The sequence below is a fragment of the Nocardiopsis deserti genome, from assembly GCF_008638355.1.
Classification (GTDB): Bacteria; Actinomycetota; Actinomycetes; order Streptosporangiales; family Streptosporangiaceae; genus Nocardiopsis; species Nocardiopsis alborubida.
Genome location: NZ_VWVS01000012.1, coordinates 1 through 56,847, shown reverse-complemented (window position 1 = coordinate 56,847; position 56,847 = coordinate 1). Strand labels below are relative to the sequence as shown.

48 protein-coding genes, 1 tRNA gene and 1 pseudogene (1 of these 50 only partly in view) are annotated in these 56,847 nt (G+C 72.8%); 19 read left to right on the top strand and 31 right to left on the bottom strand.

Features of this window, described 5'->3' with window-relative positions; all coding sequences use genetic code 11:
- Both FYW99_RS15375 and FYW99_RS15370 read right to left on the bottom strand, forming a co-directional pair.
- Positions 1-93, bottom strand: partial view of an aggregation-promoting factor C-terminal-like domain-containing protein gene (locus tag FYW99_RS15375; RefSeq protein ID WP_190394674.1) — the 5' end (the start) only. Its footprint begins 549 nt before the window's first position; only the first 93 of its 642 coding nucleotides appear in the window; it begins with the start codon at positions 91-93; its stop codon lies off the left edge, out of view.
- Positions 94-151: 58 nt separating this feature from the next.
- Positions 152-862 carry an aggregation-promoting factor C-terminal-like domain-containing protein gene (locus tag FYW99_RS15370; protein ID WP_150252741.1) on the bottom strand — a complete coding sequence of 237 codons (711 nt, stop codon included), beginning with the start codon at positions 860-862 and terminating at the stop codon, positions 152-154.
- Between the two features lie 414 nt (positions 863-1,276).
- Between FYW99_RS15370 and FYW99_RS15365 the strand changes: the two genes are divergently transcribed.
- Positions 1,277-4,696 carry an SCO7613 C-terminal domain-containing membrane protein gene (locus FYW99_RS15365; protein WP_150252740.1) on the top strand — a complete coding sequence of 1,140 codons (3,420 nt, stop codon included), beginning with the start codon at positions 1,277-1,279 and terminating at the stop codon, positions 4,694-4,696.
- A gap of 102 nt (positions 4,697-4,798) precedes the next feature.
- On the opposite strand, the gene FYW99_RS15360 is transcribed toward FYW99_RS15365, so the two are convergent.
- The 3 genes from FYW99_RS15360 to FYW99_RS15350 all read right to left on the bottom strand — a co-directional run bounded on the left by FYW99_RS15360 (position 4,799) and on the right by FYW99_RS15350 (position 7,870).
- Positions 4,799-6,145, bottom strand: coding sequence for a PhoH family protein (locus tag FYW99_RS15360; RefSeq protein WP_150252739.1), 1,347 nt, complete (start codon positions 6,143-6,145; stop codon positions 4,799-4,801).
- Between the two features lie 258 nt (positions 6,146-6,403).
- Positions 6,404-7,165 (bottom strand): isoprenyl transferase, encoded by a 762-nt coding sequence (locus FYW99_RS15355; protein ID WP_017568287.1) that lies wholly within the window; start codon positions 7,163-7,165, stop codon positions 6,404-6,406.
- 93 nt (positions 7,166-7,258) lie between these two features.
- The gene (locus tag FYW99_RS15350) at positions 7,259-7,870 is read right to left on the bottom strand and encodes an RNA polymerase sigma factor (RefSeq protein ID WP_150252738.1); all 612 of its coding nucleotides are present in this window, start codon (positions 7,868-7,870) and stop codon (positions 7,259-7,261) included.
- Positions 7,871-8,183: 313 nt separating this feature from the next.
- Between FYW99_RS15350 and FYW99_RS15345 the strand changes: the two genes are divergently transcribed.
- On the top strand, positions 8,184-9,554 hold the full coding sequence (locus FYW99_RS15345) for a serine/threonine-protein kinase (RefSeq protein WP_150252737.1): 1,371 nt from the start codon (positions 8,184-8,186) through the stop codon (positions 9,552-9,554).
- An 8-nt stretch (positions 9,555-9,562) separates the two neighbouring features.
- On the opposite strand, the gene FYW99_RS15340 is transcribed toward FYW99_RS15345, so the two are convergent.
- The 3 genes from FYW99_RS15340 to mca all read right to left on the bottom strand — a co-directional run bounded on the left by FYW99_RS15340 (position 9,563) and on the right by mca (position 12,931).
- Positions 9,563-11,596 carry a thioredoxin domain-containing protein gene (locus FYW99_RS15340; protein WP_150252736.1) on the bottom strand — a complete coding sequence of 678 codons (2,034 nt, stop codon included), beginning with the start codon at positions 11,594-11,596 and terminating at the stop codon, positions 9,563-9,565.
- Positions 11,597-11,777: 181 nt separating this feature from the next.
- On the bottom strand, positions 11,778-12,047 hold the full coding sequence (locus FYW99_RS15335) for a hypothetical protein (RefSeq protein WP_150252735.1): 270 nt from the start codon (positions 12,045-12,047) through the stop codon (positions 11,778-11,780).
- 5 nt (positions 12,048-12,052) lie between these two features.
- Complete coding sequence (mca, locus tag FYW99_RS15330) at positions 12,053-12,931, bottom strand: mycothiol conjugate amidase Mca (protein WP_017568292.1); 879 nt, start codon at positions 12,929-12,931, stop codon at positions 12,053-12,055.
- Between the two features lie 155 nt (positions 12,932-13,086).
- Here mca and FYW99_RS15325 point away from each other — a divergent pair, with 155 nt between their 5' ends.
- The 3 genes from FYW99_RS15325 to FYW99_RS15315 all read left to right on the top strand — a co-directional run bounded on the left by FYW99_RS15325 (position 13,087) and on the right by FYW99_RS15315 (position 15,134).
- The gene (locus tag FYW99_RS15325; RefSeq protein ID WP_150252734.1) at positions 13,087-13,539 is read left to right on the top strand and encodes a DUF4307 domain-containing protein; all 453 of its coding nucleotides are present in this window, start codon (positions 13,087-13,089) and stop codon (positions 13,537-13,539) included.
- 137 nt (positions 13,540-13,676) lie between these two features.
- Positions 13,677-14,177: a transcription elongation factor GreA gene (gene greA / locus FYW99_RS15320; protein WP_017568294.1), complete on the top strand. Its 501-nt coding sequence runs from the start codon at positions 13,677-13,679 to the stop codon at positions 14,175-14,177.
- Between the two features lie 414 nt (positions 14,178-14,591).
- Complete coding sequence (locus FYW99_RS15315) at positions 14,592-15,134, top strand: RDD family protein (protein WP_223839052.1); 543 nt, start codon at positions 14,592-14,594, stop codon at positions 15,132-15,134.
- 150 nt (positions 15,135-15,284) lie between these two features.
- Here the strand turns inward: FYW99_RS15315 and FYW99_RS15310 are convergent, their stop codons facing one another.
- A complete protein-coding gene (locus FYW99_RS15310) occupies positions 15,285-16,589 on the bottom strand; it encodes a hypothetical protein (RefSeq protein ID WP_150252732.1) in 1,305 nt (434 codons plus the stop codon).
- 239 nt (positions 16,590-16,828) lie between these two features.
- Positions 16,829-17,980: an FIST signal transduction protein gene (locus tag FYW99_RS15305; protein ID WP_150252731.1), complete on the bottom strand. Its 1,152-nt coding sequence runs from the start codon at positions 17,978-17,980 to the stop codon at positions 16,829-16,831.
- A 241-nt stretch (positions 17,981-18,221) separates the two neighbouring features.
- Between FYW99_RS15305 and FYW99_RS15300 the strand changes: the two genes are divergently transcribed.
- Together FYW99_RS15300 and FYW99_RS15295 are read left to right on the top strand one after the other, a co-directional pair.
- Positions 18,222-19,655: a sigma 54-interacting transcriptional regulator gene (locus FYW99_RS15300; RefSeq protein WP_150252730.1), complete on the top strand. Its 1,434-nt coding sequence runs from the start codon at positions 18,222-18,224 to the stop codon at positions 19,653-19,655.
- A gap of 169 nt (positions 19,656-19,824) precedes the next feature.
- Entirely contained in the window at positions 19,825-21,093 is a 1,269-nt protein-coding gene (locus FYW99_RS15295; protein ID WP_190394673.1) for a VWA domain-containing protein, read from the top strand.
- 98 nt (positions 21,094-21,191) lie between these two features.
- On the opposite strand, the gene FYW99_RS15290 is transcribed toward FYW99_RS15295, so the two are convergent.
- Positions 21,192-22,004, bottom strand: coding sequence for a GntR family transcriptional regulator (locus tag FYW99_RS15290; RefSeq protein WP_150252729.1), 813 nt, complete (start codon positions 22,002-22,004; stop codon positions 21,192-21,194).
- A gap of 8 nt (positions 22,005-22,012) precedes the next feature.
- Positions 22,013-22,738: a GntR family transcriptional regulator gene (locus tag FYW99_RS15285; protein WP_150252728.1), complete on the bottom strand. Its 726-nt coding sequence runs from the start codon at positions 22,736-22,738 to the stop codon at positions 22,013-22,015.
- A gap of 312 nt (positions 22,739-23,050) precedes the next feature.
- Here FYW99_RS15285 and FYW99_RS15280 point away from each other — a divergent pair, with 312 nt between their 5' ends.
- Positions 23,051-23,293, top strand: a complete 243-nt coding sequence (locus FYW99_RS15280) for a hypothetical protein (protein WP_150252727.1) — start codon at positions 23,051-23,053, stop codon at positions 23,291-23,293.
- Between the two features lie 164 nt (positions 23,294-23,457).
- Here the strand turns inward: FYW99_RS15280 and FYW99_RS15275 are convergent, their stop codons facing one another.
- The 4 genes from FYW99_RS15275 to FYW99_RS15260 form a co-directional block, all read right to left on the bottom strand.
- Positions 23,458-24,603 (bottom strand): cystathionine gamma-synthase, encoded by a 1,146-nt coding sequence (locus tag FYW99_RS15275; RefSeq protein ID WP_150252726.1) that lies wholly within the window; start codon positions 24,601-24,603, stop codon positions 23,458-23,460.
- Between the two features lie 291 nt (positions 24,604-24,894).
- Positions 24,895-25,635: an acyltransferase gene (locus tag FYW99_RS15270; protein ID WP_150252725.1), complete on the bottom strand. Its 741-nt coding sequence runs from the start codon at positions 25,633-25,635 to the stop codon at positions 24,895-24,897.
- Between the two features lie 149 nt (positions 25,636-25,784).
- Entirely contained in the window at positions 25,785-27,161 is a 1,377-nt protein-coding gene (locus FYW99_RS15265) for a cystathionine beta-synthase (protein WP_150252724.1), read from the bottom strand.
- A gap of 136 nt (positions 27,162-27,297) precedes the next feature.
- On the bottom strand, positions 27,298-27,915 hold the full coding sequence (locus FYW99_RS15260; protein ID WP_150252723.1) for a TetR/AcrR family transcriptional regulator: 618 nt from the start codon (positions 27,913-27,915) through the stop codon (positions 27,298-27,300).
- A gap of 74 nt (positions 27,916-27,989) precedes the next feature.
- Between FYW99_RS15260 and FYW99_RS15255 the strand changes: the two genes are divergently transcribed.
- From FYW99_RS15255 to FYW99_RS15235, 5 genes are all read left to right on the top strand, one after another.
- Positions 27,990-28,445: a nuclear transport factor 2 family protein gene (locus FYW99_RS15255; protein ID WP_150252722.1), complete on the top strand. Its 456-nt coding sequence runs from the start codon at positions 27,990-27,992 to the stop codon at positions 28,443-28,445.
- Complete coding sequence (locus FYW99_RS15250) at positions 28,442-28,657, top strand: heavy-metal-associated domain-containing protein (RefSeq protein ID WP_150252721.1); 216 nt, start codon at positions 28,442-28,444, stop codon at positions 28,655-28,657. The genes FYW99_RS15255 and FYW99_RS15250 overlap by 4 nt, the downstream gene beginning before the upstream one ends.
- A 229-nt stretch (positions 28,658-28,886) precedes the next feature.
- Positions 28,887-29,939: an SGNH/GDSL hydrolase family protein gene (locus FYW99_RS15245; RefSeq protein WP_150252720.1), complete on the top strand. Its 1,053-nt coding sequence runs from the start codon at positions 28,887-28,889 to the stop codon at positions 29,937-29,939.
- Positions 29,940-30,071: 132 nt separating this feature from the next.
- The gene (locus FYW99_RS15240) at positions 30,072-31,292 is read left to right on the top strand and encodes an acetyl-CoA C-acetyltransferase (RefSeq protein ID WP_150252719.1); all 1,221 of its coding nucleotides are present in this window, start codon (positions 30,072-30,074) and stop codon (positions 31,290-31,292) included.
- 348 nt (positions 31,293-31,640) lie between these two features.
- Positions 31,641-31,892 (top strand): DUF4287 domain-containing protein, encoded by a 252-nt coding sequence (locus FYW99_RS15235; protein ID WP_013151139.1) that lies wholly within the window; start codon positions 31,641-31,643, stop codon positions 31,890-31,892.
- Positions 31,893-32,020: 128 nt separating this feature from the next.
- On the opposite strand, the gene FYW99_RS15230 is transcribed toward FYW99_RS15235, so the two are convergent.
- From FYW99_RS15230 to pruA, 3 genes are all read right to left on the bottom strand, one after another.
- Complete coding sequence (locus tag FYW99_RS15230; RefSeq protein WP_150252718.1) at positions 32,021-32,950, bottom strand: Bax inhibitor-1/YccA family protein; 930 nt, start codon at positions 32,948-32,950, stop codon at positions 32,021-32,023.
- 121 nt (positions 32,951-33,071) lie between these two features.
- Complete coding sequence (locus FYW99_RS15225; RefSeq protein WP_150252717.1) at positions 33,072-33,998, bottom strand: proline dehydrogenase family protein; 927 nt, start codon at positions 33,996-33,998, stop codon at positions 33,072-33,074.
- A 260-nt stretch (positions 33,999-34,258) separates the two neighbouring features.
- Entirely contained in the window at positions 34,259-35,884 is a 1,626-nt protein-coding gene (pruA, locus tag FYW99_RS15220) for an L-glutamate gamma-semialdehyde dehydrogenase (RefSeq protein ID WP_150252716.1), read from the bottom strand.
- 141 nt (positions 35,885-36,025) lie between these two features.
- On the opposite strand from pruA, the gene FYW99_RS15215 reads away from it, so the two are divergent.
- Positions 36,026-37,864, top strand: a complete 1,839-nt coding sequence (locus tag FYW99_RS15215) for a helix-turn-helix domain-containing protein (RefSeq protein ID WP_223839051.1) — start codon at positions 36,026-36,028, stop codon at positions 37,862-37,864.
- A gap of 103 nt (positions 37,865-37,967) precedes the next feature.
- On the opposite strand, the gene FYW99_RS15210 is transcribed toward FYW99_RS15215, so the two are convergent.
- The 4 genes from FYW99_RS15210 to FYW99_RS15195 all read right to left on the bottom strand — a co-directional run bounded on the left by FYW99_RS15210 (position 37,968) and on the right by FYW99_RS15195 (position 41,476).
- Positions 37,968-38,041, bottom strand: a tRNA-Leu gene (locus tag FYW99_RS15210).
- Between the two features lie 145 nt (positions 38,042-38,186).
- Positions 38,187-39,563, bottom strand: a complete 1,377-nt coding sequence (locus FYW99_RS15205; RefSeq protein WP_017568317.1) for an NAD(P)/FAD-dependent oxidoreductase — start codon at positions 39,561-39,563, stop codon at positions 38,187-38,189.
- A 345-nt stretch (positions 39,564-39,908) separates the two neighbouring features.
- The gene (locus FYW99_RS15200) at positions 39,909-40,892 is read right to left on the bottom strand and encodes a Ppx/GppA phosphatase family protein (protein WP_150252715.1); all 984 of its coding nucleotides are present in this window, start codon (positions 40,890-40,892) and stop codon (positions 39,909-39,911) included.
- Complete coding sequence (locus FYW99_RS15195) at positions 40,889-41,476, bottom strand: DUF501 domain-containing protein (RefSeq protein ID WP_150252714.1); 588 nt, start codon at positions 41,474-41,476, stop codon at positions 40,889-40,891. Before FYW99_RS15195 ends, FYW99_RS15200 begins: the two co-directional genes overlap by 4 nt.
- 158 nt (positions 41,477-41,634) lie before the next feature.
- Between FYW99_RS15195 and crcB (FYW99_RS15185) the strand changes: the two genes are divergently transcribed.
- Positions 41,635-42,081: a fluoride efflux transporter CrcB gene (crcB, locus tag FYW99_RS15185; protein ID WP_223839050.1), complete on the top strand. Its 447-nt coding sequence runs from the start codon at positions 41,635-41,637 to the stop codon at positions 42,079-42,081.
- A complete protein-coding gene (gene crcB / locus FYW99_RS15180; RefSeq protein ID WP_150252712.1) occupies positions 42,078-42,455 on the top strand; it encodes a fluoride efflux transporter CrcB in 378 nt (125 codons plus the stop codon). Before crcB (FYW99_RS15185) ends, crcB (FYW99_RS15180) begins: the two co-directional genes overlap by 4 nt.
- 15 nt (positions 42,456-42,470) lie before the next feature.
- Here the strand turns inward: crcB (FYW99_RS15180) and FYW99_RS15175 are convergent, their stop codons facing one another.
- The 3 genes from FYW99_RS15175 to FYW99_RS15165 form a co-directional block, all read right to left on the bottom strand.
- Positions 42,471-42,842, bottom strand: a complete 372-nt coding sequence (locus FYW99_RS15175; protein ID WP_150252711.1) for an FtsB family cell division protein — start codon at positions 42,840-42,842, stop codon at positions 42,471-42,473.
- 141 nt (positions 42,843-42,983) lie between these two features.
- Positions 42,984-44,267: a phosphopyruvate hydratase gene (gene eno, locus FYW99_RS15170; RefSeq protein WP_150252710.1), complete on the bottom strand. Its 1,284-nt coding sequence runs from the start codon at positions 44,265-44,267 to the stop codon at positions 42,984-42,986.
- Between the two features lie 104 nt (positions 44,268-44,371).
- Positions 44,372-44,929, bottom strand: coding sequence for a TetR/AcrR family transcriptional regulator (locus tag FYW99_RS15165; protein ID WP_150252709.1), 558 nt, complete (start codon positions 44,927-44,929; stop codon positions 44,372-44,374).
- Positions 44,930-45,080: 151 nt separating this feature from the next.
- Here FYW99_RS15165 and FYW99_RS15160 point away from each other — a divergent pair, with 151 nt between their 5' ends.
- Positions 45,081-46,283 (top strand): FAD-dependent monooxygenase, encoded by a 1,203-nt coding sequence (locus FYW99_RS15160; protein WP_150252708.1) that lies wholly within the window; start codon positions 45,081-45,083, stop codon positions 46,281-46,283.
- A gap of 148 nt (positions 46,284-46,431) precedes the next feature.
- On the opposite strand, the gene FYW99_RS15155 is transcribed toward FYW99_RS15160, so the two are convergent.
- Complete coding sequence (locus FYW99_RS15155; protein WP_150252968.1) at positions 46,432-47,130, bottom strand: nucleoside triphosphate pyrophosphohydrolase; 699 nt, start codon at positions 47,128-47,130, stop codon at positions 46,432-46,434.
- A 119-nt stretch (positions 47,131-47,249) separates the two neighbouring features.
- The gene (gene cysC, locus FYW99_RS15150; RefSeq protein ID WP_150252707.1) at positions 47,250-48,833 is read right to left on the bottom strand and encodes an adenylyl-sulfate kinase; all 1,584 of its coding nucleotides are present in this window, start codon (positions 48,831-48,833) and stop codon (positions 47,250-47,252) included.
- Between the two features lie 322 nt (positions 48,834-49,155).
- On the opposite strand from cysC, the gene mfd reads away from it, so the two are divergent.
- Positions 49,156-52,764: a transcription-repair coupling factor gene (gene mfd / locus FYW99_RS15145; protein ID WP_150252706.1), complete on the top strand. Its 3,609-nt coding sequence runs from the start codon at positions 49,156-49,158 to the stop codon at positions 52,762-52,764.
- A gap of 281 nt (positions 52,765-53,045) precedes the next feature.
- On the opposite strand, the gene FYW99_RS15140 is transcribed toward mfd, so the two are convergent.
- The gene (locus FYW99_RS15140) at positions 53,046-54,032 is read right to left on the bottom strand and encodes a HEAT repeat domain-containing protein (RefSeq protein ID WP_150252705.1); all 987 of its coding nucleotides are present in this window, start codon (positions 54,030-54,032) and stop codon (positions 53,046-53,048) included.
- 121 nt (positions 54,033-54,153) lie between these two features.
- Positions 54,154-55,935 carry a cell division protein PerM gene (locus FYW99_RS15135; RefSeq protein ID WP_150252704.1) on the bottom strand — a complete coding sequence of 594 codons (1,782 nt, stop codon included), beginning with the start codon at positions 55,933-55,935 and terminating at the stop codon, positions 54,154-54,156.
- Between the two features lie 143 nt (positions 55,936-56,078).
- Here FYW99_RS15135 and FYW99_RS15130 point away from each other — a divergent pair, with 143 nt between their 5' ends.
- The gene (locus FYW99_RS15130; protein ID WP_150252703.1) at positions 56,079-56,585 is read left to right on the top strand and encodes a DUF1707 SHOCT-like domain-containing protein; all 507 of its coding nucleotides are present in this window, start codon (positions 56,079-56,081) and stop codon (positions 56,583-56,585) included.
- Between the two features lie 91 nt (positions 56,586-56,676).
- Here the strand turns inward: FYW99_RS15130 and FYW99_RS15125 are convergent.
- A pseudogene (locus FYW99_RS15125) lies at positions 56,677-56,847 on the bottom strand (succinate--CoA ligase subunit alpha); the annotation flags it as partial.

The following is a 56,847-nucleotide window of genomic DNA, read 5'->3' as shown; positions in this document are numbered from 1 at the left end:
ATCGATGCCGTCGTCCGCGAACGCGGTGACGGCGAAGGTCGCACCCGCGACGAGAGTCGCCGCACCGACCGCCGCCGTACTACGCAGCGACATTCGGTTGATTAGCACGATTGCCTTTCCCAAGAGGGGGTTATTGGCAGGGAAAGCCCTATTAATACCAGTTGTTGGACTGGGAGTGGGACCAGGCGCCGCAGGGGTTCCCGTAGCGGTCCTTGATGTAGTCGATGCCCCAGGCGATCTGGGTCGCGGGGTTGGTCTGCCAGTCGGAGCCGTGGGAGGCCATCTTGTCGCCGGGCAGGGCCTGCGGAATGCCGTAGGCGCCCGAACTGGCGTTCTCGGCCGTGTGGTTCCAGTTGCTCTCCTTCTCCCACAGGGGTTCGAGGCAGTCGTGGAACTCGCTGGCGGCCCAGCCCTCGTCCAGGACCATCTGGAGGGCGATCTCCTTGGGGTCGCCGGAGGGGGCCGATCCGGCGGAGCCGCCGCCGGAGGAGTCGGAGCCGCCGGAGGTGTCGGCCTCGGGCTCCTCCTCGGGCTCGGGCTCGGGTTCGGGGATGTCGCTGGCCGTCCCGCTGTCGGCGCGGACGGCCTCGTCGACGGCCACCCTGGCCTGCTCCAGGTTCTCCTCGCGCTGGGCCTCCCGCTCCTGGTCGCCCTGTTCGGGCTGCGCGGCGAAGAAGTCCTCGGGCTCGCCGTCACCGCCCGCCGCCGACTGCTGGTCGGGGACCACCGCGGCGGAGCTGAGCTGGCCGGGGTCGATCGCGTCGCTCTGGGCGAACGCGGCGACCGAGAACGTGCCGCCCGCGACGAGGGCCGCGGCGCCGACGGCGCCCGCATGTCGCAGTGAGATGAGGTTGAGTAGCAAAATCGCCCTTTCGCGTAGACGCACACGCGCCCGACGGGATCCGCGTGTGTGAGAGTTCGCCGCCGCTGACCACGTGGCCCGGGGTGGTGCGCGCGAGGGAAGGGACTAGCCGTTCGACCGACCGCGGCGCGGGTTCCCACGTGGGAGGGGATGTTCGTGCAGCGGGTTCAGCCTGCATCATCGTCACGATGAAGTAACGCCAGTTTTGCTATGTCTTGGATCACATCACGGAATGCATCCGGAATGCAGTGCTTTGACCTGCACATCGACACGCAGAGTCAAGTAGCGACCAAGCCTCCGGTGCTGTGGCGGGGGTCTCCACGTCTCCTGGAAGGAGACGGAGGACACCGGGAACGGTGTGCCTGAGTACCCGTACGGATGTGCGCGGACGGCTCCGGGGGTCAGGATGGCGCCATGAACGTCCACGGATCCCCGCCGTCCCCCGCGGGCCCCGGGCTCAGGTGCCCGGACTGTCGCGCCCCGCTCCCCGCGCGGCCCCGGACCTGCCAGCGGTGCGGGCTCCTGCTCGTCGGCTCCACCGCCCAGCGGCTGTGGCACATCGACACGGAGATCGCGCTGCTCGACAGCCGTAAGCGGAACCTGAGCGAGGAGCGGGCCGCCGTCGTGGCGCTGCTGCGCGAGGAGTCGGACCGGGGCGCGACCCCGGCCGGTTCCGGATCCGGGCCCGCTCCCGGGCTCGCGGACGGGCAGGCCCCGTACGCGTCGGCGCGCGGCCCGGCCGCGGGGGCTCCGGCCGGACGGCTTCCCGCCGAACGGACTCCGGTCGGCCGGGACGCGTACGGACGGTCCCCGGCCGGGTGGGCGCCCGGCGCGCAGGTGCCGGGCGGGCGGTTCCAGCCCTCACGGGTCGCGTCCGGGCCGCCCGGGGAGGTCACCCGCCGCTCGGCGCAGAACCTCATCCTCGGGCTGGGCGGCGTGCTCGTCGGCATCGCGGCCCTGGTCTTCGCCATCTGGACGTGGAGCGACATGGGCACCGGCGCCCGCGCCGGGGTCCTCGGGCTCACCACGGCGGCCTTCGCCGTCCTGGCCCTGCCGCTGCACCGGCGCGGCCTCAGGGCGACCGCGGAGACCTTCGGCTGCCTGGCCGCCGTGCTGCTGTGCGTCGACGCCCTCGCGCTGTGGCTGCTGATGTCGGAGCGGCTCGGGAGCGGGCCCGGCTACACCGCGGCCGCGCTGGTCGTCATCGGCGCGCTGCTGGCGTCCTATCCGCTGCTCGTGCCGCTGAGGACGCCGCGCGTCCTGGCCGTCCTGCTCCTGCAACCGGTTCCCGTCCTGCTGGTGGTGGCGTCCGGCTCCCCCGGCCTCTGGTCCTGGCTGCTGCCCGTCCTCTCCGCGACCGGGCTCGTCGACCTGCTCCTGGCCCGGTGGTTCGGACCGCCCCGTACGGGCCTCCCCGCGCGCACCCTCCGCGTCAGCGCGACCGTGCTGTGGGTGCTGACCATGGTTCTGGCGCTGCTGTACACGGCGTTCGTCCTGGCCGCCTCCGCCGCGGGCGTCGACCACATCGGAGCCTGGTGGTTCGTGGCCGTCGCCCTGCTGCTGTCGGGCGTGACCGGTCTGCTGCTGGCCCGCGGCCCGCTGTCCCGCGTCCCGGAGGGCCCCGGTCCCGCGGGCGCTGCGGGCGGTGCCGCTGGCCCGGGCGTTCCGAGCGGTACCGGAGCTCCCGGCGGCGGTGCCGCCTCCGGGGTGCCCTTGGTCATCGCCCTGCTGGTCCTGGGGATGGCGCCGCTGGCCGCCGGACCCGCACACCTGCCCGCGCTGCCCAGGGTGCCCCTGCACCTGTGGAACGGCGGCCCACCGACCGCACCGGTGTCCGGCGTGCTGGGTCTGCCGACGACGGCCCCTCCGGACGCCCGGTTCCACCTGGTCGCCGTGCTGGTCTGCGCCGTACTGTCCCTGGGAGCGGTGTTCCTGCTGCGCCGCCGGGCGCTGCTGCCCGCCGTCGCCCTGACCGTTCCCCCGACCCTGCTGACGGTCGTGCACCTGCTGGACCCGCCGCACGCGGTGGCCGTGGTCTGCGTCCTCCTGGTCGGCGCCGCGTTGGTCCTGGCCACGGCCCTGTCACCGCGTCGGACCGGCGCCTGGGTGCCCGCGCTCACCGGAACCCTGACCCTGCTCACCGGCGGCCTGTGGTCGCTCCCGGACCAGTACACCTCCCTGGTCGCCCTCGTGCTCGTGGAGGCGGCGGTCCTGGTCGCGCTGCTGCCGTACCGCCGGTCCGGCCGTCCCGCCGCGCTCTACGCGACCGGTCTGCTCCTGTGGGCGCTGGCCCTGCTGACCGGCGCGTTCTTCGGACTCGGCCTCGTGGTATCGGACACCGTGCCGCCTCCGGCGTGGTGGCTGCTGGCCGCCTGCGCGCTGGCGGCCGGGGCGAACGCCGTGGTGCTCGGACGGACCCCCCTCCCGGCGACGGGCGGTGCCGGGGGCGACCCACGGCCGGTGTTCACCGTGGTCGGGCTGCTCCTGCTCTCGTCCGCCCCGCTGCTGGTCGGGCGGGGGCACAGCCCCGGCCTGCCGCTGCTGTCCGGCGCGTACGGGCCGTGGGCGGCGCCCGTGCGGGCGCTGGGCGACCCCGCCTACTCCGTCCTGGGGCTCCACCGCGTGGCGGGCCCGGCGGAGGCGGTCGTGACGGCGGTCGGGATGCTGCTGGCCGGTGCGGTGGCGGTGGCCCTGGTCGCCCTGCTCGACCGCGGGCGGACGGCGGCCGCGGCGGTGCTCGCCGCTCCGCCCGCGCTCGTCGCACTGCCCCTGGTCCTGGACGCGCCGTTCCTCGGCGCCCTGCTGTGGGTGTTCGCGGTGGGTTCGGCCCTGGCTCTGTGGTCGGCGCTGACCCGGGACGGGCGGCTCGGCTGGCTGGCGGGGCTGACCGGACTCCTCACCCTGCTGCTCGGTGCGGGCTGGGCGCTGGTCCAGGAGCACGCGGCCACGGGCGCCCTGATGGGGGTCGCGGTGGTCGCCGCGGTGGTCTCGGCCCTGGCCCGGACCTCCGTCGCGGCGGTCGGCGCCACGGCGGTGGCGACGGCGGCGACGGGAGGGTTCGCGCTCGCGCTGCCCCTGGTGCTGGGTGCTCCGGTGGAGTACGCGGCGCTGGCGCCGATCGCGATGGTCGCCGCGGTGGCCGTGGCCGCGCCGCGGCTGCGCGGTCCGCTCGTACCGGCGGCGGAGGTCCCCGCCTGGGTGTGGGCGGCGATCTCGCTGGTCGTCACCGTGGCGGCGGGGGCGCGGCTGGAGCTGGTCGCGCTGGCGCTGGCCGTGGCCGGGGTCGTCGCGCTGGCGACCGCCGCGCGGCCGGACCGGCGCTGGTTCGCTCTGGTGGGCGCGCTGCTGATGCTGGCCGCGCTGTGGACGGTGCTCTCCGCGTGGGACGTGGCCGTGCCCGAGGCGTACACGGTGCCGCCCGCCCTCGCGGCACTGGCCGTGGGCTGGGAGTGGAGCCGCAGGGCGGCCGAACCGCCGTCGAGCTGGGCCGCCCACGGCGGCGGCCTGGCGCTGCTGTTCCTGCCCACCGTCGTGCTGGTGCTGGCGGAGGACGGCATGGTGTGGCGGGTGCCCGCCGTGCTCGTGCTGGGTCTGGCGGTGACCGTGTGGGGCCTGCGCCGACGGCTCCAGGCGGTCCTGCTGACGGGCGGACTGGTGTTGGTGGCGACCTCGCTGCGGGCGTTCGGGCCGCCGCTGTGGGACCTGACCCGCCTGGTGCCGAACTGGGTGCCGTTCGCCGTCGCGGGTGTGCTCCTGCTGGTGATCGGCGCCCGCTACGAGGCGAGCCTGGAACGGCTGCGGCGTCTGGGGCGCCTGGTGTCGGGGATGCGCTGAAAGGCTCGACCGCACGCCCGTGGAGCGCGGGCCGGCGGTCCACCGAGGAGCTCCACGGGGCGGCGGGCCCGTCCGGCTGGACGGGCCCGCCGCGGTACCGCGTCAGTTCTCCAGCATCTCCGTGACCAGGGCGGCGATCGGCGACCGCTCGGACCGGGTCAGGGTGACGTGCGCGAACAGGGGGTGGCCCTTGAGCTTCTCGATCACCGCGACCACGCCGTCGTGGCGGCCCACGCGCAGGTTGTCGCGCTGGGCGATGTCGTGGGTGAGCACCACCCGCGAGTTCTGGCCGAGGCGGGAGAGCACGGTGAGCAGGACGTTGCGCTCCAGGGACTGCGCCTCGTCCACGATCACGAACGCGTCGTGCAGCGAGCGGCCGCGGATGTGGGTGAGCGGGAGGACCTCCAGCATCCCCCGGTCCACGATCTCCTCGATGACCTCCTCGCTGGTCACCGCGGACAGGGTGTCGTGCACCGCCTGACCCCACGGGGTCATCTTGTCGTTCTCGCTCCCGGGCAGGTAACCCAGCTCCTGGCCGCCGACCGCGTACAGCGGCCGGAACACCATCACCTTGCGGTGCTGGCGGCGCTCCAGGACGGCCTCCAGACCGGCGCACAGCGCCAGCGCCGACTTGCCGGTACCCGCGCGCCCGCCCAGGGAGACGATGCCCACCTCGGGGTCGGTGAGCAGGTCCAGGGCCACGCGCTGCTCGGCGCTGCGGCCGTGCAGACCGAACACGTCGCGGTCGCCGCGCACCAGCTTCACCGACTTGTCGGGCTGGACCCGGCCGAGCGCCTTGCCGCGCTCGGAGACCAGCACCAGCCCGGTGTGGCAGGGGAGCTCGCGAGCCTCCTCGATGTCGCTCTCACCGCTGGTGAACAGTTCGCCGATCTGGTGCGCGGGCACGTCCATCTCGGCCATGCCCGTCCAGCCGTGCTCGATGGCCAGTTCGGCCCGGTACTCGTCGGCGACCAACCCGATGGAGGACGCCTTGATCCGCATCGGGAGGTCCTTGCTCACCAGCACGACGTCCCCGCCCTCCTCCTGGAGGTTGCGGGCCACCGTGAGGATCCGGGTGTCGTTGTCGCCGAGCCGGAAGCCCGCCGGCAGGATCTGCGGATCGCTGTGGTTGAGCTCCACCCGCAGCGTGCCGCCGAGGTCGTTCACCGGTACCGGGACGTCCAGACGGCCGTGGGCGACCCGCAGGTCGTCCAGGCGGCGCAGCGCGTGGCGAGCGAAGTACCCGAGCTCCGGGTGGTGACGCTTGCTCTCCAGCTCGGTGATCACCACCACGGGGATGACGACCTCGTGTTCGGCGAACCGGCTCATGGCGGCCGGGTCGGCGAGCAGGACACTGGTGTCGAGCACGTAGACGCGTCCGTCCTGGCCTACCTCCGTACGGGGGTCGGGGGACTGGGTGTCGCGGCGATCGGTCGAGGAACTAGCCACTCGTTCTCCCCTTGGGCACCGCTGGGGCGCCCTACTGTCACGGGATCATGGAGGACCGGGACCTGGCCCGCGAGGGCCGGGTCCGGCCCTCCTCGTTGACGTTCCGCGAGGGCGGAGGAGATCAATGAGACGGGGCCTCCCGAACGGGTGGACGAACGCCACCCGTTACTTCCGACGCTACGCGTCCGTGCTCCCGTTTCCAAGGGACCTCTCCCTCCGCGCGGTGAACTCCGCGTTAAGGGGTAGGGCTTCGAAGGGTCAGGATCCGTAGCGGCGGTTGCGCGCGCCGTACGAGCGCAGTGCACGCAGGAAGTCCACCCTGCGGAAGGCAGGCCAGTAGACCTCGCAGAAGTAGAACTCCGAGTGCACGCTCTGCCACAGCATGAAGCCGGACAGGCGCTGCTCCCCCGACGTGCGGATGAGCAGGTCGGGGTCAGGCTGACCGCGCGTGTAGAGATGCCGTGCGATGTCCTCGATGTCCAGGCGCTCGGCAAGCTCCTGGATACCGGTGCCCTTGGCCGCCTCCGCCTGGAGGAGGGACCGAACCGCATCAGCGATCTCACGTCTACCTCCATACCCGACGGCGACGTTGACAACCAGTCCGGGGTTGCCGGATGTGGCCGTCTCCGCCTCCTTGAGCGCCTGGGCGGTGGAGGCGGGCAGGATGTCGAGGGCTCCGACCGGCCGCGTGTTCCACCCCTCCTCGCGCAGACGGGCGATGGTCTGCTCGATGATGCGCACCAGCGGGCCCAGCTCGGACTCGTCCCGGGTGAGGTTGTCGGTGGACAGCATCCAGAGCGTGACCACCTGCACGCCGACCTCGTCGCACCAGCGCAGGAGTTCGAAGATCTTGTTCGCGCCCGCCTGGTGGCCCTGTTCGGCCGCGCCGAGCCCGCTGACCTTGGCCCAGCGGCGGTTGCCGTCCATGGCGACACCGACGTGGCGGGGGATCTCCTGACTGGTCAGCCGACGCTCCAGGCGCCGCTCGTAGAGCCAGTACAGGGGGTCACGAAGCCCCATTGGCGAAACCTCTCAGAGCTGGATCTGGAACAGCACACCGCTGGAAAGGATGTGCCGACGGGGATGCTTCCAGCGTAGTTCGCCCGCGGGGGGCTACGTCACGGCCAGGGACTTGCGCACGTGCTTGCGCCCCTGGTGGATGCGGGACTTGACGGTGCCCAGGGCCAGGTTGAGCTCGGAGGCGATCTCGTTGTAGTCCATCTGGCACAGGTCGCGCAGGACCAGGGGGGCCACCAGGTTGGGACGGTCCTTCTCCAGCTGGTCGAGGGCCTCCAGCAGGTCGATGCGGGAACCGGCGATGACGCTGGTGGTGCGGGGGTCGCTCTGGTGGGGCATGCGCTCGGCCTCGGTGGGGAACTCCGCCGAGCGCCGCTTCATCGAGCGGTAGGTCTGCCGTGCGGAGTTGGACACCACGGTGTACAGCCAGGTGGTGAACAGGGAGTCGCCCTTGAAGCTGTCGATCTTGCGCGCCACGCGCAGCAGCGCGTCCTGGCACGCCTCCTCGGCGTCCTGCCGGTAGGGCAGGAAGCGGGAGCAGCGGCGCAGCACCTCGGGTTGGATCCGCCGGAGCAGGTCGTCCAGGGCCATGGCGTCTCCGGCCTTGGCCCTGCGCGCGAGCTCCTCCAGCTCCTCGTCGACATTGCTCGCCACCCGGCGCCGCGGCGCGGGGCTCCCCTCGTGGTCTGCGTGGTCACTACTGCGCATGGCTGGTCTCTCCCTGACTGACGGCAGACATCCGGCCGTCCGCTGCGGACGCGGGTGCGCCCCTTGTGTCCGAGGGTCACACGTCACTGGGACGTCTACGGCCCCGGTCCGGATCCGCACTCGCGAAAAATCGTCGCCCTCTCGCCGCCGCGCACGGCGCGGAGCCCGACGGGCCCCCTCCAGTCTCCACGGCCCGAGGGCATCGGCGCCACCCGGAGAGGGGATCATATCGGCGGGAGGCAATGTGAAGGTACAGATGGTGTATTAGTGGGCAACGACCGCGTGTTCACCCCTGACACAGACCGAGGCGGAGATGAGCCAACCTGAGGCCTTCGGGCGCTACCGCGTCATCCGGCGCCTTGGGTCGGGTTCCTTCGCCACGGTCTGGTTGGCGCAGGACGACCTCCTGAACTACTCGGTGGCCATCAAGGTACTCGCCGAGAACTGGGCGCACCAGATGGACATCCAGCACCGCTTCCTGGAGGAGGCGCGCATCCTGCGCCAGACCGACTCCACGTGGCTGGTGGCGGTGCACGACGTGGACGTGCTCCCCGACGGTCGGCCCTACATGGTGATGACCTACGCCGACCAGGGAAGCGTCGCCGACCTCGTCCACCGGGGCACACTGCCCCTGGACGAGGCCCTGCGGCTGCTGACCGAGATCGGCCAGGGGATCACGGTGCTGCACAACCACGGCACGATCCACCGCGACATCAAGCCGTCGAACGTGCTGCTCCAGTCGTCGCCCGTGGGGCAGCGGGTTCTGGTGGCGGACCTGGGGTTCGCCAAGTCGATCGACGAGGCGTCGGGTTTCACCGCTGCGGCCGGGACCCCCGGCTACATGTCCCCCGAGCAGAGCATTCCCGGCGGTGACCTGGACGTCCGGTCGGACGTGTACTCGCTGGGCGCGGTGGCCTACGAGCTCATCACCGGCCGTCCGCCCTCGCGTCCGCCGGTGAAGGTGGCGCCTGGCCAGATCCGGCCAGGTCTGCCCCCGGCGCTCGACGAGCTCATTCTGTCGGCACTTTCGGTGGACCGGGAAAGCCGTCCAGCGGACGCCAAAACCTTCACCGACCAGGTCAGAACCATCCGTATGGCGCCCGACCTGCCCAAGGCGGCCGTGCCGTGGTGGCAGCGGTTGCGCATGCCGTGGCGGCGGGCGGCGGCCCTGGTGACGGCACTGACGCTGATGGGCGTCACCCTCTCCGGGTCCCTCGGCAGGCCGGGGATGTCCCTGACCACCGTGTACGACGCCGCGCAGGGGGTCCACATGGAGGTGCCGTCGGTGTGGGCCCACGAGATCCACACCGCGCAGGAGGCCCGCCCGGCAGCGGCCGAGGCCGGTGCGGGGCCGGGGCTGCTGGTGGCGACCGACGCCGAGGACTGGGACTCCACCGGGGCGGCGGCCTACGGGGTGTACGCGACGGTGGTGCGGGGCCCCGCCGACCTGAGCGGGATCGCCGGCGCCGACCCGTGCGAAAGCCCCCCCGAGGAGCGGCCGCTGGACACCGGGGCCTGGGAGGGCACGGTGTGGGACTGGCCCGAGTGCCACGGCAACGGTTCGCTGAGCAGCGCCGCCGTGCACGAGCCGGGCGAGCCCACGACCGTGTACATGGAGATCCGCCAGCCGAGCTACCGGCCCGACCTGGTGGACCGGATCATCGCCGGTACGCACCTGCGGTAGGGCACCCGTCAGGCCAGCAGCTGCTCCCGCAGGTCCTCGGGCGAGGTGACCGGGAGCTTGCAGACGAAGCCCTCGCACACGTAGGCGGTCGGCCGCCCGCCCACCGGCGCGCGGTCGCGCAGCAGCGGCACCCCGCCGTCGTCGCGGCCGTCGCCGCGTGAGAGCACGGTGCCCAGCGGCGCCCAGACCAGCGCGGCGCGCACCAGCTCCGCGGTCCCCGGGTCGTCGGGGTCGCCCACCACCGCGACGGCGCGCGGCCCGGTCAGGAGGGCCTCGCCGGTGGCCAGGCCCCATCCGGCGAACCGGGCGGCCTTCTCCGCCAGCAGCGCCACCGGGGACAGCGCCTCCTCGGCGGCCGTGCGGTGACGCTCGGAGCCGGTCAGCGCGGCGTAGGAGAGCAGAGCGGACGCCGCCGCCGACCGGCCGGACGGCGTGACGTTGTCGGTGGGGTCCTGGGGGCGGTTGAAGAGGCGCTCGGCGTCGTCGGCGGTGTCGTAGAACCCGCCGGAGCCGTCGCCGAAGCGCTCCAGGACGGTGTCCAGCAGGCGCCCGGCCTCGTGCGCGTAGCGGGCCTCCCCGGTCACACCGTGCAGGGAGAGCAGCCCCTCGGCGACGTCGGCGTAGTCCTCCAGCACCCCGGCGCTGGTGCCCGCGCGCCCGTCCCTGGAGGTACGGGCCAGGCGCCCGTCCCGCAGGTGCACGCGCAGCAGCAGGTCCGCGGTCGCGCGGGCGGCCTCCACCAGTTCGGGCCGCTCCAGCAGCACCCCGGCCTCGGCCAGCCCGGCGATCGCCAGACCGTTCCAGGCGGCCACCACCTTGTCGTCGCGCGCGGGGGCGACCCGCTCGGCACGGGCCGCCAGCAGGGCCTCGCGGACCCGCTGGTAGCGCCAGGCGTCGGCGGGCGGGACGGGCAGCTGGAGCACGGAGGCGCCGCGTTCGAAGGTGCCCTCCTCGGTCACGCCGAACACCTCGGCGGCGAAGGCGGCGTCCTCCTCGCCCAGGACCTCCCGCAGCTGGGCGGGCGTCCACACGTAGTAGGTGCCCTCCTCGCCCTCGCTGTCGGCGTCCAGCGCGGAGGCGAACCCGCCCTCGGGAGTGCGCAGGTCGCGCAGCATCCAGTCGGCGGTCTCCCCGGCGATCCGGCGCAGCAGGACGTGTGTGGCGGCGTCGGAGACCCCCGGCCCCGAGGGGCGGCGGCCCATCCGGGTGTAGGCGCGCAGCAGCAGCGCGTTGTCGTACAGCATCTTCTCGAAGTGCGGCACGGTCCACTCGCGGTCCACGGAGTAGCGGGCGAAACCGCCGCCGAGCTGGTCGTACATGCCGCCCTGCGCCATCGCCAGGGCGGTGCCGCTGGCCATGAGCCAGGCGGGCGTGGACTCGTCCGCGCTCTGCAGGGGCCGGGTGCGCTCGTCCTGCGCGGTGAGGAAGGAGAGCAGCATCGACGGCGGGAACTTGGGCTCGGTGCCGAAACCGCCGTGGGCGCTGTCGTAGTCGCGCACCAGCGCGCGGACGGCCAGGTCGAGCCGGTCCGCGGAGGGCGGCGGCGCGGCGGCCAGGGTGCGCGGGCCGCTGAGCGCCTCCACCACGCGCGCGCCCTGGTCGACCAGTTCGGTGCGCTGGTCCCGCCAGGCGTCGGCCACCCCCCGCAGCAGGCGCTGGAAGTGCTCGCGCGGGAAGTAGGTGCCGCAGTAGAACGGGGCTCCGTCGGGGGTGGCGAACACGGTCATGGGCCAGCCGCCCTGGCCGGTCATGGCCTGGGTCGCCTCCATGTACACGGCGTCGACGTCGGGGCGCTCCTCGCGGTCCACCTTGACGTTGACGAAAAGGCTGTTCATCAGGGCCGCGGTCGCCTCGTCCTCGAAGGACTCGTGGGCCATCACGTGGCACCAGTGGCAGGCGGCGTAACCGACGGAGACGAGGAGGGGCACGTCGCGCCGACGCGCCTCGGCGAGGGCCTCCTCACCCCAGGGCCACCACTCCACGGGGTTGTCGGCGTGCTGCAACAGGTACGGGCTGGTCGCGTCGCTCAGGCGGTTGGACATGTCCCCAACTCTGCCATCCGGGGCGATGGGACGCCGCGCACCCGCCGGAGCGGGGCGGGGCCCACCGCCCGGGAGGAGGTCGGGCTGCCCCGTCCTGCGGGCACTGGAGCGGCCCGGAGCGGTCGGCCCGGGACGGTGCGCCGGGCCCGCCCTCCCGCGGGGGCAGGGCGGGAACGGTCCCTCAGGTCCGCGGGGCGGCGTCCTCGGCCGAGGCCTCAGCGGGGACCCGCTCCGCGTCGGCAGATCCGTCGTCGGAGGCCGCGGTCCTCGCACCGAAGTCGTCGTCCTTGGGCAGGGCGCGGAGCTTGCCCATGAGACTGCGCATGAGGAAGTACAGCCCGACGCCGATGACGAAGATGACGAGGAAGCCGAGCACACCGGGCGTCACGGTGTCCCTGTCGAGCTCGAAGTCGCTCGCCAGCACCGTCGCGGACGTGAGAAGGGTGTTCATACCGCTCATACTCTCACTGCTTCTCGGACACCCGCGAAGAGGTCCTTCTCAGGGACCTCGGTGTCCACCAGCGAGCGCACCAGGTGGTAGTCCTCACTCGGCCAGGCCTCCGCGACGACCTCGTTGGGCACGGCGAACCAGAACCCGTTGGGGTCCACCTGGGTGGCGTGCGCCTTGAGCGCCTCGTCGGCGACGTCGAAGTACTCGCTGCAGTGCACGCGCGTGGTGATCTCCCAGCGGGGGCGGTCGCGGTCCCCGATCCGCTTCATCCACTCCTCGAAGGGGTTCTCCAGGCCGCGCGCGGCCAGCACGTCGGCCAGGGCCTCGAACCGCTCGGGCGGGAAGGAGACGAAGTAGTACAGCTTGAGCGGCTGCCAGGGGTCTCCCGCGTCCGGGTAGGCGTCGGGGTCGCCCGCGGTGTCGAAGGCGTGCATCGACACCTTGTGGGTCATGATGTGGTCGGGGTGCGGGTAACCGCCGTTCTCGTCGTAGGTGAGGATGACGTGCGGCCGGAACCGGCGGATGGACTCCACGAGGGGTGCGGCGCCCTCCTCCACCGGAAGGGTGGCGAAACAGCCCTCGGGCAGGGGCGGCAGCGGGTCGCCCTCGGGCAGGCCGGAGTCGACGAACCCGGCGAACTCCTGCTGGACGCCGAGGATCTCCCTGGCCCGTTCCATCTCCTCTCGGCGCACCTGCGCGATGTTCTCGCGGATGTCGGGACGCTCCATCGCGGGGTTGAGGATGTCGCCGCGCTCGCCACCTGTCATGGTGACAACGAGCACGTCGACGCCCTCCTCCACGTAGCGGGCCATGGTGGCCGCGCCCTTGCTGGACTCGTCATCGGGGTGGGCATGAACGGCCATGAGCCGCAGGCGCTCGGACAACGAAGGGTCTCCTTGACTAGGTGGACGGACGCGGGGGCGCGGCCGTCCGGCTCCCCCCGTACACAGGCTCGGACGACTTCCGCGCGGGGCGCGTGGGGAGGCTGTCAGGTCGGGGATATCTTAGACAACACCGTCCCCTTGTTCGGAGATTCCCGATGCAGCCGACCCCGGAGGAAGACGCCGTGAAGAGCGCCGACACCACGGCCGACACAGCGGCCGACTCCTCGGCCAGTACCGCTCCCGCGCTGCGCAAGCGCCACGGGAACGGACCCGTCTTCTTCGTCATCGCCACCCTCTTCGCGGTGGTGTGCGCGGTCGGCTGGGGCTATTCCGTGATGAGCTTCAGCGGTCTGGGCGGTGGCGTGTACCACCAGGTGGTCACGTTCTCGGCGCCCACGCCCGAGGAGGCCACCATCAGCTATGAGGTGAACAGCAGGAACGGCGCCGAGTGCCTGATCGTGGCGCTGGACGAACAGCTCGTCGAGGTGGGCCAGACGCGTTCCGAGGCCGAGGCCGGGAACCGGATGGTCACCACGACCGTTGAGACGGTTCGTCAGGCCGCCACGGTAGAAGTGGCCTCGTGCAGGGAACAAGGTTCGCAGGACTGATCCACCGAGCCCCTTAGCCCGGCTCCGGAGGCACCGCCGAACCGCGGGAACCCGTGTGTCACGACGCACGGTGATATTCTCGTAAGTTCAGCTCTGGCCGCCTGGTGGCCTTTGCTACTAGTACACAAGGAGTTCCCGTGACCCAGACCCGCGATGACAACGTCACCTGGCTCACCCAGGAGGCGTACGACCGGCTCAAGTCCGAGCTGGACCACCTGTCGGGGAGTGGGCGCATCGAGATCGCGGAGAAGATCGAGTCAGCCCGGGAAGAGGGCGACCTCAAGGAGAACGGCGGTTACCACGCCGCCAAGGAGGAGCAGGGCAAGATGGAGGCCCGCATCCTTCAGCTCACCGAGATCCTGCGCACCGCGCGGGTCGGCGAGGCGCCCCACACCGAGGGCGTGGTCGGCCCCGGCATGACCGTCACCGTCAAGTTCGACGGGGACGACGACGAGGTCACCTTCCTGCTCGCCTCCCGCGAGGAGAGCGGCTCTCCCATCGACGTGTACTCCCCGAAGTCGCCGCTGGGCTCCGCCATCAACGGCAAGCGCGTGGGGGAGAACGTCAGCTACACGCTGCCCAACGGCAAGAGCCTGGGGGTCGAGATCATCGACGCCGTACCCTACACCGGCATGTAGCAGCGGTTCGGCGATCACGGGGGCGGTGTCCGACCGCCCCCGCCGCTTTGGGGGCGCCCCTCGCCGGGGCGCCCCCTCCGTGTTCGGGGCGGACGTTGGCCGCCTCCGCGCCCGCATCGGGACCCCGGCGTCCGGATCGGGACCGGGGAGGCCCGCGCGCCCGCGCCCGGATCGGGGGTCCCGACGAGGGATCCTGCGGAGGGTCCCCCACGTCGTAATCTCGAAGCACACTCCCACGGCGGCTTCCCCAGGCCGCCGATCCGACGAACCGAGGGATCCCCTGCCGACATGTCCTCGCCCTACTGGAATCCCCAGGAACCCCGTCCCGGTGCGTACCCGCCCCCGAGCGGGGGATGGGGCCCCGGCGGCCCCGCGCCCGGCCAGGGCGCTCTCCCGCCCGGTGCCGGATGGGGCATGCCTGGGCAGGGCCTGCCCGCTCAGGGGGTGCCGGGACAGGGGGTGCCGGGACAGGGTGCGTTCCCGGGTCCGGTGCCGGGTCCGGTACGGGAGAAGGCCACGTTCGGCCGCCGCCTGGCCGCCCGCGTCATCGACTACGTCCTCGTGGTGATCGCCGCGTTCGTGTTCTTCGTCCTCATGGCCGTCGTGACGGTGATCCTGACCGGTAGCGAGCAGACCACCGACGCCGAGGGCACGCTGTGGGCCCTGCTGTTCGTGTTCGGGTGGGGTCTGCTGCTGTTCTTCTACGACTGGCTGTACCTGGTCACCTGGGGGCGCACGCTCGGCAAGATGATGGTCGGGATCAAGGTGGTCAGCGCCGCCGACGGCGGCAGGCTCGGCCAGGGGCAGGCGATGGGCCGCTCCGCGTTCTTCGGCCTCCCCCAGTCCCTGCCTGTCGTGGGTCACGTCTTCACGCTGGCCGAGTCCATGGCGGCGCTCGGCGACGAGAGGCGCGCCCTGCACGACCGGGTCGCCGGGACCGTGGTCATCCGCACCTGAGCCGCCCGCCGCCGGGTTGTCCACAGACGGGAACTCCCCCTTCCGACGCGGGTCCGCCGCAGCCTAGCGTGGTAAAGGGGGGTCCCCGCCCCGTCCGCCCCGTGCTGCCCGCACACCGCCGACGCTCCGTCCCGCGCCCCACACCCCGCCTCACGGTTCCGCACAGGCCGGGGCGTCGGTCCCGCCGTCGGCGAACACGGCCGGGACGTAGTCGCCCTCCCCGATCCGGTACCAGGCGCGACTCGTCCCGAACGTCCCCGCCATCACGTCGCCGACGGCCTGGCAGGCCACGTCGACGTCGGCGCTGTGCGCGGCCAGGCCCACCGGCTCGTGCTCCAGCCCCGGCCCCCCGCGCACGACCACGGGGTGCCGCTGGTCGGCCGCGGTGATCCGCGCGCGCCTCCGGTACTCGCCGGTCCACAGGTAGTCGACCCGCACCCATCCGTTGGTGGGCAGTTCCAGCCCCTGCCGGAACGCTCCGTCGGCCAGATCGATACCCGCCGGGTTGCGCACCCTGCGCCCGAACCCGTCGAGACCGCCGTTGTGTCCCAGCGTGTAGGCCGCCTGCGCCTGCGGGCGCCCGCGTGCCAGGTCGGGCCAGGACTCGCGTTCGGCGTTCCAGTGGTCGTCCCTGGTGTTCCAGGGCCCCACGTCCCACACCGGCAGGTAGGCGCAGCGCGGCCGGTGGTTCTCGGTGTCGCCCCGCCCCTCGGGGCCCAGGGCGCCGGTGGTGCACACCCGGACGGTGTACTCGCCACCGCCCCGGACCGCCAGGCCCCGGCGCGAGGGCAGGGCGGCGAAGTGGTCGTTCTCGCGGATCCTGTGGCCGTTGGCGGTGGTGCTGCCGACCAGGCCGATACGGGTGGCGAAGAGGATGGCCGAGAACGGTTCGGCGTGGTCGGCGTGGTCGTCGGGCTCTCCGGCGTCACCGCCCTGCGGCGGCTCCCCGTCCTCCTCCAGCGGGCGGATCCGCAGGTCCGTGAGTCCGGTCTCCTCCCCGCTGACCCGCACCCGCAGCTGCACCCGCGCGACCTCGTGCGGCAGCGTCACCCGCCCGGTCCCGACGGGGTGCCACTCGGTCCACGCCCCGCCGGTCCGGCCGCCGCGCAGCTCGGTGTCCACCTCACCGGGGCCGCCGTCCGTCCGCACCCGCACGTCCACGGTGTCGGCCGGTGCGTCCAGCGGCTGCGGGGGAAAGACCGCCAGGCCGCTGCGCCGGGGTACCGCCCCCCGCCGGGCCACGGTGCCGGATCCGTGGCCCGCGTCGCCGTCCAGGCGCAGCGTTCCGGACTCCAGGACCAGGCCGATCCGGTCGGCGGAGCCCGGCTCCTGTCGCAGCCAACCGTCCTCCGCGAGCGCCGGGGCCGGGGTCAGGGGCGTGAGGAGGACGAGAGCGCCCAGGGACGCCAGGGTCTTCGCTGTGCTGGTGGCGCGCCCGCGCCTTGTGTGGGACATTCCCGCCCTACCAAACACGTGGAGTCACCGGAATGGACACTCCCAGTAAGCAACCTGACACGAACGCACTCAAGCAGCCCGTGCCGGGTGTCGGTGTTATGGCGGCAAAAGTCCGACTTGGGAATACGGCGAAGCCTGTTCCTGAAGCAGGCGCGGCCCGGCCCTCGGCCCTGGTGGCGGCGGACACGGACCCGGTAGGCACCCGCACCCGTTCCGTGACGGGTGCGGGAGGCGGCGTTCTAGGCGAAGGCCAGCAGGCAGGCCGTGAACCCGTGCACGTGGTTGACCCCGCCGACCGGACCGATCTCCCCCGCGGCGAAGAACCCGGCGACGGCGTCGACGCCGAGGACGCGGTGGACGGCCAGGACGTCGTGGTCGGACTGCGGGAAGAGGGAGGACCCGCGGCCGTTGCAGGAGAAGAGCAGACCGGCGCCGACGGGGTGCTCGGCGCCGAAGTCGCTGAGGCGGCGGGCCAGGTCCTCGTCGGCGGTACCGGCGTCGCGTACCTGGAAGCGGACGGTCTGGCCGACCTCGACCATGTCGTCGATGGTGAGGGCGCCGAGCTCGGGGTCGGCTCCGGCCAGGGTCCGGACGAGGAAGTCGCCCTGTTCGTGGCGGTCGACGTACTCGTCCATGGCGATGCCGATGTGCAGGCCGTGTTCGGCGAGCTCGCGGTCCTCCTCGGAGAGGGACTCGACCAGCTCCTCCAGCTTCTCGTAGGCGTTGGTGCCCGCGAGTTCGAGCAGGAGGTTGCCCTCGGCCTTGGTGACGGTCATGGGCGAGCCGATGGGGCGGCAGCCCTGGCTCACGACGGTGCCGAGGACGTTCTCGCCGCCGACGAGGACTCCGATGGCGCCGTGCTCGGCCACCTCGCCGTCGCAGAAGAGCCGCACGGACTCCTCGCCGCGCATGCCGTCGGCCATGCCGCCGACGAGGGGCAGGCCGCCGAGGGCCTCGGTGGACTCGCGGACGAAGGCCTGGGTGGGGAACTCGTAGGGGTTGGTGAGCAGGATGGCCACGCTGTCGCGTGGACCGGGCTCCTGCATGCCGACGACGGCCAGGTGGTCGTCCTCGACCACGGTGTCCAGCCGGAACGGGGTGATCTCCACGCCGGGCAGTCCGGCGCACCACACGCTGACCGAGCCCTGGCCCTCGACGCTGCGGCCGCCGCCGATGACCCCGGTGGAACTGCATCCGAGGGTGGCCGCGTCACCCGCCAGCTCCATGACGCGCTTGCCCGCGAGGGTGACCTCCTCGGGATCGGCGCCGCAGACGAAGAAGCACACCAGGTCCGTGGGCCCGTCCACCTGTTCCAGGGCGCTCAGTACGGCGCGCTCGGCCGCGTTCACGAGGTCCGCCCCCGTCGTCAGTGCATCGCCGAACCGTGCCACCAGCTGCCACCCCCGGTTTCGCCGGCCGTCGCGGCCGGACACAGGACTCCACCGTCACGTCCCATTCTTCCACCTCGGCGTCGAACAGGAGGTTTTCCGGTGAACGAACACGGACTCCGACAGCGGCGCGGTGTACGGGCAGCACGATGCGGCCGGAGCCCCTGGGCCCCCTTTATCCAGGAAACAGCACGCCAATCCCGGAAACCAGGCGCTCCTTGACGGCTGTGGATAAGTTCGTGGGGTGAGCGCCCTTCCCGAACCCCCCTTCCCCGTTCCGCCCCCGTTCCCGCGCACCCGCGCGGACCTGCGCGAGTCCGGGCACGTCCACCGGCCGGTCACCGCCGAGGTGCGGGAGAACCTGCTGCGGCGGATGGGCTCGGGACAGCCCCGGTTCCCCGGGGTGCACGGGTTCGACGCCACCGTGCTGCCGCAGGTGGAGCGGGCCCTGCTGGCCGGGCACGACATCGTCCTGCTGGGCGAGCGCGGCCAGGGCAAGACCCGGCTGATCCGCACCCTGGCGACCCTGCTGGACGAGTGGTCACCGGCGGTGGCCGGGTGCCCGGTCAACGACCACCCCTACGCGCCGGTCTGTCCGGCCTGCGTGCGCCGTTCGGCGGAGGAGGGCGACGGCCTGCCGGTCGTGTGGCGGCACCGCGGGGAGCGCTACGGCGAGAAGCTGGGCACACCCGACACCGGGGTGGGAGAGCTGGTCGGCGACGTGGACCCGGCGCGGCTGGCGCAGGGGCGCTCCCTCGGCGACCCCGAGACCATCCACTACGGCCTGGTGCCGCGGGCCAACCGGGGCGTGTTCTGCGTCAACGAGCTGCCCGACCTGCCCGCACGCGCCCAGGTGGCGCTGTTCAACGTGCTGGAGGAGCGCGACCTCCAGGTGCGCGGCTACAGTCTGCGGCTGCCGCTGGACCTGCTGCTGGTGGCGAGCGCGAACCCGGAGGACTACACGAGCCGGGGGCGGATCGTCACCCCGCTCAAGGACCGCTTCGGCGCGCAGGTGCGCACCCACTACCCGTTGACCCTGGCGGACGAGCTGGCGCTCGTCCGCCAGGAGGCGGCGCTGCCCGAGGGCACGACGGTGCCCTCACACCTGCTGGAGGCCGTGGCGCGCTTCACCCGGCTGGTCCGCGCCTCCAAGAAGGTGGACGCCCGCTCGGGGGTGTCGGTGCGCTTCTCGGTGTCGGCGGCCGAGACGGTGGCGGCGTCGGCGCTGCGCCGGGCGGCCCTGACCGGCGAGGAGATACCGGTGGCCCGGGTGTGCGACCTGCCCGCCGCGGTGGAACCGCTGCTCGGCAAGGTCGAGTTCGAGATGGGTTCCGAGGGCCGCGAGGCGGAGATCCTGCACGCGCTGCTGCGCCGGGCGGTGGCGGAGGTGTTCCGCGAACGCCTGGGAACAGCGGATCTGTCCGGGCTCGCTGACCGCTTCTCGGGCGGCGGCACGGTGGAGACCGGGGACCTGGTGGGCGCCGCCGAGCTGCTGCGGCGGGTGGGCACGGTGCCGGGGCTCGCGGTGATGATCGGGCACGCGGCCCCCGATGACGAGGACGGCCCGCCGACCCCGGGGCTGGCCGCCGCGGTGGTGGAGTTCGCTTTGGAGGGCCTGTACCTGGAGCGCCGCCTGTCCAAGGACGCGCTTCCCGAGGGAGGGGTCTACCGCTTCTAGGCGGTGTCCTCCGGGGACGCCCGCGTACCGGGCCCCCGTCGTGGACAGGACAGGCTCGGTGGCCGGCGCGCCCGGACAGGACTGCCGGTCCCCGAATCGGGAAGGTAGCCGGTGCGTGTGTGCGGGGCGAGCGGTGCGTGTGTGCGAGGCGAGAAGGAGGCGGACGCCTGTGAGGTTCCGGTACCGGGCGTACATGGGCGGCCCCGACCCGCTGGCCGAGCCCGACCCGCCGCCCGAGGAGGCCGTGGCGGCGGCGCGTGAACTGCTGGTGCTGGTCAGCTCGGCCCTGGAGGCGGCTTCCGCCACCTCCTCGGAGGGCCCGGAGGCGGGTTCCGCGACCGGCCCGGAGGGTTCCGCGACCGGCCTGGAGGGTTCGGCGACCGGACCGGAGGTCCTGGGGGCGGGACCCCCGGCCGGTCCGGGGGTTCTGGCCGAGGAGGACCGGCGGCGGCTGTCCGCCCTGGAGAAGGTCCTGTCCCGGTACGCCGACGGCGACCGCGCGGCCCTCGGCGAGGCCGACGTCACCGCCCTGGGCCGTCTGCTGGGTCTGCTGGGCGGGGAGGCCGGGCAGGCCCTGGACCGCCTGGACCGGGCCGACCACGGTCTGAGCCCGCGTGAGCTGCGCCGCCTGGGCGAGGTGGCGCTGCGCGAGGTGGAGGCCTCCCGACGCGGGCACGGCGGGCTCGGCGGCGCGCACCGGGGCGGCACCGCGCCCGGTGGGGAGCCCACGGGCCTCTCCCTGCCCCGCGGCGAGGACGGCGACCGGCCGTTGGACGCGGTCGCGACCGTGCGCGAGGCGGCCCTGCGCCGGGCCCGCCCCGGAGAGCACGGCGTGGCGCTGCGTGCCGAGGACGTGCGGGTGGCCGGGGCGGAGCCCTCGGAGGCCGCCGCCGTGTCCCTGCTGGTGGACCTGTCCCACTCGATGGTGGCCCGGTCGCTGCACGAGGCCGCCACCCGGACCGCGCTGGCCCTGCACACACTGGTGTCCACGCGCCGCCCGCAGGACCGGCTGCACCTGGTCGGCTTCGGGGAGCGGGCGCGCGAGCTCACCCCCGCCGCGCTGGTCGCGCACGACTGGCGCCGCGTCCCCGGGACGAACCTGCACCACGCGCTGAGGCTGGCCCGCGCCCACCTGCGGCGCCACGGAGGCCTGCGCCCGCAGGTGCTGGTCGTCACCGACGGCGAGCCCACCGCGCACCTGGGCGAGGACGGCGACACCCGGTTCTCCTGGCCTCCGGCTCCCCGCACGGTGGAGCTGACCTTCGCCGAACTGGACGCCGTACTGCGCGAGGGCGCGGAGGTGACCTTCTTCCTGCTGGCGGACGACCCGCGGTTGCGCGCCTTCCAGGAGCTGGTGGAGCGGCGGCGCGGGGCGCGGGTGGTGCACGCCGGAGCCGAGGAGCTGGGGCCGCTGGTGGTGAACCGCTACCTGCGCTGATCCGGGTGGGGGCGGGCCTGAGGGTAGACGCGGTCGGCCTCGGGCTCCGCCCGGGCTGCCAGCGGGTCAACGGCGCAACGGACCAGCGGGTCAGCGGGTCAGCGCTCGAAGATGCTGACGTCCGAGGCCAGCACCAGCAGCTCCTCCGGGGCGCCGCCGCCGGAGTAGAGCAACTGGTGCCGGTTGGCGGGCATGACCGTCTCGGTGAACCGCAGCGGGCGCATGCCCTCGTAGACCACCCGCTCCTGCACCAGCAGCGGGATGCCCGGTCCCAGCCCGAAGGAGTCCGCCTCGTCCTGGGAGGGCATCCGGGCGCCGACGATGTCCCAGTTCCACTCCTCCCGGTGCCCCAGCGACCGCAGGACGGCGGTGACGCCCTCCTCCAGGCGTTCGGGGGACATGAGCGGGGTGTTGCTGGCGATGCCGTACGGGAAGTAGGTGACCTGGGACTGCCACAGGCCGCCGTCGACGAACCGGTCGGAGGCGCGGATGACGACCAGGTCCCCGTGCGGACCGCTCCCGGCTCCGTCGCTGCGCAGCCGCTTGGCCACCTTGGGTCGCATGGTGTCCAGGCTGACCTTGATCTTCTCCTGGACCTGGTCGTATCCGGCCTCGCGCAGGTGGGGCTGGTAGCCCGCCTCGAAACGCTCGGAGTCGCCGCCGCCCGTGACGGGGGTGGCCAGGTGGACGATGGGCCGGTGGTCGGCGACGAAGGCGCCCCGTCCGGGCTGGATGGCGACGCGCCCCTCGTCCTGGAGGATGCGCATGCCCAGGCGTGCGGTGGCGCGGGAGACGTCGAGCTGCTCGGCGATCTCCTCCTCCCCCGGCAGCCGCTCACCCGGCTTGTAGTCGCCCCTGGCCAGCGCCTCGCGCAGGTGGTCGGCGACGACCGTCTTCCTCGACGTGCTCATGCGTGTGCTCAGTCCCGGTGGTAGGCGTTCATGTTGCCGTGTTCGTACTGGTAACGGATGCTGTGACCCGCGTAGACGGTGTGCACGAGCCGGATGGGGCGATCCTCGGACAGGTCGGTCCGGTGGACGGTCAGCACCGGGACCCCGGGCGGGAGTTCGAGCTGGCCCGCCTCCTGCGGGCTGGGCATGCGGGCCTCCAGCTCGTCGACGAACCCGACCTGGCGCTGTCCGTACTCGGCCAGCACCGCCAGGGCGCTCTCCACGTCCTCGGGCAGCATGAGCGGGGTGCCCTCGACGAGGTCCATGGGGTAGTAGGCGGTGCTGACGGAGGCCGAGACCTCCCCGGAGAACCGGTACATCCGGCGGACGACCGTCATGTCGCCCTCGGGGACGCGCAGGCGGCTGGCGATGTCGGGGGTGGCGCTGAGGAGCTGGAGCTCCTCCAGGACCTGCCCGGTCATACCGGACTCGTTGAGGCCCTCGGGGCCGCCGCGGTTGGCGTGGAAGGTCTCGGGGACGACGTCCTGGACGTAGTGCCCGCGTCCGGGACGGCTGACGATCAGTCCCTGGTTGCGCAGCATGCCCAGGGCCAGCCGGATCGTGTTGCGGGACGCCTCGAAGCGCTCCTCCAGCTGCTTCTCCGACGGCAGCTGTCCTCCCCGGGGCAGGGAGCCCTCCTGGATCTCGCGCCGCAGGGTTCGGGCGATCTGTCGATATCTGCTTTCGGCCCGCATATATCAGTCCTCGCCGGGGTATGAGACCAACAACCTAGCTTGTACCAACAAGGTGATCGGAACACCAGGAGATCAGGTCCATCCGGTCAACATGAGCCCATCTTAAGTGAAGGCCACCCTCAGTACACAGCGCCGCCGCCGGAAGGACACCCCCGAGGACGAGAATCGACGGCCCCCACCCCTTCGACCCAGGCGCCTGACCCCCGCGGCACAGCAAAGGAAGACACGACGGTGAGACACCGCTCGGCGTCCCCCCTCTCCGGAGGAGGGCACGCAGGACACAGATAGGAACTTCCCCCCGAGGAGAACACCATGATCCACATCGTTATCGCCCTCGTAGGAGTCGTACTCCTGGGCCTGGCCGCGGGGTTCTTCCTCGCCGTCTCCATCGGCATCCGCCGGCAGGACCGCCGGGGCACCTACCGCTCCCTGCGCAGGGACGACGAGGGCACCCCCCTCTCCCGCACCGGGAGCCTCGTGGTGGGGCTGCGTTTCCGCGACGGGGAGCACCCGGCCGCCGCTCCCTCCACGGACCGCACGCCCAGCGCGGTCTGAACGGGGAGCGGTGAGACGAACGCCGCGGCAGCGGAGCCGCGGCGCGGATCGTCCCGGCGCCCCCGTCCCCCGAGAACCCTGACTCCCTCTCCCCGACCACGGAGCCGAGGCGGCCGAGGCCGCCGACGCGGACCGGCGCGAGCCGATCCGCGCGACGCCCCCTCCTAACCCTCCAGGGCCTGGAGCAGGTCCGCCACGAGGTCGTCGGCGGACTCGATGCCAACGGAGATCCGCACCAGGTCGGCCGGGACCTCCAGGGGGGAACCCGCGGTGGACGCGTGCGTCATCCGCCCCGGGTGCTCGATCAGGGACTCCACCCCGCCCAGGGACTCGCCGAGGGTGAAGACCTCGGTGCGCTCGCACAGAGCGAGCGCCGCCTTCTCCCCGTCGCGCAGAGCGAAGGAGACCATGCCGCCGAAGGCTCTCATCTGCCTTTCGGCGGTCTTGTGCCCCGGGTGACCGTCCAACCCGGGGTAGAACACCCGGCGCACCGCGGGGTGGCCCTCCAGCGCGGCCACGACCTTCTCGGCGTTGGCGCTGTGGCGGTCCATGCGCACGCCCAGGGTCTTCACCCCGCGCAGGGTCAGCCAGGAGTCGAACGGCCCCGGGACCGCGCCCATGGTGTTCTGGTGGAAGGCCAGCCGCTCGCCCAGTTCGGCGTCGGAGACCACCAGCGCTCCCCCGACCACGTCGGAGTGCCCGCCCAGGTACTTGGTGGTGGAGTGCACGACCACGTCCGCGCCCAGCGTCAGCGGCTGCTGGAGGTAGGACGAGGCGAAGGTGTTGTCGACCACGTGCAGGGCGCCGGCGTCGTGCGCGATCTGCGCGACGGCCTCGATGTCGGTGATGTTGAGCAGGGGGTTGGTGGGGGTCTCGGTCCACACCACCCTGGTGTTGGGCCGCACGGCCGCACGTACGGCCTCGGGGTCGGACTGGTCGACCGCGTCCCACTGCACGCCCCACCGCTCGACCACCTTGGAGACCAGGCGGAAGGTGCCCCCGTAGGCGTCGCCGGGGATGATCAGGTGGTCGCCGGGCGAGAGGACCGTGCGCAGCAGGGTGTCCTCGGCGGCCATGCCGGAGGCGAAGGCCAGGCCGCGCACCCCGGACTCCAGGGCCGCCAGGCACTCCTCCAGGGCGGCGCGCGTGGGGTTGCCGGTGCGCGAGTACTCGTAGCCCTGGCGCAGACCGCCCACGCCGTCCTGGGCGTAGGTGCTCGTCTGGTAGATCGGCACCACCACGGACCCGGTCCCGGCGTCCGGCTCCTGCCCCGCGTGGATGGCCAGCGTTTCAAACCCGTCGAACTTCATAGGGCCACCTTAGTGCCCGCTGACCTCACCGATCGCGTTTTCCACAGGCGGTGTCCGCGGTGCCGGAGGACGCCCCGGTCCGCTTCCGCGAAGGTCGCCGGAGCGGCCCTAGGTCTGTTTTTCGAACCGGCCTCAGTTTGTGGGGGGTTGGTTCGGGCGCCCACGGGGTTCTGGAGGTGGTGGAGGCGGGTTCGTGAGGAACGAGCGAACCCGCCGTAGGCACCGAAGGTTCCCGTGCTGCGGGCGCCCGAACACGGGCCGAAGCGAAGCGGAGGTCCCAAAAAACACTGTCTAGACCGGCGGGAAGCGGGTGGAGGACCCGGGCCGGGGCGGCTCGGCGGGCACCTCCGGCGGCAGACCGGTGACGGGGGTGGGCACCCGGGTGGGGGTGCCGGTCTCGCGCAGCGGCGGGTCCCAGCCCAGTTCGGGGTCGTGGGTGCGCACGACCTTCCCGGGCACGCCCGCGATGACGGCGTGGTCGGGGTAGGTGCCCGGCCGGACCACGGTGCCCGCGGCCACGACCGAGTTGCGGCCCAGGTGCACGCCAGGCAGGATCACCGCGTTCGCGCCGATCCAGGTGCCGTCGCCGATGCTGACGGGGTCGTCCACCGGCCACTGGAGGCCGACGGGGACCTCGGTGTTGCCGTAGGCGTGGTTCTGGTCGGTGATGTAGACGTAGGGGCCGGTGTACACGTGGTCGCCGATGTCGACGGACCTGTGGGCGACGATGTGCGAGCCGCGCCCGATGGCGCAGCCCGAGCCGATCCGCACGACCGTCCCGGGGCCCAGGTCGTAGTCGGGCCCCATCCCGGCGGCGAGGGTCATGTCCCCGCCCAGGACGGTGTGCACGCCGATCTCGATCCAGGGCTCGCCGTAGAGGGTGGCCGTGGGGAAGGCGATCGCCGAGCCCGTGCCGAAGCGCGCGAACCTGCGGGCCGCCCTGGAGTCGGCGCGGATTTCGGCCTTGGTACGGGCGTAGGACCAGACGGAGCGGAGAATCCAGGACAACAGCCGCGACACGCGTGCCCCCATTTATTACCTACCAGTAACTGTCGCGAACATTAGCAGTGTTCGAGTATGCGCTGACATGTCCGGTCGGTACACAGCGGGGCCCGAACCGCGCTCGGTTCGAGCGCGGTCCGGGCCCCGTGGCGGTCCCGCGGGGGCTCCCGCGGACGGGATCAGCCGGACAGGTGGGCCAGCAGGTCCTGGCGGGTGAGGATTCCCACCGGCTTGCCGTCGCGCAACACCACCAGGGCGCCGGACCCGCGCAGCAGGCGGACGCAGTCGCTCACCGGCGTGCCGGTGCCCACGGTGGCCAGCGGCCTGCCCATGTGGGTCTCCACCAGGTCGTCCAGCTCGGCGCGGCCGTCGAAGAGGGCGTCGAGAAGGTCGCGCTCGGCGATGGAGCCGACCACCTCGGCGGCCATGACCGGGGGCTCCTCCTTCATCACCGGCAGCTGGGAGACGCCGTACTCGCGCATGATGGCCACGGCCGTGCCGACGGTCTCGTCCGGGTGGGCGTGCACGAAGTCGGGCATCTCGCCGCCCTTGGCGGCCAGCACCTGACCCGCCGTGGCCTCCTCGGTCTCGGCGGACAGGAAGCCGTAGTCGGCCATCCACTCGTCGTTGAAGATCTTGCCGAGGTAGCCGCGGCCGCCGTCGGGCAGCAGCACGACGATGACGTCGTCGGGACCGGCGTCCCGGGCCACGCGCAGGGCCGCCTCGACGGCCAGGCCGCAGGAGCCGCCGACCAGCAGGGCCTCCTCCCGGGCCAGGCGGCGGGTCATGAGGAAGGATTCCTTGTCGCTGACCGCCACGATGTCGTCGCACACCGAGGTGTCGTAGGTGCCGGGCCAGATGTCCTCGCCCACGCCCTCGACCAGGTACGGGCGGCCCGAACCGCCGGAGTAGACCGAGCCCTCGGGGTCGGCGCCGACGACGCGCACCGCGCCGCCGGAGACCTCCTTGAGGTAGCGGCCGGTGCCGCTGATGGTTCCGCCGGTGCCGATGCCCGCCACGAAGTGGGTGATGCGGCCCTCGGTCTGCTCCCAGATCTCGGGACCGGTGCTGTGGTAGTGCGACTCCGGGTTGTTCGTGTTCTCGTACTGGTTGGGCTTCCAGGCACCGGGGATCTCGGTGGCCAACCGGTCGGAGACGGAGTAGTAGGACTCGGGGTGGTCGGGGGCGACGGTGGTCGGGCAGACCACGACCTCGGCCCCGTAGGCGCGCAGGACCGAGAGCTTGTCCGGGCCGACCTTGTCCGGGCAGACGAAGACGCAGCGGTAGCCCTTCTCCTGGGCCACGATGGCCAGGCCGATGCCGGTGTTGCCCGAGGTCGGCTCGACGATGGTGCCTCCCGGCCTGAGCTCGCCGCTCTTCTCGGCGGCCTCGACCATGCGCAGCGCGATACGGTCCTTGACCGAGCCGCCCGGGTTGAAGTACTCGACCTTGGCGAGGACCGTCGGGGCGTTCGGGCCGAGGACCTGGGTGACCTTGTTCAAACGGACGAGCGGAGTGTCCCCGACCAGATCGATCAGTGAGTCGTATACCCGCACTTGCGCTCCCTCTACGTCTTGGCGACCGGGTTTCGGCCCGCCATGTCCTCGCCCCGGTGGCGAGTCCGGGGCCCTGGGCCGGTCCGGCCCGTCTCAGTTCAGACCCTAATGGTCTCCACCAGCGGGTTCTGCGGCCTCAGGAAACCGGTGGTCCTCCCCCGGAGGACGGCTGGGCCGGGCGGTGGCCGAGCGCCCGCAGCAGGGTGGGGCGGAGCGCTTCGGCCGCCTCCTCCCGGGACAGCCGCCCCGCGTCCGCCTCGGCCGCCGCGGCGTGTCCGAGGGCGACGACGACCGCGACCAGCCAGTCGACGGGGAGCCGGGAGTCGAACTCCCCGCTCCCCTGACCGCGCCGGACCACCCGTCCCAGCCGGTCGGCGACCGGCGCGTGGCGCTCGGCGTCGGCCTCCGGGTCCGCCGGGCGCGAACCGGCGGCGCGCATGAGCCGGGGATACCGGTCGGCGGCCCGGGAACCGGCCTCGACCAGCCGCAGCAGGGCGTCCGCGGCGGGCCCGGAGTCGAGGTCGGCGGCGTCCATCGCGGCCACGGCCTCCTCGGTGACCCGGTCCAGGGCCGCCCCCAGCAGCTGCGCCCGGGACGGGAAGTGGGCGTAGACGGTCTGGCGGGTCACGCCCGCCGCGGCGGCGATGTTCTCGACGCTGGCGTCGGGGCGTTCGTCGAGCAGGCGGACCGCCGCGTCCAGGATCGCGGCCCTGCTGCGGCGGGCGTCGGCTCTGCGGTGGGAGGAGGAAGGCAATTCTTACGCCTTGTCAAAGTTGGCGAACGATGCATATCGTACAGACTGTAAGACTTGCATCGGAGGCGCGCGACATGACAGGGAACACCTTGGTTCCGTTCGACGGCACCGACCCCCAGCGGTTCATCACCGACTTCTTCACCGGCTTCGGGGAGGAGGTCGCGTACGGAGAGGAGGACCTGGCGGCGGTCGTCGACCGCTACCACACCCCGGACGTCGTGCAGGTCGCCGACGGGCACCGGATGGACCGGGACAGGCTCATCGCCCACGCGCGCCCCTCGCGCAGGAGGCCGGGCACGTCCCGGATGGAGGTGCACGAGGCGATGGCGGACGGCGACCGGCTCGCCGCCCGCTACACCCTGTACGTCCAGCGGGGCAGGAAGGACCTGGTCATCGACGTGTACTTCTTCGGCCGGTTCGCCCTTGACGGCAGGATGCGCGAGGCCACCATGCTCACCCGTATGGAGGACCGGGCCGCCTCCGGGAGGGCGGACGCCCCGGCGCCCGTCGGGCAGGAGGTGTCGGCGTGACCACGCGCACCTACACCGTCACCGGCATGGCCTGCGGACACTGCGGGGGCTTCGTCACCGAGGAACTGGAACGTGTCGGGGGCGTCACCGCCGTGGTGGTGGACGTCGAAGGCGACCGGGTCACGGTGACCAGTGAGAGGGAGCTCGGCGCCGCCGAGGTGCGGGCCGCCGTCGAGGAAGCGGGATACGAGCTGACCGGCGTGGTCGACTAGGACCACGGCCGGGCCGCCGGAGGGGTCGGCCGGTACGGCCTGCCCCACCGGCGCTCCGCCGTCCACCCGACGGAGCCGCCGTCCGTCCCTGTCCCGCCCATGCCGGTCCCCTCACCCCGGGGCGCGGATTGTGTACCGCGCAGGTACGTGATTCCGGGGTTCCCCACCGGTAACCTCGCTCGTATCCGTCCCGCCCAGGGCAGGCGGGTCCGAGCCTCGGGGGTGTCCGGTGCTGCGAGCCGCACGCGCAAGACGGATCGCCGCTGCCACCGCGTTCGGCGGCGGCGGGCTCACGCTCGTCGGCGGCGGCACCGTCGCGCTCCTCTATCTCCAGGCCAGGCTGGCCCGGCGCGCGGTCGGCTCCCCCCGCTGGGACAGGCCCGTGGTCAACGGCGTCTACGGCGAGGGGTCCGGGCCGCCGATCCGCATGCTGATGATGGGTGACTCCACCGCCGCCGGGTTCGCGGTCGAGCGGGCCGACCAGACCCCCGGCGTCCTCCTGGCCTCGGGACTGGCGGCGGCGGCCGAGCGCCCCGTGCGCCTGCGCTGCACCGCCTCCCCCGGCACCACCTCGGCCAACCTGGCCGCCCAGATCGAGCGTTCCCGCGCCCTGGAGGAGGCCACCCGCTACGACCTCGCGGTCATCTTCGTCGGCGCCAACGACGTCATCCGCCGCGTGCGCCCCAACGACGCCGTCGGCCAGCTCCGCGAGACCGTCCGCCGGCTGGTCGGCCACGGCACGCAGGTGGTGGTGGGCACCTGCCCCGACCTGGGCACCGTCCGGCCCATCGGCTGGCCGCTGCGCTCGGTGGCCCGCCGCGCCTCCCGCCAGCTCGCCGCCGCCCAGGTCATCGCGGTCACCGAGGCCGGGGGCCGCGCGGTCTCCATGAGCGACGTCCTGGCCGACGATTTTCGGACAGACCCTGGTTCCATGTTCGGACCCGACCGTTTTCATCCGTCAGCTCTCGGGTACTCGCAGGCCGCCTTCGCCGTCCTGCCCTCGGCCTGCGCCGCCCTGGGGCTGCTGCCCGAGCTGGACGACGCCGAGCGCAGCAGCGGCGTCCTGCCGGTGGACCGCGCGGCCGTGGTCGCCGCCCAGACCCCCGGAACGGAGGTCTCCCGCGTGGACACCCAGGTCAGCGGGAACACGCCCGGTACACGAGGGCGCTGGGCCGCACTCGTCCGGGGCCCGTTCCACCTCCGGGGCTCCCGCGGGCACCCGGACGGGGCGGCCAGGGTGGGCACGGCCGAGAACGCCGACCGTTCCGGGGAGGGCGGCTGAACGTCGCCCCCGGGTGGCGTGCGGGGCCCCGGCCGGGTTTACTGGTCGGTAACAACCGAGGCCGGAGCAGGTCGCCCGGCCCTCCGGATCCACAGCTCCACACGCAGCACCTCAACCGTTAGGGACGCAGCCATGCCCGAAGCAGTCATCGTCGCAACCGCCCGCTCCCCCATCGGCCGCGCCTTCAAGGGCTCGCTCAAGGACATCCGGCCGGACGACCTGACCACCCAGATCGTCCGTGCGGCGCTGGCCAAGGTCCCCGAGCTGGACCCCCGGAGCATCGACGACCTGATGCTCGGCTGCGGCCTGCCCGGCGGCGAGCAGGGCTTCAACATGGCCCGCGTCGTGGCCGTCCAGCTGGGCCTGGACACCGTCCCGGGCACCACGGTCACCCGCTACTGCTCCTCCTCCCTCCAGACCACCCGGATGGCCTACCACGCCATCAAGGCGGGCGAGGGCGACGTCTTCGTCTCCGCGGGCGTGGAGACCGTCAGCCGGTTCGTCAACGGCAGCAGCGACGACGGCGCCAACGAGAACCCGCTCTTCGACGACGCCAAGGCCCGCACCGCCAAGCGCGCCGAGGGCGGCGCCGGGGTCTGGACCGACCCGCGCGAGGACGGCAACCTGCCCGACGCCTACATCGCGATGGGCCAGACCGCCGAGAACGTCGCCCAGACCACCGGCGTCTCGCGCCAGCGCCAGGACGAGTTCGCGGTGCGCTCGCAGAACCTCGCCGAGAAGTCCCTGGACAACGGCTTCTGGGAGCGCGAGATCACCCCGGTGACCCTGCCCGACGGCACCGTGGTCAGCACCGACGACGGCATCCGCCGCGGCACCACCTACGAGAAGGTCTCCGAGCTCAAGCCGGTGTTCCGCCCCGACGGCACCATCACCGCGGGCAACGCCTGCCCGCTCAACGACGGCGCCTCGGCCGTGGTCGTCATGAGCGACACCAAGGCCGCCCAGCTGGGCATCACCCCGCTGGCCCGCATCGTGTCCACCGGCGTGACCGGCCTGAGCCCGGAGATCATGGGCCTGGGCCCGGTGGAGGCCTCCCGGCAGGCGCTGGCCCGCGCCAACATGGCCATGGGCGACATCGACCTGGTCGAGATCAACGAGGCCTTCGCCGCGCAGGTGCTGCCCTCCGCCGACCAGCTGGGCATCGACATCGACTCCCAGCTCAACGTCAACGGCGGCGCCATCGCGATCGGCCACCCGTTCGGCAGCACCGGAGCCCGCATCACCGGCACGCTGATCAACGGCCTGCGCTTCCACGACCGGACCTTCGGCCTGGAGACCATGTGCGTCGGCGGCGGCCAGGGCATGGCCGCCGTCTTCGAGCGCCTGAGCTGACGGCCCCTCGCAGTCCCGGGCCCGGAACGCGCCGCTTGGATTCCAGGGGTGCTTCCGGGCCCTTCGCCGTGGCCGGCCCCTCTCGGCCGTTCCACGCCGCGACCTGCCCGCGCCGCCTCTGGCGACCGCGTTCCGGACGCTCTGTCACGCAGCCGCTGGGCGGCCCTTCCGTCGCCGGAACACGCGCGGAAACCCGTATGCCACAGAAGAGTTCGTCTGGGAAGCCCCTCAAGACGAACGTTCTCACACCGGCAAGGTAAAAGCTGGTGACCGGGGCTTGTCCAAAACGTGATCCTGATGCAGGGTCGCAGGTAAGTGCCACACGCCAACGCGCTGCCGGAGGTGCCCATGTCGGTAACCCACTCGCCGGAGATCCACGCCAAGCTCATCGAACGCATCCCGGTCGTCACCGGCCGAGGACTCCACGAGTGGTTCGACGCCCTCGACGGGGGGCCGGGCCTGGTGCGCTGCCAGGACCGGTCGAACTGGCTCGCCGACGAGTACGAGTTGCCCCAGTGGTACGCGCAGGCCCTCGTGACGGAGTACGACCGCCGCCGCAGGAACCGCTCCATCCCCGCGCCCCGGCGCGGGAAGGCCTGAGCGCACCGCGGGCTCGCCGACCACGGCGAAGGGGCCGCCGCCCGGACGGATATCCGGGTGGCGGCCCCTCGCGTGGGTGTGCGGACGCCGTGGGCGACCGCGGGAGACCTCCGCGCGTCGGACGCGGACTACTCCGCGAAGATCGTCTTGATGATCCAGAGCAGGCGCAGGATCTCGATGTAGAGCCAGACCAGGGAGACGGTCAGGCCGAAGGCGAACTGCCAGGCGAACTTGTTGGGGATGCCGGCGTTGAGGCCCTCCTCGATGCCGCGGAACTCCACGGCCAGGGTCAGCGCGGCCAGGACCACGAACACCAGGCCGATGAGCAGGCCCAGCGGGCTCGGCTCGCGCAGGCCGATGCCGCCCGCGACGAAGAAGCTGGCCACGAAGTTGACCAGCATCAGGGCCGCGGCGCCGAGCACCGCGTACGTGACGACCTTGACGAAGCCGTCGGTCACCTTGATGATGCGGAACTTGTACAGGGCGAGCATCACGGCGAACACCACGACGGTGCCCAGTACCGCCTGGGTCACGAGCGTGCCGCCCGCACCGGCGTCACCGGTGGTGGCCGTCAGGCTGGTGGCCAGGATCGCGGAGATGCCGCCGACGAGCAGGCCCTCCAGGGCGGCGTAGCTCAGGATGGCGACGGGGTTGGTGATCTGCTTGAAGGAGATCACCAGGCCCAGCACCAGGCCGCCGAGCGCGCCCACGAGGGTGAGCGCCACGGCGATGCCCGGAGCCGAACTGAAGAGGAAGTAGTTGACGACGGCGAAGGCCGCGACCACACCGAGCGTCATACCGGTGCGCACGACCACGTCGTCGATGGTCATCGGCTGGCTGTCGGCGCTCTGCACCGGGCCGCCGGGGTAGCCCTGCTGGGGGTAGGGCTGGCCGTAGCCCTGCTGCGGGTACGGTTGTCCGTACCCCGACTGGCCATAGCCCTGCTGCTGACCGTAGCCGTAACCCGGCTGGCCGTTGAGCCCCTGCTGGGCGCTCCCGGCAGGACCGGCCTGCTGGAGCGCCCGCTTGAGGACGGGGTTGGAACTCCGCATCCGCATGTCTAGTCAAGACCCTTTCACGCGTGGATTGCTGCCCACAAGGTAACGTACGCGCCTCATCCGGGGTTCCACGGGCAAGGTCACTGTTCAGACACGGCGCGGCGGGTCCGCACCGACCGCGCTAACCGCGCGTGACCAGGGACCGGGCGAAGAAGAGCATGTTCGCCGGACGCTCCGCCAGACGGCGCATGTAGTAGCCGTACCACTCGTCGCCGTAGGGCACGTAGACCCGCATCCGGTTGCCCTCGGCGGCCAGCCGTACCTGCTCGGCGTCGCGGATGCCGTAGAGCATCTGGTACTCGAAGTCGTCCTCGCCGCGGCCGTTGGCGGCGGCCAGCGCACCGGCGATGGCGATCATGCGCGGGTCGTGCGAGGCCACCATCGGGTAGCCCTCGCCCTCCATCAGTACGCGCAGCGCGCGCACGTAGGCCTTGTCCACCTCGGCCTTGTCGCGGAAGGCCACCGACTCGGGCTCGTCGTAGGCGCCCTTGCACAGGCGCACGCGCGAACCGGCCCCGCTCAGGTCGCGGCAGTCGGCCTCGGTGCGGCGCAGGTAGGCCTGGAGCACCGCGCCCACGAAGGGGAAGTCCTGGCGCAGTTCGCGCAGGATGCCCAGCGTGGAGTCGGTGGTGGTGTGGTCCTCCATGTCCAGGGTCACCGTGGTGCCGACCGCCCGGGCCGCCTCGGCGATCCGGCGGGCGTTGTCCAGGGCGATCTTCTCACCGTCGCTGTTGAGGAACTGGCCCACGGCCGAGAGCTTGACCGAGACCTCGGCGCGCTCGGCCAGACCCGCCTCGCCCAGCGCGGCCAGCAGGTCCCGGTAGGCGGTCACCGTCGCCTCGGCCTGGGCCGTGTCGGTGGTGTCCTCGCCCAGGAAGTCCAGGGTGACGTGGCGGTCCCGGGTCAGCTCTCCGACCACGGGGAGCGCCTCCTCCTGGGTGGAGCCCGCGACGAACCGCTTGACCATGGCCCGGGTGACGGGAGTGCGCTCGACGATGGTGCGGCAGGCCTGGGACCTGGCGGCGAGCAGCAGGGGTTTGCGAAGCATGGTGACCTCGGGAAAGACGTGCGCGAGCCGGTGGGCTGGCGCGGGCGGGGCGCGGCGGGTTCGTTCCGGCCGCGCCGGTGGATACGGGCGGGGTCCGGGCCCCCTCAGGACGGGAGGGGGCCCGGACCCCGGCGCCCGAACAGGGAAAGTACTGCGCGTAGCGTCCGTTGAGGGCACTGGCCCGTCCCGGCGCGAAGCGCCACTCGGGCGGTGGCGGGCGACGGCCGGGCAAGGCGAAGCGGAGCCCTCGAGGGGCGCTGTCAGCCCTGGTGGGGGTAGGAGGAGACCGTCGGCGCGACGAAGGTCTCCTTGATGGCGCGCGGGCTGGACCAGCGGGACAGGTTCTGCGCCGAACCGGCCTTGTCGTTGGTGCCGGAGGCGCGCCCGCCGCCGAAGGGCTGCTGGCCCACGATGGAGCCGGTCGGGCGGTCGTTGACGTAGAAGTTGCCCGCGGCGAAGCGCAGGGCCTCGCTGGCCTTGGCCACGGCGGCGCGGTCCCGGGCCAGGACGGCGCCGGTCAGGGCGTAGGCCGAGCCCTCGTCGACGACCTTGAGGACCTCGTCGAACTTCTCGTCCTCGTAGACGTGGACGGCGACGACCGGGCCGAAGTACTCGGTGCGGAACACGTCGTGGGACGGGTCGGTGCCCTCGATGATGGTGGGGCGCACGAAGTAGCCGACGGAGTCGTCGGCGGTGCCGCCCGCCAGGACGGTCAGGGTCGGGTCGGACTTGGCGTCCTCCAGGACCTTGGCCAGCTTGTCGAAGGCGCGGCGGTCGATGACGGCGCCGACGAAGTTGGACAGGTCGGTGACGTCGCCCATGGTCAGGGCCTCGGTCTCGGCGACGAGGTCGTCGCGGACCTGCTCCCACACCGAGCGGGCGACGAAGGCGCGCGAGGCGGCCGAGCACTTCTGGCCCTGGTACTCGAAGGCGCCGCGCACGATGGCGGTGCGCAGGACCTCGGGGTCGGCCGAGGAGTGGGCGACGATGAAGTCCTTGCCGCCGGTCTCGCCGACGATGCGCGGGTAGGAGCGGTAGTTGGCGATGTTCTCGCCCACGCTCTTCCACAGGTGCTGGAAGGTCCTGGTCGAACCGGTGAAGTGCACACCGGCCAGCTCCGGGTCGTTGAGGGCGACGTCGGAGACGGCGAGGCCGTCACCGGTGACCATGTTGATGACGCCGGGGGGCATGCCCGCCTCCTCCAGCAGGCGCATGGTCAGCTCGGCGGCGAACTGCTGGGTCGGGGACGGCTTCCACACGACCACGTTGCCCATCAGGGCCGGGGCGGTGGGCAGGTTGCCCGCGATGGCGGTGAAGTTGAAGGGGGTGATCGCGTAGACGAACCCCTCCAGGGGGCGCTGCTCCATGCGGTTCCACACGCCCTTGACGCTCAGCGGCTGCTGGGCGATCAGGTCGCGGGCGTAGGAGACGTTGAAGCGCCAGAAGTCGATCAGCTCACAGGCCGAGTCGATCTCCGCCTGCTGCACGGTCTTGGACTGGCCGAGCATGGTGGCGGCGTTGATGGTGGCGCGCCAGGGGCCGGAGAGCAGTTCGGCGGCGCGCAGGAGGATGGCGGCGCGGTCGTCGAAGGACATCGCGCGCCAGGCGGGGGCGGCGGCCTTGGCGGCGGCGACGGCGTCGCGGGCGTCCTCACGGGTCGCGTTGCGCATGGTGCCCAGGACCGCGGCGTGGCGGTGCGGCTGCACGACGTCGATGGGCTCGCCGCCGCCCATGCGGCTCTCGCCGCCGATGCGCATCGGCAGGTCGATGCTCCGGCTGCCGAGCTCCTCCAGCTTGGCCACGAGCTCCTCGCGCTCGGCGCTGCCGGGCGCGTAGGACAGAACCGGCTCGTTCTGCGGCAGAGGGACGTTGGTCACGGCGTCCATGGGCACCTTCCCGGTGAAGAATGTCCCTGAAACAAGCAGGGTTGGCTGACTCAACGCTCCCAGAACCAGGGCGTGCGAACCTTGTGGACCAGGCCACTCTTTGCCCGCCTTATTTGTTCTCCAGGACAAAATGGGACACACATGAGTAATGACCGTCCAGCATCAGACCCGCTCCCCGCACCCGGCGGCGGGGCGCCCCGACCGACACCGAAACCGGAGGTTCCACCTGTTCAGACTGGTTCGTCCGATGACAGGACCACAGGCCTGCCCCTGCGCGGACTGCTACTGGCCCTCGGCGATCCCGTCGTGGACGTGGCCGCCGCCCCGGATGGGCTCGATGTCCAGGTGGACAACGTCGTCATCCTCGACCCGGAGGACCACACGGAGGTGCGCGAGGGGGACCTGGTGCTGCTGATCGGGGCGCGGGGCGCCTCCGCGCGGCGCCTGGTCAGGACGCTGGCCGAGCGGGGCGCCACGGCCGTCGCGGTCAAGACCAGCGCGCACGCGGCGCCGGAGGAGGTGCTGCCGCCGCCCGCGGGGACGCGGCCCGGCCGCCCCCGGCCCGGAGGCGGCGACGAGGCGCGCGCGCTGCGCACCGAGGCGCAGGAGGCGGGGATCGCGCTGCTCGCCGTGCGCCCCGAGGTGCGCTGGGACCAGTTGCAGTCGGTGTGCCGGTCCATCCTGGACGACGTCCGCCTGACCGCCTCGGAGGACCTGAGCGAGTCCGGCGGCGACCTGTTCTCCATGGCGCAGACCATCGCCCGGCTCACCGGCGGGCTGGTGAGCATCGAGGACGCGGCGAGCCGGGTGCTGGCCTACTCCAGCGGCGCCGAGGTGGACGAGCTGCGGCGGTTGTCGGTGCTGGGGCGGCGCGGCCCGGAGTCGTACCTGGCGCTGCTGCGCGAGTGGGGGGTGTTCGCCAAGCTGCGCGCGGGCGAGGAGGTGGTGCGGGTGGACGAGCACCCCGACCTGGGCATCAGGCGCCGGTTGGCCGTGGGCATCCACGCGGGGCGCCAGCCGCTGGGCGCGATCTGGGTGCAGGAGGGGGACCGGCCGCTGGCCGAGCACGCGGAGGAGGCCCTGCTGGGTGCGGCGCGCACCACCGCGCTACAGATGATCCGTCAGCGAACGCAGGCCAGCGCGGGGCTGCGGCTGCGCGAGGACCTGCTGTCGAGCCTGCTGGAGGGGAGGATCGACGCCAGCGCGCTGGCCGACACCGTGGAGGTACGTGCCGACCGGGGCGCGCTGGTGGTGGCGTTCGCTCTGGTCGGGGGGCCGGAGAGTGCGGCGGAGGAGCGTCCTGACCGGCCCGAGCGCGAGCTGCGCCGCCGCCAGCTGATCGACCTGGTGTCGGTGCACACCGCGGCCTACCGGCGCAGCGCCCTGGTGACCGCGCTGGGCGGGCGGGTCTACGTGCTGCTGCCGGATCTGGCGCGCGCCCGGGAGGGGCGGCGCGGGGTGGAGCAGTCGGTGCTGGCGCTGACCCGCAAGACGGTGGCGGCGGCGCGCGCGGCGCTGGGACTGGAGGTCCACGCGGCGGTGGGGTCGCTGGTGGAGCGGCTGGGGGACGTACCGGACTCGCGCGCGGAGGCGGACCGGGTCCTGGACGCGATGGAGCGCTCCCCGGACCGGAGTCCGGGTTGGGACGTGGCGACCATCTCCGACGTGCGCTCTCGGGTTCTGGTCAGCGAGACGCTGGCGCGGCTGCGCGAGGACCCGTCGCTGCGGGACCCGCGGGTGAGCCGGCTGATCGAGCACGACCGTGCGGGCGGCGCCGACCTGGTGCGCTCCCTGCTGGCCTACCTGGAGGCGTTCGGGGACGCGCGGGCGGCGGCGGAGCGGCTGCACGTCCACCCGAACACGCTGCGGTACCGGGTGCGCCGGGCGGTGTCGGTGAGCGGGATCGACCTGGGGGACCCCGGCGAACGCCTGTTCACGCAGTTGCAGCTGTTGATGGAGCAGCAGGGCCCGACGCCCTGAGGGCCTGCCGCCGGTGCCCGAGGGGCGCACGGGGCGGCGTCCGCCTCGGAAAACACGCGACGCCCGCTCGGTGAGCAGGCGTCGTCGGGGCTGGTGCCGTGGGTACCCCCGGTCGGACTCGAACCGACACTTGTGACCCTTTTAGGGGGCCTGCCTCTTCCATTGGGCTACGAGGGCGTGGCCCATCATACCGGGCGGGCTGATTGCCCACTTTGACTTGGCTTGGCCGCATTGGGACAGGAAACGACCGGCTCCCCTCCGGGAAGCCGGTCGTCTCGCGCGCCTGTCGCGGAGGGCGCGCCCGCGGGCGCGTCCCGTCCGGTCAGCTGACCCGGCGGAGGCGGCCGTCCTCGATCTGCGGATGGCTGGCCTCCTCGAAGGCCTGGCGGGGCTCGGCCATCTCCGGGAGCGCGGCGTAGTCGCGGCGCAGGAAGAGGGCGAGCGTCCAGTCCGAGAGCACGCGCATCTTGCGGTTGAAGGTCGGGACCGCGAACAGGTGGTAGGACCGGTGCGCGTACCAGGCCAGGCGGCCGTTGAGCTTGATCTTGCCGAACAGCTGGGCGGCGCCCTTGTGGACGCCGAGCCCGGCGACCGCGCCCAGGTTCTTGTGGCGGTAGGCCTTGGGCTCGGTGCCGCGCAGGGCGGCGATCACGTTGTCGGCCAGGACCGGGGCCTGACGGACCGCGTTCTGGGCGTTGGGCGGGTAGTAGCCGCCGTTGCCGTCGGGCACCTGCGCGTTGTCGCCGCCCGCGAAGGCGTTCTCCACGCCGTTGACGGCCAGGTACTCGCTGGTGTCCAGGTGGCCCTTGGGTCCGAGCGGCAGGTCGCTGGCGGCCACGACCGGGCTGGGCTTGACGCCCGCGGTCCACACCAGCGTGCCCGAGTCGAACTCGGTGCCGTCGCTCAGCTTGATGTGCTGGTCGACCGCCGACTCCAGGAAGGTCTTGAGCCGGACGTCGATGCCGCGTCGGCGCAGCTGGTTGAGCGCCTTGCCGCCGACCTCGGGGCCGACCTCGGGAAGGATCTTGTCAGCCGCCTCGATGAGGTAGAACTGCACGTCCTCCAGGCCGATCGAGGGGTGGTGGCGCACGGCATCGCGGACCATGTCCTCCAGCTCGGCGATGGCCTCGGCCCCGGCGAAGCCGCCGCCGACGAAGACGAAGTTCAACGCCTTGCGCCGGATGGCCTCGTCGTCGGTGGAGTCGGCGATGGAGAGCTGGTCCAGGACGTGGTTGCGCAGGAAGGCGGCCTCCTCGACCGTCTTGATCCCGATGCCCCACTCGGCCAGGCCGGGGATGGGCAGGGTGCGCGAGACCGCTCCGGCGGCCATGACGAGGTAGTCGTAGGCGAGGGTCTCGGCCTCGCCGACGTTGGGCTCGTAGCGGACCGTGCGGTCGGCGTGGTCGATGCGCACGACCCTGCCGCCCAGGACGCGGACCCGCTTGAAGACCTTGCGCAGCGGGACGACCACGTGTCGGGGCGAGATGCTGCCGGACGCGGTCTCGGGCAGGAAGGGCTGGTAGGTCATGTAGGAGTTCGGGTCGATGACGGTGATCCGCGCCTCGCCCGCTCCGAGCTTCTTCTCCAGCCGCCTCGCGGTGTACATCCCGAGGTAACCGCCGCCGACGATGAGGATGTGCGGGATCTCCGCGTCGTCCCCTCCGCCGTGTACCAGCCGGTAGTTCCTGCTCTCGGTCATCGCATTTCCGCCCTAACGGTTCTTCTGTGTGGTGCCCCTTCCCAGGGGCCGCGAGGTTGTCACGGTCTTCGGTCGCCCGCGCCGTGGTCGCGGCGGGGTGCCGCCCGGGGCGGAGCGAGGTACTTCGTCCCTCCGCTTGTGCATTCTTTCACAAGCCCCCGCCGACAGAGAAGGTTCACACCGCCCCACCTTCCGACCACTTCCCACCGCACCTTACCGACGTTTTCGCAGGTCAAAGTGGTTGTGAAAGCATTCACAAGGCCCCTGGGGGGTGACACGTCTCACCCGGGACACCCTTGCGCGCGCTTCGGGAGGCGCCCTGCGGGACGCCCCCCGGAGGCGGTGTCAGACGACCAGGCTCCAGGCCACGCCGTCGAGGATGTCGTGCTCGCTGGCCGTGAAGGAGTCGGCTCCCGTGCGGGCGAGCACCCGGGACAGCACGAGCGCGCCCGCACCGATGACGTCCACCCGGCCCGGGTGCATGACGCCGATCAGCGACCGCTCCCGTGAGGTGGCCTTGAGCAGCTCCCCGGTGATGCGCTCCAGGTCGGCGACGCCCACGCGGGTGTGGTGGATGCGCTCGGGGTCGTACTCGGGCAGGTCCAGGGCGATACCGGCGACCGTGGTCGCGGTGCCCGCGACACACACGACCGAGGCGGCCTCGCGCAGCGGGACCACCCGCTCGACCTCGTCCAGCGCGGCCTCGATGTCGGCGGTCGCCGCCGCGACCTCCTCCGCCGTGGGAGGGTCGCCGCGCAGGTGGCGCTCGGTCATGCGCACGCAGCCGACGTCCACCGACAGCGACGCGCGGACCAGCTCGCCGCCGTCGTCCCCGGACAGGGAGCCGCCCAGGACGAACTCGGTGGAGCCGCCGCCGATGTCCACGACCAGGAACGGCGGGGCCAGGTCCTCGCCCGGGCCCTCGGCCTCCAGCTCGGCGGTGGCACCCACGAAGGACAGCTCGGCCTCGTCCAGGCCGGTGACCACCTCGGGCTCCACACCGAGGATGTCGCGCACGCCGTCGACGAAGACCTGGCGGTTGCTCGCGTCCCGGGTCGCGCTGGTGGCGACCATGCGCACCGCGTCCGGGCCCAGGGCGATGCCGTGCGCCTCGATGGCCTCGGCGTACCCGCGCAGCGCCTCGAAGGTGCGCTCCAGAGCCTGGGGCGCGAACGCCCCGGTCTCGTCCACGCCCTCGCCCAGGCGCACGATCTCCATGCGCCGGTCGACGTCGACCACCTGCACCTCGTCGTCGCCCACGTGGACGACGTCGGCGATCAGCAGTCGGACGGAGTTGGTTCCGCAGTCGATGGCCGCGACACCGTTCATGAGCCGTTCCCTTCGTCGCCCTCGGGGGCGTCCTCGTCGACACACACGCACGGGCCCCTGTCCCACCAGTGCGGCAGTTCCTCCAGCGCCTCGGCGCCGAAGGGGTTGGTCCCCGGCTCGGCCAGCTCGTGGGCGACCAACGCGTGCAGGCACTTGACCCGGGTGGGCATGCCACCGGTGCTCTGCATGCCCTCGGGCAACGGCTCGACGCCGTCCAGCCGCGCCTGCTCGGCGCGCTCGGCCAGGTAGGATTCGTGCGCCCTGGTGTAGGCGGCCCGGAGTTCGGGGTCCTCGCCCAGACGCTCCTGCATGCGCCGCATGCGGCCCTCGTTCTCCATCCGGCCGATGGCCGAGGCGGCGCGCGGGCACGTCAGGTAGTACAGGGTCGGAAAGGGCTCACCGCTCTCCAGCCGGGGCGCGGTGCGCACCACGTCGGGCAGGCCGCAGGGGCAGCGGTGCGCGATCGCGCGTACGCCGCGCGGCGGGCGGCCCAGTTGGAGTTCGACGGCGGCGGTGTCGCGCTCGGCGACCGGGGCGTTGCGCCCGGCGGCGTGCCCGGGCGCGGGCTGATCTGCGGAAGTCATGGCGCACCCAGCATAGGGCCGCACGCGCACCCGCGGGCGCGGGCGGTCCACCGGCGGCCTGCGCGCGGGCCCTCGCCGCAAACACGCGGGCGCGGGCCGTCAGCGCACACCACCGCACCGGTTCCCGCGCGCCGGAGCCGCCGAAGGGAGACGTCGACGTGAGCAACCCGTCCGGGCCCGTCCCCCTCCGTGCGCGGGACGTGGCCGCCATGGCCGGGATCGCCGCCTGCGGCGGGGCCGCGGGGGCGGTGGCCCGCCACCTGGTGGCACAGGCCTGGCCGACCCCCGACGGCGGGCTGCCGCTGGCCACCCTGGCCGTCAACCTCGCGGGTTCGGTGCTCATCGGCGTCCTGGTCCCGGCCGTCACCGGTCCCCGGCCCGCACCGCCGTGGGTCAGGCAGCTGCTCGGCACCGGTTTCCTGGGCGGGTTCACCACCTACTCGGCCCACGTCCTGGACACGGGGACGCTGGCGGCGTCCGGGCGGGTCGCCGAGGCCGCGGCCTACACGGCGCTCACGCTGGTCGGGGCGGTGGCCGGAACCGCTCTGGGCGCGTGGGCCACGGGGCGCGCGGTCCGCGCCCTGGGGCGTGGGAGGCGCTCGTGAACTGGGAGGTGTGGCTCGTCGGCCTGGGCGGCGGCGCGGGGGCGGCCCTGCGCTACCTGGTGGACCGGGCCGTCTCCCGCGCGGTCGGCGCGGGGCTGCCCTGGGGCACGTTCACCGTGAACGTCGCGGGCACCCTGCTGCTGGGCCTGCTGGTCGGCGCCGCCGGGGCGGCGGCCGTCTCCCCGCGGCTGTGGGCCCTGCTCTCCGTCGGGCTCTGCGGCGCGCTGACCACGTACTCGACGTTCTCCCACGAGGTCCTCTCCCTCGTCCGGGAGGGCCGCGCTCTGGCCGCCGGCGGCTACGCGGCCCTGACCGGGTGCTGCGCGCTGGTCGCGCTGGCGGCGGGGGCGTGGGCCGCGGGCGCCCTGTTCTGAGGGCGCCCGGAGGGCTCAGAGCCCGTCGCCGGACGGCGGGTCGTCGGCCTCCTCCACCGAGCGCCACAGGGTGGTGAACCAGGGCTCGCTGGGACCGGTGTCGTCCTCGTCCTCGTCCTCGGAGTCGGGCGGGATGACGATGTAGGCGGTCTCGCCGGGGTACTGGTAGTGCAGCCGGACGCGGGCCTCGCGCTCCACGTAGGAGTCCTGGGTCATCTCCTCCTCGCGCTGGCGCAGGTCCCGCACGCTCTGCTCCATGCGCGCGCGCTCCTCCCGGAGTTCGGCGAGCTGGGCGCGCTGGGCGACGTACTCGCGCAGCGGGTAGGCCAGGCTGAGCGCGATCACGCACATCACGAGCGCGAGGATGGCCGCCCGGCTGGTGAGCATGGGCCGCACCCGGTGGGTGCGGCCCGTGCCCGTGCCGGAGGGTCCCGTCTTCCGGGCGGTACGGCGCTCGGGCCTGTCGGCTTTGGTCGCCTTCTTGGCCTTTGGACGCTGCTGCTCGGATTCGCGGGACACTGGGGCAGACTAGCCGCGCGCGGCGAAGCGCGGGAAGGCCGACACGCCCGCGTACACGGCGGCGTCGTCGAGTTCCTCCTCGATGCGCAGCAGCTGGTTGTACTTGGCGACCCGCTCACTGCGCGCCGGGGCGCCGGTCTTGATCTGCCCGGCGTTGGTGGCCACCGCGATGTCGGCGATGGTGGTGTCCTCGGTCTCGCCGGAGCGGTGGCTGATCATGGCCGTGTAACCGCTGCGCTGGGCGAGGGAGACCGCGTCCAGCGTCTCGGTGAGGGTGCCGATCTGGTTGACCTTCACCAGCAGCGAGTTGGCGGTGTCGGCCAGGATGCCGCGCTGGAGCCGCTCGGGGTTGGTGACGAACAGGTCGTCGCCCACGAGCTGGACCTTGTCCCCCAGCTGGGCGGTGAGCTTCTTCCAGCCCTCCCAGTCCTCCTCGTCGAGGGGGTCCTCGATCGAGACGAGCGGGTAGGCCTCCACCAGCTCGGCGTAGTAGGCGGCCATCTCCTCCGAGGAGCGGGCCTTGCCCTCGAAGGTGTACACGCCGTCGCTGAAGAACTCGCTGGCGGCCACGTCCAGGGCGAGCGCGATGTCGGTGCCCGGGGTGTAGCCCGCCTTCTCGATGGCCTCCACGATCAGGTCGAGGGCGGCGCGGTTGCTGTCCAGGTTGGGGGCGAAGCCGCCCTCGTCGCCCACGCCGGTGGCCAGGCCGTGGGCCTTGAGGACCGCCTTGAGGGCGTGGTAGACCTCGGCGCCCCAGCGGACGGCCTCGGAGAAGGTCGGGGCGCCGATCGGCGCGACCATGAACTCCTGGATGTCGACGTTGCTGTCGGCGTGCGCGCCGCCGTTGAGGATGTTCATCATCGGCACCGGCAGCACGTGTGCGTTGGGGCCGCCGATGTAGCGGAACAGGGGCAGCCCGGCCTCGGCCGCGGCGGCCCTGGCCACGGCCAGGGAGGCGCCCAGGATGGCGTTGGCGCCGATCCGGGACTTGTCCGGGGTGCCGTCCAGGTCGATGAGAGCGCGGTCGATGATGCGCTGTTCGTCGGGGGCGTGGCCGAGCAGCTCGTCGGCGATCTCGTCGTTGACGGCCGTGACGGCCTTGGTCACACCCTTGCCGCCGTAGCGGTCGCCGCCGTCACGCAGCTCGACCGCCTCGAACTGGCCGGTGGAGGCGCCGCTGGGGACGCCCGCGCGCGCGATGGTTCCGTCGTCGAGCAGAACCTCGACCTCGACTGTCGGGTTGCCCCGGGAGTCAAGGATCTCCCGCGCCTGTACTGCCTCGATGGACGCCAAGGTCTCTCTCCGTCTCTTGGGGTTTCTCGGACCACTGGTTCAGGACCCGACACGAGACTAGCGACCCCGCACCGGGGAGGGAGCGCGCACCCGGCGGAATTGGTCTAGTCCATGTCGGACATGCCCGACTCCAGGGCGGCCATGGCGATGTCGATGGCGCGTTCGCGGTGGTCGGCGGCCTCCTCCGCGGAGAACATGACCGAGAGGTCCTGGATGCCGCCGAGGGCGATCACGGCGCCCATCCGGGCGGGCACGCCGCCCTCGGGCCCCACGAGCAGGGTGTCCAGGCGTCGGCGCCAGGAGATGACGGACTCGACCAGGCCGATGTCGGCCAGTGCGCCCAGGTCGTTGAGGACGGCGAGCAGCAGGGCGCTGTGGCGCACGCAGACGTCGAAGTAGTCGCCCAGCAGCGCGCGCGGGTCGTCGGCCCCGCCGTGGCCCCCGTACCTGGCGAAGAGCGCCTCCATGTCCTCACCCAGGGGGCTGACCAGCGATGTGAGCAGGTCGTTCTTGGAGGGGAAGTGGTAGTACAGCGCGGCCTTGGTGATGCTCAGGCGCTCGGCGATCTCGCGCAGGCTGGTCTTCTCGAAGCCCTTGCGGGCGAACAGCTCCAGGGCCACCGCCCGGATCTCCGCCTTGGTGTCGTTCCGCGCTCTGGGCACCCGTGTCACTTCCGTTCCCTCGCCACCTGATCGGACGAGTCTAACGGCGACCTTCCGGCCGGTAGTTTACTTGCCGATAGGTAAGTTACTTGACGCACGGTAAGTAGCGTTCTAGCGTGGGGACAACGGCACCCGAAGGAACGAGAACGCCATGACCGCCGTACGCAGCGTCCTGATCTCCGGCGCGGGCATCGCCGGGCCGACCCTCGCCCACTGGCTCCACCACCACGGCATCGAGGCCACCGTCGTCGAACGCGCCCCCGCGCCCCGCACGGGCGGCTACGCCATCGACGTGCGCGGCACGGCCCTCGACGTCGCCGAGCGCATGGGGGTGCTCGACGGCATCCGGACCTCGGCCACCGAGATGTCCACGGCCACGACCGTGGACGCCCGCGGCAGGCGCAGGGGCGGCTTCGAGGCGAGCGCGCTCACCGCCGACGACCGCTCCGCGGAGCTGCTGCGCGGCGACCTGGTCCGCCTGGTCCACGCACCGACCACCGCGCACACCGAGTACCTGTACGGGGACTCCGTCACCGCGTTCGAGCAGGAGGGGGACGGGGTCCGCGTGACCTTCGAGCGGAGCGGGCCGCGCGTGTTCGACCTCGTCGTGGGGGCGGACGGCCTGCACTCCACGACCCGGCGGCTCGCGTTCGGCCCGGAGGTTCCGCACCGCCGCTTCCTGGGCAGCTACATCAGCATCTTCACCGTGCCCAACCACCCGGGGCTGGACCGCGAGGCCGTGCTGTTCAACACCCCGGGGCGGCTCGTGGCCATGTACCACACGCCCCGCGCGGAGGGGGCCAAGGCCATGCTGGCGCTGTCCGTGCCCGAGGAGAGCGGCGTCGACCGCAGGCCGCCCGAGGAGCAGAGGGAGTTCCTGCGCCGGGCCTTCGCCGGGCACGGGTGGGAGGCCGACCGCGTCCTGGACGCGATGGAGCGGGCCCCGGACTTCTACTTCGACTCCGTGGCCCAGATCCGCATGGACCGCTGGTCGGCCGGGCGCGTGACCCTGCTCGGGGACGCCGGGTACTGCCCCTCCCCCATGTCGGGGCAGGGCAGCAGCCTGGCCATGGTCGGCGCCTACGTCCTGGCCCAGGAACTCGCCCGCAACGACGGCCACGGCGCGGCGCTGGCCGCCTACGAGGCCCGGATGAGGCCGTTCGTGGCGGCCAACCAGGACATCGCCGACCGGGGCCAGGCGTTCCTGCTCCCGCGCACCCGGCCGGCGCTGCTGGCACGTGGCCTCCTGCTCCGGCTGGCCCCGCTGCTGTCCTCCCTCGGAAGCTTCGACAACCGGCTGTCACGAGCGTCGGAGGCCCTGGAGCTGGACGCCCCCGCACCCGCCGGGGCCTGACGCGGACCGACGCCCGGCGGATCCACCCGCCCCCTTCGCCGTGGTCTTGTACTTATAGCGAGGTTCGGGCGCCGACATCGGCTACAAGTACAAGATCATCGCAGGCCAGGCCCCACGCATCACATCCGCGACACCCGCGGCCAGCCCGTCAGGCCTCGCCCGCCTTGTCCCAGTAGGTCCGCCACTCCTGTCCGGACAGCTCGCGGGGCTCCCTGCCGTCCGCGCGGGCGGCGTCCTCGGCGGCGCGCACACGGGCGTCGAACCGGCGGGCCGCCGCCCTCAGGTCGGTCTCGGCGTCACGGCCCCGTCCGCGCTCGGCCGCCACCGCCGCGAACAGCTCCCCGCCCTCGGCCCCGTCGTCGCCGACCAGGTCGGCGGGGAAGCCGTTGCGCACCGCCCTCCTCTGCAGCTCGTCGGCCAGCAGCACCGCCGGCTGGGCGAACGGGACCCCGTCCAGGACCGAGTTGCGCCCGTCGCCGCCCGCCGCCCGGGCCTTCTCCGCCCGCTCGGCGGCCTTGATGGCCTCCCAGTTGGACCCCACCTCGTCGGCGCCCGACACCTCGACCCCGCCGAACACGTGCGGGTGGCGGCGGGTCATCTTGTCGATGATGGCGTCGGCGACGTCGTCCACCGTGAACCGCGCCGGGTCCCCCTCGGGCCGCTCTGCGGCGACCGCCGCGTGGAAGACCACCTGGAGCAGCACGTCGCCCAGCTCCTCGCGCAGCAGCGCGAAGTCACCCTCCTCGATCGTCTCCAGGGCCTCGTAGGCCTCCTGGATGAGGTACTTGGCCAGCGTCCCGTGGGTCTGGTCGCGGTCCCACGGGCACTCCCGGCGCAGGGTGTCCATCACCTCGACCAGGCGCAGCACCCGGTGCCCGGCCGGCGGGGCGCCGCCCCTCCCGCTCCGCGCGTCCTGGGGGTCTCGGGGGTCGTTCAACGCTCTTCCTCCACTGTTCGCGCCGCCGTTCAGCCGTCGTGCTCGGGCAGCCAGCCGCCCGCGCGCAGGGCCGACATCACCCGGGCCACGGACTCGGCCGGGTCCACGTCCTCGGTGTCCACCACCAGGTCGGCGTCGTCCGGCTCCTCGTAGGGGTCGGAGATCCCGGTGAACTCGGGGATCTCCCCCGCCCGCGCCTTGGCGTACAGGCCCTTGCGGTCGCGGGCCTCGCACACCTCCAGCGGGGTCGCCACGTGCACCAGGAAGAAGTCGCCGAACTCCTCCACCATCGCGCGCACCTCCGCCCGGCCCTTGGCGTAGGGGGCGATGGGCGCGCACACCGTGACACCGCCGTGCCGGGTGATCTCCGAGGCCACGTAGCCGATCCGGCGGATGTTGAGCTCCCGGTCCTCGCGGGAGAAGGTCAGCCCGCTGGAGAGCATGCGCCGCACCACGTCGCCGTCCAGCAGGGTCACCGGGCGGCCCGACCTGCGGATGCCGTCGCACACCCCCCGGGCGATCGTGGACTTGCCCGAGCCCGACAGGCCGGTGAACAGCACGGCCAGCCCCCTCGCGGTGCGGGCCGGGCGCAGCCGCGCCAGCTCCGCGCCCACCCGGGCCGGGGTGAACCACGAGGGCAGCTCGCGCCCGTGCGCCAGCTCGGCCTCCACCTGCTCGTCGGTCAGCTCGGCCCGCGCGGACGCCGGGTCGATCCGGGTCACGGGCAGCCACAGCCCGTCGGAGGAGTGGTAGCGCCACGGTTCGGGGTCCAGCACGGTCAGGGGCGGCCGCAGGGCCATCACCCGCTCGACGTCGGGGCCGTCCCCGCCGGTCACCGCCAGCATGTGGGTGGCGCCGTAGGACGCGGCCACGTGCGCGGCCAGACCCACCTCGCGCGCCCCCCACGGCCCGCCGAACAGGCCCCGGGAGCGGTCGGCGCTCCTGGGCAGCGTGCACACCACGAAGGAGGTGCGCGCGGGCAGCAGGGGCCCGGCGGCCAGCACCGCCGTGGCCATGCCCACGTCCTCCAGGCCGGTGTCGACGATCACCAGCACGTCGGCGCGGCCGCCCTCGCCGTGGACCAGGCCCAGCGCGTCGGCCTCGGCCCTGACCTGGTGCAGGGCGCGGTGGTGCAGCGGACGGTCGGTGACCACGGCCAGCAGGGGGCGCTCGGCGGGCTCCAGTTCACGCTGGGCCCGCACCTCCGCGGGCGAGGGGCGCAGCTCGCGCAGCACGCCGTAGGTGGGCGGGCGCAGCAGGGTCACGGAGCCGGCCAGGAGGTGGCGGCCCCCGGCGTCCCGCCAGTGCTCGGTGACGTCGAGCCCGGCCAGCGGCGCCCCCTCCGGGTCGGAGAGGGTCAGGTGGTCGGCTCCGGACAGCTCCTCGGGCACCTCCAGCGTGACCGGAACCGGCCAGGGACGCCCGTCGGGCAGGCGGCCGTCCCGCTCCACCGACCCCGCCTCGTCCCGCGTCATGAAACCGGGCAGCGGGTAGGCGCCGTTGAGGATCAGCTCCAGGTGGGCGAGCCCGTCCGGACCTGGGGCGAAGACGGGGGCGTCCGGGCTCCCCACACCGCCCTGCGGCGCACTCCCACGCCTGTTGGCACTCACCACGCGCTTCCTCTCCTCGGGCGGTCCGACAAACGCACCCAGCGTATGCCGCGGGCACGGGACGACCCGCCCTCACACCGTGTCAGACGGAATAGAAGCAGTTCGGAGACGGTTCTACCCGGTGCGCCGCCGCCCGCGCCACCAGGCCGGGGACGCGGGCGGCACGGGGCAGCTCCGTGTCGCCGGTTGTCCACACCCCGCCCGCGCCGGACCGCCGGACTCGATAGTCTGAAGGGTGCCGGGCGTCCACTCACGCAGCCGCCTTCTTCCCGTGCAGGCCGCGACCGCCACCGCCTGATCCGGACCACTTCCACTTTCTGGTGCTATGAGCCTCATTGGACTTCTCGCCGACGTCTCCAGGGACCCGGCACTGCACAGCGCGATCGAGGCCGCCCGAGGCGGCCGCGATCCCCATCTCGACCTCGTCGCCCCGGCGGCGCTGCGCCCCTTCATGGTGGGGGCGCTGGCCGCCGACGCCCCCGTGGGCGCGCAGCGGCCCGTGCTCGCCGTCACCGCCACCGAGCGCGAGGCCTCCGACCTGGCCGACGCCCTGGGCTGCCTGCTGCCCGAGGACTCGGTGGCCCTCTTCCCCGCGTGGGAGACGCTGCCGCACGAGCGGCTCTCCCCGCGCTCGGACACCGTCGGCCAGCGGCTGGCCGTCCTGCGCCGTCTGGCCCACCCCGACCCCTCCGACCCGCTGACCACCCCGCTGCGCGTGGTCGTGGCCCCCGTGCGCAGCGTCCTGCAACCGCTGGTGTCCGGGCTGGGCGACCTGGAGCCGGTGCGCATCCGCCCCGGCGACGAGGCGTCCCTGGAGGAGGTCGTCCAGGCCCTGGCCAACACCGGCTACGCCCGTGTGGACCTGGTCGAGAAGCGCGGCGACATGGCGGTGCGCGGCGGCATCCTGGACGTGTTCCCGCCCACCGAGGAGCACCCGCTGCGGCTGGAGTTCTGGGGCGACACCGTCGAGGACATCCGCTACTTCCAGGTCGCCGACCAGCGCTCCATCGAGTCCTCCGAGGGCGGCGGGGACCCGCGCACCAGCGCCTCCTCCGGGCTGTTCGCGCCGCCGTGCCGCGAGCTGCTGCTCACCGACACCGTGCGCGGGCGCGCGCGGGCGCTGGCCGAGGAGCACCCCTCCCTCGCCGAGATCCTGCACAAGATCGCCGACGGCGTCGCGGTGGAGGGCATGGAGGCCTTCGCGCCGGTGCTCGCCGAGCGCATGGAGCCGTTCCTGGCCCACCTGCCCGAGGGGGCGATGGTGGTGGGCTGCGACCCCGAGCGCATCCGCACCCGCGCGGTGGAGCTGGAGGCCACCAGCGCCGAGTTCCTGGACGCGTCGTGGATCAACGCCGCCTCCGGCGGAGAGGCGCCCATCGACCTGGGCGGATCCGCCTACATGTCCATCTCCGAACTGCGCTCCACCGCCACCGAGATGGGTCTGCCCTGGTGGGGGCTGACCCCGTTCGCCGCGGACGAGACGGGCGGCGCGGCCGAGGAGGACGACGCCGTCGTCGTCGGCGCGGTGCCCTCCGAGTCCTACCGGGGCGACACCGAGCGCGCGCTGGCCGACATCAAGGGGTGGCTGCACGACAACTGGAGCGTCGTCCTGGTCACCCAGGGGCACGGCCCCGCCGAGCGCCTGGTGGCGATGCTGCGCGACGCCGGGCTGGGCGCCTCCCTGGCCGCGGACCTGACCGAGCAGCCCAGACAGGCGGTCGCCACCGTCACCACCGGACTGGTCGACCACGGCTTCCTGCTGCGGTCGGTGCACACGGTGGTGCTCACCGAGACCGACCTGGCCGGGCAGAGGTCCTCCACCCGGGACATGCGGCGCATGCCCAGCAGGCGGCGCGGCACCGTCGACCCGCTCCAGCTCAAGCCCGGCGACTACGTCGTGCACGAGCAGCACGGTGTGGGCCGCTACCTGGAGATGGTCAGCCGCCAGGTGCAGGGAGCCACCCGCGAGTACCTGCTCATCGAGTACGCGCCCTCCAAGCGCGGCCAGCCGGGCGACCGCCTGTTCGTGCCCACCGAGCAGCTGGGCGAGGTCACCCGGTACGTGGGCGGTGAGGCGCCCACGCTGTCCAAGATGGGCGGCACCGAGTGGAGCAAGGCCAAGAGCCGGGCCCGCAAGGTGGTCCGGGAGATCGCCGGCGACCTCATCCGGCTGTACTCGGCGCGCCAGGCCTCCCCCGGGCACGCCTTCGGCGCCGACACCCCGTGGCAGCGCGAACTGGAGGACGCGTTCCCCTACGTGGAGACGCCCGACCAGCTCGCCGCCATCGACGAGGTCAAGAAGGACATGTCCAGGTCGGTCCCGATGGACCGGCTGATCTGCGGCGACGTCGGCTACGGCAAGACCGAGGTGGCGGTGCGCGCGGCCTTCAAGGCCGTGCAGGACGGCAAGCAGGTCGCCCTGCTGGTGCCCACCACGCTGCTGGTGCAGCAGCACCTGTCCACGTTCACCGAGCGGTACGCCTCCTTCCCGGTCACCGTCAAGCCGATGTCGCGGTTCCAGACCGACGGCGAGGTGGAGGTCACCCGCGAGGGGCTGCGCTCCGGCGAGGTGGACGTGGTCATCGGCACGCACCGGCTGCTGTCCTCGGAGACCCGCTTCAAGGACCTGGGCCTGGTCATCATCGACGAGGAGCAGCGCTTCGGCGTGGAGCACAAGGAGGCGCTCAAGCGGCTGCGCACCCAGGTGGACGTGCTGGCGATGTCGGCCACCCCCATCCCGCGCACCCTGGAGATGGGCCTGACCGGCATCCGCGAGATGACCACGATCCTCACCCCGCCCGAGGAGCGCCACCCGGTGCTCACCTTCGTGGGGCCCTACGAGGACAAGCAGATCACCGCGGCCATCCGCCGCGAGCTGATGCGCGAGGGACAGGTGTTCTTCGTACACAACCGGGTGGCGTCCATCGACAAGGTGGCGGCGAGCATCCAGCGCCTGGTCCCCGAGGCCCGGGTGGCGTACGCCCACGGCCAGATGAACGAGCAGCAGCTCGAGAAGGTGATGGTCGACTTCTGGGAGAAGAACTTCGACGTGCTGGTCTCCACCACCATCGTCGAGTCCGGCCTGGACGTGCCCAACGCCAACACCCTCATCATCGACCGCGCCGACACCTACGGCCTGTCACAGCTGCACCAGCTGCGCGGCCGGGTGGGCCGCGGGCGCGAGCGCGCCTACGCCTACTTCCTCTACCCGCCGGAGAGGCCGCTGACCGAGACCGCCTACGAGCGGCTGGCCACCGTGGCCCAGCACACCGAGACCGGCGCGGGCATGTACGTGGCCATGAAGGACCTGGAGATCCGGGGCGCGGGCAACATCCTGGGCGCGGAGCAGTCCGGGACCATCGCGGGCGTGGGCTTCGACCTGTACGTGCGCATGGTCGGCGAGGCCGTGGCCGAACTCAAGGGCGACCCGGACGCGGTCAAGGAGATCGAGACCAAGGTCGAGCTGCCCATCAACGCCTACATCCCGCACGACTACGTGCCGGGTGAGCGGCTGCGGTTGCAGTCCTACAAGCGCATCGCCAGCGTCACCAGCGAGGAGGACATCCTCGCCGCCTACGAGGAGCTCACCGACCGCTACGGCACCCCGCCCGAGCAGGTGGACAACCTCATGGCGGTGGCCCGCTTCCGGGTTCTGGCCAAGTCCGCGGGCCTGTCGGACGTGGTGATGCAGGGCAACCAGATCCGCTTCGCCCCGGTGGAGCTGCGTGAGTCGCAGGAGCTGCGGCTGCGGCGCCTGCACCCCAAGTCGATCCGCAAGGAGGCGACCCGGACCCTGCTGGTACCGGTGCCCAAGTCCGGCGGACTGGGCGGCAGGCCGCTGCGGGACCTGGAACTGCTCAAGTGGTGCACCGACCTGGTCAACTCCATCTTCGAACCGCAGAAGAGGAAGACCGCGCCCAAGGAGAACGCCTAGGACCTGCCGCGAACGGGTTTCCCGCCTGAGAGTGCTGTGTCCGGGCGTCCGGGCGCGGTGTTCGGCCCACGGGCCGGAGCGCGGCACCCGGCAACGCCGTGGGCCGTCCTGGAAGACCGGGGCGGCCCACGGCCGCGCTCAGCCCTGCGGCCCTGCAGTCCTGCGGCCCGGAGACCACCGGGCCGTCGGCCGGAGGCGGGCGAGGGCTTCGACGGGGGACGGCGACCGGTCCCACCCCGGCCGCGGACAGCCTTCGTGGAGACCGACCGGGGCGGGACGGATCATGGCGTGGTGCCGTCAGGGAACCGGGGCAAGGCGTCAACATCCCCCCGCGGCCTGAGGAACCCGCGCGCCTCGGGGGAGTCGGGCAGTGCCTCGGCCACCATGCGCACGGCTTCGGCGCGGACGGCGGGACGGGCACGGCCCAGGGCGTACGCGAAGGACACCGCCGCACGCGGCCGCGCAGAGGCGAGCAGGTCCCGCAGCAGTTCCAGCCCGGGGTCGGGGCCGGTACCGGAGTCGGGGCCGCTGTCGGTGGGAACCAGGTCGCGGGCGACGTGGTCGAGGAGACCTCCGATGCGGTGGGTGCCGGGGAAGAAGAACGGGTCTCCGTCCTCCGCGCCTTCGGCGATCGCGCGGGTGGCCTGCAGCGTCCACGGCCACGGGGAGCGGGCCAGCGCCCACGCGGCCGCCACCCGGACCGTGTCCGGGTTCCCCGGTGCGAGGGCCGCGGTGATCCACTCCCGGTCCGCGCAGGCCAACGCAGCCAGCGACACCGCCGCGCACTCGCGCTCGACGGCCGAGCCGTCGGAGGCGAACCGCTCGCGTAGCGCCGCCACCGCGGGCGCGGGATCCTCCGGGCGGGCCCAGGCCAGGGCCAGCACGGCGGACTCGCGCACGCTCGTGTCGGGATCGGCGAGAAGGGCCAGCAGTCCCGGCACGGCGGCACCCAGTGCCAGGTGCACCCGTTCCATCAGCGCCGGTTCGTCCTCGGCGAAGACCGCCAACAGCAACGCGTAGAGCAGATCACCCCGCCGCAGAGGGGAGTCCGGATCGACGGCCGCCGCCACCAGCGCGGTAACCATGTCCGGTGTCTCGGGGTACAGGGGACCGATCTCGATCAGAATCCAGGACAGCAGATCCAGGGCTTCGGAGGCCCGGCCGGGTTCCCCCGACCCCAGGTCGGCGAGGATCGCGGGGATGTCCGCCTTCCCCTCCGCGTAACGCAGGGAGTCCCAGTCGGTGAACCCTGGTTCGACACTGACCACCGGAACGCTCCTCTCCTCGGCTCGGTACCCGCTCAGGGCACCGAGCCTAGGGCCGCTCACGGCAGGGGCGTCCCCTCGGGGCAGCGGCTGAGGGACCGCTTCCGGCCCCGCGCACACCGCCTCACCGCTGCGGGGTGTCGACCTCGTCGGGCTCGGCCTCGTAGGTGATTCCGTACATCTCCTCGGACTCCTCGTCCTCGACGGACCCGCGACGCCACCAGCGCCCGCCTCCGGCCCGCCCTGCCCTGCGCTCCTCGCGCCGCTGCCTGCGCAGCTCCCGGCGCTCGCGTTTGCGCTCCGCGCGTTCGGCTGCCCGGTCCGCCCTGCCCGAATCCGGCTCCTCGTCCTCGGGGGCCTCGTCCCGCGGAGCGTCCCGGTCGGGGTCCGGCTGTGCCTCCCCCGCACGGCGGCGCAGCGGCGTGACCGTGGCCAGGCCCTCACCGACCGGCACGTCCGGGGGCAGCTCCACCTCCGGCCGGGCCCGCGGTTCCTCCTCGGCGGGGCGCGTCACGTCCTTGGCGGAACGCGCTGTCTCCTTGGGGGAGGGCACCGTGTCCCTCGTGGCGGGCGTCTCGTCCTTCACGGAAGGCGCCGCGTCCTTCGCGGGGCGCCGCTCACGCTCGGTCGCCGAACGCGGAGCCCTGCGCGCCGACGGACGCCGCCCGCGCGTGTACCACCAGTTGGCCACCCACGCCACGACGGCGGCGGCCACGCCCACCTCCAGGGCGGCGACCAGGCCCACCTGCCACGCCGACGGCCCGACCTCGCTCAACCTCTCACCACCGAGCGGCCCACCGGCCATCACGGCCAGCGCCGCGCACAACAGCCCCGTGGTCACCCCGCACACGAAACCCCACAGCGGAGCGGCCTCGCTGACCACGTCCGGGGCGCTGCGCTGGGTGAGGGCGCCGCCCACCGCCCCCGCCACGAACGGCACCGCCAGCGCCAGCAGCGAGGCCACCGGCGCGGCCCCGTTCGACGGCAGCGCGGCCAGCATCGGGAGCATCGGCAGGGCCCCCACCGAAACCCCCGTCGGCGCGACGACGGTCCCCGCCCCCACCGCGAACCCCGGGCCCAGCGCGTAACAGACCGCGAACACCACCGCGTTGGGCAGGTAAGCCAGCTGGACGACGACCAGCAGCGCGCCGCCCACCAGGCCGGGACCGAGCACCCGGGTCGTCTCGACGACCTCGGACAGACTCATCCCCAGAGCCACCAGGAACAACAGCAGCCCGCCCAGCAGGAGCGTTCCCGTGGAGGCGAGCATCCCCACCAGCAGGGAGCGCGACCGGGCGGGCATCAACCGCAGCAGGTCCCGGGCGGGTACCTCCCTGTCGCGCATCAGCTGGCGCAGCACCCCCAGCCCTCCGGCCAGGAAGGCGATGACGAACCCCATGACCAGCGCGCGCGGCATGCTCGGCTCGACCGCCTCGGTACGCGCCAGCAGGGCCAGGGTGCCCGCGATCGCCGCGTAGGGCCCGGCGATCGCCAGCGCCGCCCGATACACGTACCGCAGGCGGGGGATGTCGCAGGAGCGCGCCAGCCACCGTCCCGACCGGTACAGCAGCAGCCCCGGCAACAACACCAGCCCCAACGGCAGCAGGGCGATCTGGCCGTCGGGCACCGAGAACGACACGTGGTGGCCCACCAGCCAGGCCAGCACCGCACCCTGGAGGATGTCGACGATGTCCTCGCCGAAGGTGTCGTGCGGCGCGGCCACCCACCCGATGATGGTGAGGGTGACGATCACGGCCAGCCCCAACGCCGCGGCGGTGGCCGCGGCGATCCCGCCGGTCGCGTAGACGGGTCGGGGCGCGACGGCCGCGTCGGGCTCCGCCGCACCGCTGGACCGCGTGCGCTGGGAGGGGCGGCCGCGGTCGGGGGGAGATCCTGGCGTACTCACCCGACTTATGCTGCCAGGGACCGGAATGCTCCGTGGTATCCCGGCCGCGCGTGTCGTGCCCGGAAGGACGGAACCGGAACCGCGGCCCGGCCGTCCTACCCGGGGAACGAGGCTCCTCCCCAGCCCGAACGGATCGGTCCCGCATGGCAGGCCCCGAGCACCAGCGCCCCTACCGCCTCTCCGACGCCGAACGCGACGACGCCCTGGTCAGGCTGCGCACCGCCTTCGAGGAGGGGCGCCTGGACATCGACGAGCACGAGGAGCGCGTCTCCCTGGCGGTGCACGCCGTCACCTCCTCGGACCTGGTCCCCCTCTTCGACGACCTGCCCGCGGCGGACACGCGCGCCCCCGGTTCCGGACACGGAAGCGCCCGGGGGCCCGGGTACGGGCGCGCGCCGGTTCCCGAACCCCGCCGTGAGGACCGGAAGGCCGCACCGGCCGCCAACTCGGGTTGCGCGGACACCGGGAACCGCTCCGCGCCCTGGTGGGGCGTACTGCCCTGGGTCGGCTTCGTCTTCCTGTTCTGGGGCCTGCCCGCCGTCCTGGACGGAAGCGCCGAGGCCCTCGTCGGCTGGGGGATCTTCCTCGCCGTGATGATCGTCCCCCACGTCGTCGTGGGCATGGCCAGGCGCCGCCACCGCTCCGCCTGACCTGCGGTCGGCGGGCGCGGGGGCGCACACGACAACGGCTCCGCCTCACCGCTGAGCGGCGGGGCGGAGCCGTTGTCGGTACCGGAACGCGTCAGAACAGCGCGCGCGCCAGCTGAGCGGTCTCGCTGGGAGTCTTGCCGACCTTGACGCCGACGGCCTCCAGAGCTTCCTTCTTCGCGGCGGCCGTGCCCGAGGAACCCGAGACGATCGCGCCCGCGTGACCCATCGTCTTGCCCTCCGGAGCCGTGAAGCCCGCCACGTA

What these genes read in the sequence shown, in the direction of transcription:
- FYW99_RS15325 (WP_150252734.1), top strand. Translation starts at nt 13,087, where the DNA reads ATGCAGCCGACCCCGGAGGAAGACGCCGTGAAGAGCGCCGACACCACG.
- FYW99_RS15215 (WP_223839051.1), top strand. Translation starts at nt 36,026, where the DNA reads ATGAGTAATGACCGTCCAGCATCAGACCCGCTCCCCGCACCCGGCGGC.
- FYW99_RS15350 (WP_150252738.1), bottom strand. Translation starts at nt 7,870, where the DNA reads ATGCGCAGTAGTGACCACGCAGACCACGAGGGGAGCCCCGCGCCGCGG.
- FYW99_RS15240 (WP_150252719.1), top strand. Translation starts at nt 30,072, where the DNA reads ATGCCCGAAGCAGTCATCGTCGCAACCGCCCGCTCCCCCATCGGCCGC.
- FYW99_RS15270 (WP_150252725.1), bottom strand. Translation starts at nt 25,635, where the DNA reads ATGGGGGCACGCGTGTCGCGGCTGTTGTCCTGGATTCTCCGCTCCGTC.
- FYW99_RS15155 (WP_150252968.1), bottom strand. Translation starts at nt 47,130, where the DNA reads ATGGACACCCTGCGCCGGGAGTGCCCGTGGGACCGCGACCAGACCCAC.
- FYW99_RS15195 (WP_150252714.1), bottom strand. Translation starts at nt 41,476, where the DNA reads ATGACTTCCGCAGATCAGCCCGCGCCCGGGCACGCCGCCGGGCGCAAC.
- FYW99_RS15235 (WP_013151139.1), top strand. Translation starts at nt 31,641, where the DNA reads ATGTCGGTAACCCACTCGCCGGAGATCCACGCCAAGCTCATCGAACGC.
- mfd (WP_150252706.1), top strand. Translation starts at nt 49,156, where the DNA reads ATGAGCCTCATTGGACTTCTCGCCGACGTCTCCAGGGACCCGGCACTG.
- FYW99_RS15285 (WP_150252728.1), bottom strand. Translation starts at nt 22,738, where the DNA reads ATGCGGGCCGAAAGCAGATATCGACAGATCGCCCGAACCCTGCGGCGC.
- FYW99_RS15335 (WP_150252735.1), bottom strand. Translation starts at nt 12,047, where the DNA reads ATGAACACCCTTCTCACGTCCGCGACGGTGCTGGCGAGCGACTTCGAG.
- pruA (WP_150252716.1), bottom strand. Translation starts at nt 35,884, where the DNA reads ATGGACGCCGTGACCAACGTCCCTCTGCCGCAGAACGAGCCGGTTCTG.
- FYW99_RS15160 (WP_150252708.1), top strand. Translation starts at nt 45,081, where the DNA reads ATGACCGCCGTACGCAGCGTCCTGATCTCCGGCGCGGGCATCGCCGGG.
- FYW99_RS15230 (WP_150252718.1), bottom strand. Translation starts at nt 32,950, where the DNA reads ATGCGGATGCGGAGTTCCAACCCCGTCCTCAAGCGGGCGCTCCAGCAG.
- FYW99_RS15355 (WP_017568287.1), bottom strand. Translation starts at nt 7,165, where the DNA reads ATGGGGCTTCGTGACCCCCTGTACTGGCTCTACGAGCGGCGCCTGGAG.
- FYW99_RS15275 (WP_150252726.1), bottom strand. Translation starts at nt 24,603, where the DNA reads ATGAAGTTCGACGGGTTTGAAACGCTGGCCATCCACGCGGGGCAGGAG.
- FYW99_RS15205 (WP_017568317.1), bottom strand. Translation starts at nt 39,563, where the DNA reads ATGACCGAGAGCAGGAACTACCGGCTGGTACACGGCGGAGGGGACGAC.
- FYW99_RS15175 (WP_150252711.1), bottom strand. Translation starts at nt 42,842, where the DNA reads ATGCTCACCAGCCGGGCGGCCATCCTCGCGCTCGTGATGTGCGTGATC.
- FYW99_RS15315 (WP_223839052.1), top strand. Translation starts at nt 14,592, where the DNA reads ATGCCTGGGCAGGGCCTGCCCGCTCAGGGGGTGCCGGGACAGGGGGTG.
- FYW99_RS15345 (WP_150252737.1), top strand. Translation starts at nt 8,184, where the DNA reads ATGAGCCAACCTGAGGCCTTCGGGCGCTACCGCGTCATCCGGCGCCTT.
- FYW99_RS15290 (WP_150252729.1), bottom strand. Translation starts at nt 22,004, where the DNA reads ATGAGCACGTCGAGGAAGACGGTCGTCGCCGACCACCTGCGCGAGGCG.
- FYW99_RS15225 (WP_150252717.1), bottom strand. Translation starts at nt 33,998, where the DNA reads ATGCTTCGCAAACCCCTGCTGCTCGCCGCCAGGTCCCAGGCCTGCCGC.
- FYW99_RS15310 (WP_150252732.1), bottom strand. Translation starts at nt 16,589, where the DNA reads ATGTCCCACACAAGGCGCGGGCGCGCCACCAGCACAGCGAAGACCCTG.
- FYW99_RS15280 (WP_150252727.1), top strand. Translation starts at nt 23,051, where the DNA reads ATGATCCACATCGTTATCGCCCTCGTAGGAGTCGTACTCCTGGGCCTG.
- FYW99_RS15340 (WP_150252736.1), bottom strand. Translation starts at nt 11,596, where the DNA reads ATGTCCAACCGCCTGAGCGACGCGACCAGCCCGTACCTGTTGCAGCAC.
- FYW99_RS15130 (WP_150252703.1), top strand. Translation starts at nt 56,079, where the DNA reads ATGGCAGGCCCCGAGCACCAGCGCCCCTACCGCCTCTCCGACGCCGAA.
- FYW99_RS15200 (WP_150252715.1), bottom strand. Translation starts at nt 40,892, where the DNA reads ATGAACGGTGTCGCGGCCATCGACTGCGGAACCAACTCCGTCCGACTG.
- FYW99_RS15365 (WP_150252740.1), top strand. Translation starts at nt 1,277, where the DNA reads ATGAACGTCCACGGATCCCCGCCGTCCCCCGCGGGCCCCGGGCTCAGG.
- FYW99_RS15255 (WP_150252722.1), top strand. Translation starts at nt 27,990, where the DNA reads ATGACAGGGAACACCTTGGTTCCGTTCGACGGCACCGACCCCCAGCGG.